The sequence below is a fragment of the Streptomyces sp. NPDC050560 genome, assembly GCF_044457285.1.
Taxonomy (GTDB): Bacteria; Actinomycetota; Actinomycetes; order Streptomycetales; family Streptomycetaceae; genus Streptomyces.
In genome coordinates this window covers 112,886-170,556 of record NZ_JBITGT010000004.1, presented here as the reverse complement: position 1 = coordinate 170,556, position 57,671 = coordinate 112,886, and the positions used below count along the sequence as shown (strand labels likewise).

Annotated in this window: 12 protein-coding genes and 2 pseudogenes (2 of these 14 running past the window's edge); 11 read left to right on the top strand and 3 right to left on the bottom strand. The window is 73.3% G+C overall.

Going from position 1 to position 57,671, the window contains the following annotated elements:
• The 7 genes and pseudogenes from ACIBIW_RS10610 to ACIBIW_RS10580 form a co-directional block, all read left to right on the top strand.
• Positions 1-11,166, top strand: partial view of a type I polyketide synthase gene (locus ACIBIW_RS10610; protein WP_399334233.1) — the 3' portion only. It extends 1,944 nt beyond the left edge of the window; 11,166 of the gene's 13,110 nt are visible here — the last part of the coding sequence; its start codon lies off the left edge, out of view; its stop codon occupies positions 11,164-11,166.
• Positions 11,167-11,231: 65 nt separating this feature from the next.
• A pseudogene (locus ACIBIW_RS10605) lies at positions 11,232-21,140 on the top strand (SDR family NAD(P)-dependent oxidoreductase); the annotation flags it as partial.
• Positions 21,141-21,182: 42 nt separating this feature from the next.
• Positions 21,183-32,276, top strand: coding sequence for an SDR family NAD(P)-dependent oxidoreductase (locus tag ACIBIW_RS10600; RefSeq protein WP_399334231.1), 11,094 nt, complete (start codon positions 21,183-21,185; stop codon positions 32,274-32,276).
• Positions 32,277-32,347: 71 nt separating this feature from the next.
• A complete protein-coding gene (locus ACIBIW_RS10595; RefSeq protein ID WP_399334229.1) occupies positions 32,348-43,426 on the top strand; it encodes a type I polyketide synthase in 11,079 nt (3,692 codons plus the stop codon).
• A gap of 32 nt (positions 43,427-43,458) precedes the next feature.
• A pseudogene (locus tag ACIBIW_RS10590) lies at positions 43,459-47,376 on the top strand (type I polyketide synthase); the annotation flags it as partial.
• On the top strand, positions 47,373-48,590 hold the full coding sequence (locus ACIBIW_RS10585; RefSeq protein ID WP_399334227.1) for a cytochrome P450: 1,218 nt from the start codon (positions 47,373-47,375) through the stop codon (positions 48,588-48,590). The pseudogene ACIBIW_RS10590 and the gene ACIBIW_RS10585, both read left to right, overlap by 4 nt.
• A 113-nt stretch (positions 48,591-48,703) precedes the next feature.
• Entirely contained in the window at positions 48,704-49,072 is a 369-nt protein-coding gene (locus ACIBIW_RS10580) for a nuclear transport factor 2 family protein (RefSeq protein ID WP_399334225.1), read from the top strand.
• A gap of 80 nt (positions 49,073-49,152) precedes the next feature.
• Here the strand turns inward: ACIBIW_RS10580 and ACIBIW_RS10575 are convergent, their stop codons facing one another.
• A complete protein-coding gene (locus ACIBIW_RS10575) occupies positions 49,153-50,190 on the bottom strand; it encodes an N-acetylglucosamine kinase (RefSeq protein ID WP_399334223.1) in 1,038 nt (345 codons plus the stop codon).
• 86 nt (positions 50,191-50,276) lie between these two features.
• Positions 50,277-51,227, bottom strand: a complete 951-nt coding sequence (locus ACIBIW_RS10570) for a MurR/RpiR family transcriptional regulator (protein WP_399334221.1) — start codon at positions 51,225-51,227, stop codon at positions 50,277-50,279.
• Positions 51,228-51,435: 208 nt separating this feature from the next.
• Between ACIBIW_RS10570 and ACIBIW_RS10565 the strand changes: the two genes are divergently transcribed.
• The 3 genes from ACIBIW_RS10565 to ACIBIW_RS10555 are packed head-to-tail and all read left to right on the top strand — an operon-like array spanning position 51,436 to position 56,102.
• A complete protein-coding gene (locus ACIBIW_RS10565) occupies positions 51,436-52,197 on the top strand; it encodes a sugar isomerase domain-containing protein (protein WP_399334848.1) in 762 nt (253 codons plus the stop codon).
• A gap of 33 nt (positions 52,198-52,230) precedes the next feature.
• Positions 52,231-54,225, top strand: coding sequence for a family 20 glycosylhydrolase (locus ACIBIW_RS10560; protein ID WP_399334219.1), 1,995 nt, complete (start codon positions 52,231-52,233; stop codon positions 54,223-54,225).
• Positions 54,222-56,102, top strand: coding sequence for an alpha-L-fucosidase (locus tag ACIBIW_RS10555; RefSeq protein ID WP_399334217.1), 1,881 nt, complete (start codon positions 54,222-54,224; stop codon positions 56,100-56,102). The genes ACIBIW_RS10560 and ACIBIW_RS10555 overlap by 4 nt, the downstream gene beginning before the upstream one ends.
• A gap of 29 nt (positions 56,103-56,131) precedes the next feature.
• Here the strand turns inward: ACIBIW_RS10555 and ACIBIW_RS10550 are convergent, their stop codons facing one another.
• Positions 56,132-57,166, bottom strand: a complete 1,035-nt coding sequence (locus ACIBIW_RS10550; protein WP_399334215.1) for a YeiH family protein — start codon at positions 57,164-57,166, stop codon at positions 56,132-56,134.
• 130 nt (positions 57,167-57,296) lie between these two features.
• On the opposite strand from ACIBIW_RS10550, the gene ACIBIW_RS10545 reads away from it, so the two are divergent.
• Positions 57,297-57,671: the 5' end (the start) of a LysR family transcriptional regulator gene (locus ACIBIW_RS10545; protein ID WP_399334214.1), read on the top strand. The gene runs 555 nt beyond the window's last position; 375 of the gene's 930 nt are visible here — the first part of the coding sequence; the start codon lies at positions 57,297-57,299; its stop codon lies beyond the right edge, outside the window.

Genomic DNA, 57,671 nt, shown 5'->3' with positions numbered 1-57,671 from the left:
CACGCCGCGGGCCTGTGGTCCCTGGAGGACGCCGCCCGTATCGTCGCCGCCCGCGGCCGGCTGATGCAGGCACTGCCCGGCGGCGGCGCCATGGCCGCCCTCGCGGCCACCGAGGCCGAGACCGCCGACGTGCTCGCGGACCTCGACCCGGCCCGTATCGCCGTCGCCGCGGTCAACGGCCCCGAGGCCGTGGTCGTCTCGGGCGACGAGGACGCCGTCACCGCCGTCGCGCAGCACTTCGCCGCCCAGGGCCGCAAGACCAGGCGCCTCACCGTCAGCCACGCCTTCCACTCGCCCCGCATGGACCCGATGCTGGACGCGTTCCGCGAGGTCGTCGAGTCGGCCGAGTGCCACCCCACGACGGTCCCCCTCGTCTCCAACCTCACCGGCCGCACCGCCACCGACGACGAACTGAGCGACCCCGGGTACTGGGTACGCCACGTCCGCCGCCCCGTCCGCTTCCTCGACACCCTCCACACCCTCGCGGACCTCCGGGCGACCACCCTGCTGGAGATCGGCCCCGACGCGGTACTCGCCGCCCTGGTGCCCGCAGCGATCCCCGGCGCCACCGCCGTCCCCACCATGCGCCGCGGCCGCGACGAAAACCTGACCGCCGCCACCGCCCTCGCCCAGCTCCACACCCGGGGCGTCCCCGTCGACCTCGCCGCACAACTCCCCGACCCCGAAGGGCCGCTGGTCGACCTGCCCACGTACGCCTTCCAGCGCAGCCGCCACTGGCTCGACACGGAGGACACCGCGGGCACCCCCGGCCGCCCCGCCGCCACGGCCCCGACCGCACCGCCCGCCGCACCCGCCCACCCCCTCGCCCAACTCCCCGACGACGAACGCCACACGGCGGTACGCGCGCTCGTACGCGACCGTGTCACCACCGCCCTCGACCGCCCGGACGGCGCGGAACCGCCCGACCTCACCCGCACCTTCAGGGAACTCGGCTTCGACTCGATGATGTCCGTCGAACTCTCCGAGACCCTGCACGAGGCCACCGGACTCCCCTTCTCCAACGGGGTCGTCTTCGACCACCCCACCCCGGAACGCCTCATCGCCCACATCGTCGGCGCACTGACCGACCTGCCGGAAACCACGGCAGAGACCACCGCCCCCGCCGACCCTGACGAGCCCGTCGCGATCGTCGGCATGGCCTGCCGCTACCCCGGCGGCATCGACTCGCCCGAGGCCCTGTGGCGCGTCGTCTCCGAGGGCACCGACGCCATCACCGACTTCCCCACCGACCGCGGCTGGGACGTCGAACGGCTCCACGACCCCGACCCGGAGCACTGGGGCACCAGCTACGCCCACGAGGGCGGCTTCCTCCACGACGCCGCGGGATTCGACGCCGGTTTCTTCGGCGTGTCCCCCCGCGAGGCCCTGGCGATGGACCCCCAGCAGCGGTTGCTCCTCGAAACCTCCTGGCAGGCCGTCGAGCACGCCGGGATCGACGCGAGGACCCTGCACGGCAGCCGCACCGGCGTCTACGTCGGCGCCACCACCCACGACTACGGGCCCCGCGCCCAGGACGCCCCCGACGGCTTCGCCGGATACCTCCTCACCGGGACCACCCCGAGCGTCATGTCCGGCCGAATCGCCTACACCTTCGGCTTCGAGGGCCCGGCGGTGACGGTGGACACGGCCTGCTCCTCCTCCCTCGTCGCCCTCCACATGGCGGCGCAGGCCCTGCGCTCGGGCGAGTGCTCCCTCGCCCTCGCGGGCGGCGCCACCGTCATGGCCACCCCCGGCATGTTCCTGGAGTTCAGCCGGCAGCGTGGGCTCTCCGCGGACGGCCGGTGCCGTGCGTTTTCTGCGGATGCGGACGGTACGGGGTGGGCCGAGGGTGTGGGTGTGCTGGTGGTGGAGCGGTTGTCGGACGCGCGCAGGCTGGGGCATCGAGTGCTCGCGGTGGTGCGGGGGAGCGCGGTCAACCAGGACGGTGCCTCCAACGGCCTCACTGCGCCCAACGGCCCCTCCCAGCAGCGCGTCATACGGGCCGCGTTGACGAGCGCGGGCCTCTCCGCCGCGGACGTGGACGCGGTGGAGGCCCATGGCACCGGCACCAAGCTCGGCGACCCCATCGAGGCGGAAGCCCTGCTGGCTACGTACGGGCAGGGCCGTGACGGCGAACGGCCGCTTTGGCTGGGCTCGTTGAAGTCGAACATCGGCCACGCCCAGGCCGCCGCCGGAGTCGCCGGGGTCATCAAGATGGTCATGGCGCTGCATGCGGGCACCCTGCCCCGCACCCTCCACGCCGACGAACCGACACCACGGGTCGACTGGACCTCGGGCGCTGTCGAACTGCTCACCGGGGCACAGACCTGGGCCCCCGAGCAGGGCCACACCCGCAGGGCAGCCGTCTCCTCGTTCGGGATCAGCGGCACCAACGCCCATCTCATCCTGGAGGAGGCCCCCGCACAGGAGCCTTCCACACCGACAGAGCCCCGTACCGAACCGCCGGTGGCGCCCTGGACGGTGTCCGCGATGTCCCCCGAGGCGCTACAGGCCCAGGTGACCCGGCTGCGCGAGCACGCGGAGGGTCTGGACGCGGTGGATGTGGGGTGGTCGCTGCTGACGACGCGGTCGGTGTTCGAGCACCGTGCGGTCGTGGTGGGTGACGGTCAGCCGGTGACGGGTTCTGTAGTTGCCGGTGGTACGGGGTTTGTGTTTTCGGGTCAGGGGTCGCAGCGGGTGGGGTTGGGGCGTGAGTTGTATGCGGCTTATCCCGTCTTTGCTGAGGCGCTGGATGCGGTGTGTGGTGCGTTTGATGGTCCTTTGCGTGAGGTGATGTTTGAGGGGTCTGTGGAGCGGTTGGAGGGTACGGAGTGGGCGCAGCCTGCGATTTTTGCGTGTGAGGTGGCGCTGTTCCGTCTGCTGGAGTCGTGGGGTGTGACGCCGGATGTGATGGTGGGGCACTCGATTGGGGAGCTGGCTGCGGCGCATGTGGCGGGGGTGTGGTCGCTTGAGGATGCGGTGAGGGTGGTCACGGCTCGTGGTCGGCTGATGGGTGGGTTGTCTGCGGGTGGTGCGATGGTGGCGCTTCAGGCGACGGAGGCCGAGGTGTCCGGGCTGTTGTCGGATGCGGTGTCCGTCGCGGCGGTGAACGGGCCGGATGCGGTGGTGGTGTCGGGTGAGGAGGATGCGGTCCTGGCGATCGCTGCTCACTTCGAGGCCGAGGGTCGGAAGGTGAAGCGCCTTGCGGTGAGTCACGCCTTCCACTCGCCGCTGATGGAGCCGATGCTCGACGACTTCCGCCAGGTCCTGTCCGAGGTGACCTTCCACGAACCGCACCTTGACCTGGTGAAGGATGTGTCCGACCCGGAGTACTGGGTGCGTCACGTCCGTGAGGCGGTGCGTTTCCACGATGACGTGGAGGCCGCTCGCGCCCAGGGTGTGGTGCGCTTTGTCGAGGTCGGTCCTGATGCCGCGCTTTCCTCTCTGGTCGAGGGCTGCGTGCCGCTCCTGCGTCGTAACCGCGAAGAACCCCTCACCGCCGTCCGAGCCCTCGGTGCGCTCTGGGCGACCGGTGCGCCCGTCATCTGGGAGGCGCTGTACGAGGGTTCCGGCGCGGGGGCGGTGGAGCTGCCGACGTACGCCTTCCAGCGTGAGCGCTACTGGCTCGACCAGCCCGCCCGCACCGGCGATGTGTCGGGCGCCGGGCTGAGCAGGGCCGCGCACCCCTTCCTCGGAGCGGCCGTGCACCTCGCGGAGGGCGACGGGCTCGTCCTCACCGGCCGGCTGTCCCGCCACTCCCACCCGTGGGTGGTCGACCACACCGTCCTGGGCACCGTGCTGCTCCCCGGCACCGCCTTCCTTGAGCTGGCGGTGTGGGCGGGCGAGCAGGTGGGTGCGCCCACCGTGGAGGAGCTGACGCTCCAGGCGCCGCTGGTACTGCCGGAGCAGGGTGCGCTACAGCTCCAGGTGACCGTCGGCACGCCCGACGGCTTCGGGCGGCGCGAGATCGTGGTGCACTCAAGGAACGAGACCCCCGAGGGCGGGGACGAGGGGCCCTGGGTGCGGCACGCCACCGGCATGCTCGGGGCGGCGGGCCCCGAGGCCGTGGACAGCCTCACCCAGTGGCCGCCCCCGGAGGCAGAACCGCTCGACACGGACATGGCGGACGTCTACGAGCGTCTTGCGGGGGACGGGTTCGCGTACGGGCCCGCCTTCCAGGGGCTGCGCGCGGTGTGGCGCGGCGGTACCGAGGTCTTCGCCGATGTCGAGCTGCCGTCCGAACTCGACCGGGACGCCGAGGACTTCGCCCTGCATCCGGCCCTGCTGGACGCCGCGCTGCACGCGGTCGGGGCGAGCGGGCTGCTGGGCGACGACATGACAGGGCGGCTGCCGTTCTCGTGGAGCGGCGTGCGCGTGCACGCGGTCGGCGCCACCGCCGTACGGGTCAGGCTCGCCAAAACGGACACCGACACCACGGCGCTCACCGTGTACGACACGGCCGGACACGTCGTCGCCGTCTGCACCCTGATCTGGCGTCAGATCGACGCCGCCCAACTGCGCAGCACCCAGGTCAGGTTCGAGGAGAGCCTGTACCGCGTCGACTGGGTCGAGCAGCCGCTGCCCGAGGCCGTGCTGCTGCCCGTCGCCTTCGTCGGCCCCTGGGCCGCCGGGGTCGGCTCCGACCACTACGCCGACCTCGACGCCCTGCGCCACGCGGTCGACGCGGGCCGTGGCGCCCCGCACGCCGTCCTCGTCGGCTTCGGCGACTTCGCCGCCGCCCCCGGCCGCACCGACGACGGTGACGGCTCCACCGTGCCCGACCGTGCGCACGCGCGGGTCGCGGACGCCCTCGCGCTCGTACGGGACTGGCTCGCCGACGAGCGGTTCGCCGCGGCCAGGCTCGTCGTCGCCACCCACCACGCCGTCGCGGCAGGCGCCGACGTCCCCGACCACCCACGAGGGCTCGCCGAGGCACCCCTGTGGGGCCTGCTGCGCACGGCGCAGACCGAACACCCGGGCCGGCTCGTCCTCGTCGACACCGACGACCCGGGCGCCGACGCCCGCACCCTCGTCGCGGCCGTCGCCACCGGCGAGCCCCAACTCGCGCTGCGCGCGGGCGCCGCGTACGTCCCCAGGCTCGCGCGGGTGGCGGCGAACGACACCGTCGACGCGCCCCGCCTCGACCCGGCGGGTACGGTCCTGCTCACCGGCGCCTTCGGCCGTATCGGCAGGCTGCTCGCCCGGCACCTGGTCACCCGGCACGGAGTGCGCTCCCTGCTCCTCACCAGCAGGCGCGGCGCGGCGGCCGACGGGGCCTGGGAGCTGTCGGACGAACTCACCGCGCTCGGCGCGCAGGTGTGGATCGAGGCGTGCGACGTGGCGGACCGTGAGCAGGCCGCCACCTTGCTCAGGGCGGTCCCCGCCGACCGGCCGCTCACCGCCGTCGTCCACACCGCGGGGGTCCTCGACGACGGCGTCCTGGACGCCCTCACCCCGGAACGCCTCGACCGTGTCCTGCGGCCCAAGCTGAACGCGGCCTGGAACCTGCACGAGCTGACACGCGATCAGAACCTGGCCGCTTTCGTCATGTTCTCCTCCGTCTCCGGCCTCGTGGGCGCCGCGGGCCAGGCCAACTACGCGGCGGCCAACACCTTCCTCGACGCACTCGCCGCCCACCGCCACGCCCTCGGCCTGCCCGCGCACGCCCTCGCCTGGGGCCTGTGGGACCAGAGCGGCGGCATGGCGGAGAGCCTGGACACCGCCGACCTCGCCCGGATGGCCAGGGCCGGGGTGGCGAGCCTCGCGTCGGACGAGGGCCTTGCCCTCTTCGACACCGCCCTGACCCACACAGAACCCCTCCTCGTACCGCTGCGCCTGGACGCCAAGTCGGTCCGGGCGCACGCCGGTTCCGAGGGCGTCCCCGCGCTGCTGCGCGGCCTCGTACGCCCACGGACCAGGCGCGCGGCCGCCGCGGCGGCCCCGGACGGCGGGGGCCTGCGCGGCCGTATCGCCGGGCTCACCGCACAGGAGCGCGGCCGGGTACTGCTGCGGCTCATCGGCGAGCAGGCGGCGCTTGTCCTCGGGCACGCCCCGACCTTCGCCATCGACCCCGCCAAGCCGTTCAAGGCCATCGGCTTCGACTCCCTGGCCGCCGTGGAACTGCGCAACGGGCTGAACGCGGCCACCGGGCTCCGGCTGCCCGCCACACTCCTCTTCGACTACCCGACGCCCTCCGCGCTCGCCGTGTTCCTCGAAGCCGAGGCGCTGGGCGCCCCCGCCGACGACACGGCACAGGCCGCCGGGCCCGTGGACAACGCGGAACCCATCGCCATCGTCGGCATGGCCTGCCGCTACCCCGGCGGCGTGACGGGCCCCGAGGAGCTGTGGCGGCTCGTGCGCACCGGCACCGACGGCATCTCCACCTTCCCCGTCGACCGCGGCTGGGACATCGAGCACCTGTACGACCCCGACCCGGACCGGCAGGGCACGTCGTACACCCGCGAGGGCGGATTCCTGCACGACGCCGCCGACTTCGACGCCGCCTTCTTCGGCATCTCCCCGCGCGAGGCGCTGGCGATGGACCCGCAGCAGCGGCTGCTCCTCGAAGCGTCCTGGGAGGCCGTCGAGACCGCGGGCATCGCCCCCGGCGCCCTCCGCGGCACCAGCGTCGGCGTCTTCGCCGGGATCATGTACCACGACTACGCGCCGCCCCTGGAGCGCATGCCCGAGCAGTTGGAGGGCGTCCTCCTCACCGGCAACACCGGCAGTGTGATGTCCGGCCGAATCGCCTACACCCTCGGACTCGAAGGCCCGGCGGTGACGGTCGACACGGCCTGCTCCTCGTCGCTGGTCGCGCTGCACCTCGCGGCCCAGTCGCTGCGGGCAGGCGAGTGCGACATGGCGCTGGCGGGCGGCGCGACCGTCATGTCGACACCGGGCACCTTCGTCGAGTTCAGCCGCCAGCGCGGCCTGTCGCCCGACGGCCGCTGCAAGGCGTACTCCGCCGACGCGGACGGCACGGGATGGGGCGAGGGCGTCGGCGTCCTCCTAGTCGAACGGCTCTCCGACGCCCGCCGCAACGGACACCCGGTGCTCGCGCTCGTCCGCGGGTCGGCCGTCAACCAGGACGGCGCGAGCAACGGCCTCACCGCACCCAACGGCCCCTCCCAGCAGCGCGTCATCCGCCGCGCCCTGGCCGCGGGCGGGCTGCGGCCCGAGGACGTGGACCTGGTCGAGGGCCACGGCACCGGCACCCGGCTCGGCGATCCCATCGAGGCACAGGCGCTGCTCGCCACCTACGGCCAGGGCCGCGACACCGAACGCCCGCTGTGGCTCGGCTCGTTGAAGTCGAACATCGGCCACACCCAGGCCGCCGCGGGAGTCGGCGGCATCATCAAGACGGTGCTGGCCCTGCGAGACGCGGTGCTGCCGAGGACCCTGCACGCGGACGAGCCGAGCCCCCAGGTCGACTGGTCGTCCGGCACGGTACGGCTGCTGACCGAGGAGAGGCCCTGGCCCGAGCCGGCGAACGGCGGGCCGCGCAGGGCCGCGGTCTCGTCCTTCGGCATCAGCGGCACCAACGCCCACGTCGTCATCGAGGCACCCCCCGCCCCGGAGCACGGTCCCGTCCCGGAGAGCCACCCCGCTCCCGAGAGCCACCCCGCACCTGAGGAGACCCCGGGCGGACTCATCCCCTGGCTGATCTCGGCCAGGACCGCGAGCGGGCTGCGCGACCAGGCACGCCGACTGCTCACCACCGTCGCCGACGCGCCGCCCACGGCCGTCGCACACGCCCTCCTGGAGACCCGCACCGCCTTCGAGCACCGCGCCGTCCTCCTCGGCACCGACCACGCGGGCCTCCTCGAAGCCACCACCGCGCTCGCCCGCGCAGAGACGCACCCGAACACGATCCAGGGCACCGCCGACACCTCGGAGTCCCGCCAGCCCGTCTTCGTCTTCCCCGGCCAGGGAAGCCAGTGGGCGGGGATGGCGGTGGAACTGCTCGACACATCCCCGGTGTTCGCCGAGCGGATGGCGGAGTGCGCGGCGGCCCTTGACCCGCTGACCGGTTGGTCCCTCCTCGACGTGGTACGTGGTGTGGAGGGCGCCCCGGGTCTCGACCGGGTGGATGTGGTGCAGCCGGTGCTGTTCGCGGTGATGGTGTCGCTGGCGTCGGTATGGGAGTCGCTGGGGGTGGCTCCGGCCGCAGTGGTGGGTCACTCGCAGGGCGAGATCGCCGCTGCGTGTGTCGCGGGTGCGCTGACGTTGGGGGATGCGGCGCGGGTGGTGGCGTTGCGGTCGCAGGCGATCGTGGCGTTGTCGGGGCGTGGCGGGATGCTGTCCGTGCCTCTGCCGGTCGGTGATGTACGTGAGCGGATCGCGGGGTGGGAGGGTGCGATCTCGGTCGCGGCGGTCAACGGCCCTTCGTCCACGGTTGTTTCGGGTGACGCGGACGCGTTGGACGAGTTCTTCGCCCGCCTCGAAGCCGAGGACGTACGAATTCGCCGTATTCCGGTGGATTATGCGTCGCATTCGGCTCATGTGGAGTCGATCGAGGCGGAGTTGGCGGAGTTGCTTGCCCCGGTCCAGCCTCGTACTTCCCGTGTGCCGTTCTATTCGACGGTGACGGGTGGTGTGCTGGAGACGACGGAGATGGACGGGCGTTACTGGTACACGAACCTCCGTCAGACGGTCCTCTTCGAGGACACGATCCGTGCGCTCCTCGCTGATGGTTTCCGGGTGTTCGTGGAGTCGAGTCCGCATCCGGTCGTCACGCTGGGTATCCAGGAGACCGCCGAGGACGCGGGTGTCAGCGCCGTCGCCATCGGCACGCTGCGGCGGGACCACGGTGGGCTCGGGCGCGTGGCGAACTCGGCCGCCGAGCTGTACGTCCGCGGCGCCGAGGTGGACTGGAGCGCCATCCTCGGGGCCGGCCCGGTACCGCCGGTGGCGCTGCCCACGTACGCGTTCCAGCGCGAGCGCTACTGGCTGACGCCGAGGCCCGAGCGGGGCACCCCGCACCAGGGCGCCGCCGACCCCGGGGAGAGCGACTTCTGGCGCGCTGTCGACGACGGCGACCTGGACGCGCTGGTCGCGTCCCTCGCGGACGACGGTGTCGCGGAACCGCTCGGCGCCGTCCTGCCCGCCCTCGCCTCCTGGCACAGGAGGCGGCAGGAACAGGGGCGGCTCGACGGCTGGCGCTACCGCACCGCATGGCAGCCCGTCACCACCACCAACAAGGCCGAGCCGGAAGGCACTTGGGTGGTCTGTAGCGGGGAGGGTGAGCAGGACGGCGGCTGGGCGCAGGCCGTCGTCGGCGGGCTCGCGGCGCGGGGCGTCGAGGTGCGCCACCTCGTCCTGCCGGGCCTCGACCGCGCGGAACTCAAGGACCGGCTGGGGGCGGCCCTCGACGAACCGGTCGCAGGAGTCGTCTCCCTCCTCTCCCTCGACACGGCCGCCGACCTCGGACACCCCGGGCTCACCGTCGGCGCGCGGGCGTCGCTCGGCCTCATCCAGGCCCTCGCCGACCTGAACGCCGAGGCACCGCTGTGGTGCCTCACCCGGGGCGCCGTCACGGCCGACGACGGACAGCCGTGCGACCCCGAGGGCGCGCTCGTCTGGGGCCTCGGACAGGTCGCCGCGCTGGAGCACCCGCAGCGCTGGGGCGGCCTCGTCGACCTGCCCGCGGCCCCCTCGCCCGCAGCGGTGGACCGGCTGCTGCTCGCTCTCTCCGGCGCGACCGGCGAGGACCAGATCGCAATACGCCCGTCCGGGCTCCTCGCCCGCCGTCTCACCCGCGCCGAGCGCTACGACACCGCCACCCCCGCCTGGACGCCCTCGGGGACGGTGCTGATCACCGGCGGCACGGGCTCGCTCGGCGCCCGTATGGCACGGTGGGCCGCCACGGCGGGCGCCGACCACCTGGTGCTGGCGAGCCGCAGCGGCGCCGACGCGCCGGGCGCGGACGAACTCGCCGCCGACATAAGGAAACTGGGCGCCGAGGTCACGGTCGCCGCCTGCGACGTGACCGACCGCGACCAAGTCGCCGCACTGCTCCACGAGGCCGCGGTCCAGGGCCCGGTGCGCGGGATCATCCACACCGCCGGCGCCGTCGACTACGTCCCCCTCACCGCGACGGACCCCGCCGACTTCGCCGGCTCCCTCGCCACCAAGGTGATCGGCGCCCGGCTCCTCGACGAACTCTCCGACGACACCCACCTGGAGGCGTTCGTCCTGTTCTCCTCCGTCGCCGGGGTCTGGGGCAGCGGGGAACAGGGCTCGTACGCGGCGGGCAACAGCTACCTCGACGCGCTCGCCCACCGGCGGCGCGCCGAGGGCAGGCCCGCCACCTCCCTCGCCTGGGGCTCCTGGGGCAGCGGCGGCATGCTCGCCGACGACAAGCGCAGGCAGCTCGACCGCGGCGGCGTCCTCACCATGGACCCCGACCTCGCCGTCACCGCCGTGGCCCAGGCCGTCGGGGACCGCCGCCCCACGCTCACCGTCGCGGCCATGGACTGGAAGCTCTTCCTGCCCGCGTTCACCATGCGCCGCACGAGCCCACTCCTCGGCGACCTGCCAGAAGCACAGGAGTCCCGCGACGACCGCACGGACCCCGCCGCCCAGGAGCAGGCGCCCGACCTCGCCGCCACACTCACAGGACTCGGCCCCGCCCAGCAGCGCAAGCGGGTGCTGCGCCTGGTCACCTCCGAGGTGGCGGCGGTCCTCGGACACACCTCGGACAACAGCATCCAGCCGGAGCGCGCCCTCAAGGAGATCGGCTTCGACTCGCTGACCGCCGTCGAACTGCGCAACCGCCTCAGGGCGGCAACAGGGCTCGCACTGCCCGCCACCCTCATCTTCGACTTCCCCACCCCCGCCAAACTCGCCGACCACCTGCGCGGACAGCTACTCCCCGAGGCCACGGCGGCGAACGGAAACGGCCGCCCGCACACGGACACGGGTGCCGAGGACGCCACCTACGTCAGGGACCTGATCAGCGTCATCCCGCTGGGAAGGCTCCGCGAGGTGGGCCTGCTCGACCAACTGCGCGACCTCGCCGCGGCCCAGGCGCACGAGGAGTCCGTACCCGACCCCGAGGACGCCGAGGACACGGACGGGACAGCACCGCACGACGAAGACCTCGCCGCAGAGGTCGACGCCATGGACATCGAAGAACTCGTCAGGATCGCGTCCCGCCAGGAATAGCTCCCCCACGGCATTGCGAAAGGGCCGGACAAGTGGCTGCATCGACCGAAGACATCGTCGCCGCACTGCGCAATTCGGTGAAGGAGAACGAACAACTCCGCCGCCGAGTCAAGGCATTGGAGACCGGCGAACCCATCGCGATCGTCGGCATGGCCTGCCGCTACCCGGGCGGGGTGCGCTCACCCGAGGACCTGTGGCGCCTGGTGGCGGACGGCACCGACGCCATCTCCGCGTTCCCCACCGACCGCGGCTGGGACACCGAGCAGCTCTACGACCCCGACCCCGACAAGCCCGGCAAGGTCTACGCCCGCGAGGGCGGCTTCCTCTACGACGCGGCCGACTTCGACGCAGGGTTCTTCGGCATCTCCCCGCGCGAGGCGCTGGCGATGGACCCGCAGCAGCGGCTGCTCCTCGAAACGTGCTGGGAGGCCGTCGAGCGCGCCGGTATCGACCCCCACTCCCTGCGCGAGACACGTACCGGTGTCTTCGCCGGGTTCACCAACCAGGACTACCTGTCGCTCCACGAGGCACCCGAGGGCTACGAGGGCTACCTCCTCACCGGCAACATCGCGAGCTTCCTCTCCGGCCGTATCGCCTACACCCTCGGCCTTGAGGGCCCCGCCGTCTCCCTCGACACCGCCTGCTCGTCCTCCCTCGTCGCCCTCCACCTTGCGGCCCAGGCACTGCGCTCGGGCGAGTGCGAGAAGGCCCTCGTCGGAGCGGTCTCGGTGATGTCGGCCCCCGGGGAGTTCCTGGAGTTCAGCCGGCAGCGTGGGCTCTCCGCGGACGGCCGGTGCCGTGCGTTTTCTGCGGATGCGGACGGTACGGGGTGGGCCGAGGGTGTGGGTGTGCTGGTGGTGGAGCGGTTGTCGGATGCGCGCAGGCTGGGGCATCGGGTGCTCGCGGTGGTGCGGGGGAGCGCGGTCAACCAGGACGGTGCCTCCAACGGCCTCACTGCGCCCAACGGCCCCTCCCAACAGCGCGTCATACGCGCCGCGTTGGAGAGCGCGGGACTGTCCGCGTCGGACGTGGACGCGGTGGAGGCGCACGGCACCGGCACCAAGCTGGGCGACCCGATCGAGGCCCAGGCGGTACTGGCGACGTACGGCAAGGACCGTGACGCGGAACGGCCGCTGTGGCTGGGCTCGTTGAAGTCGAACATCGGGCACACCCAGGCCGCCGCCGGAGTCGGCGGGATCATCAAGATGGTCATGGCCCTGCGCGCGGACACCCTGCCGCGGACGCTGCATGCGGAGGTGCCGACGCCGCAGGTGGACTGGGGTGCGGGTGCGGTGGAGCTGTTGGGTGCGGCGCGGGAGTGGCCGCGTGTGGAGGGCCGGGTGCGGCGGGCCGGTGTGTCGGCGTTCGGGGCGAGCGGGACGAACGCGCACGTGATCGTGGAGGAGGCGCCCGCGGAGGACGAGGAGTCCGGTCGTGGCGGCGCGGTTGTTCCGGTGGTGCCGTGGGTGGTGTCGGGGCGGTCGGCGGTCGCGCTGGACGCGCAGTTGGGCCGCTTGCGCGATGCGGTGGCCGACCTCGACGCGGTGGACGTGGGCTGGTCGCTGGCCGTGACACGGTCGGCGTTTGAACACCGTGCGGTGGTGGCCGGGGATGGGGTCGAGCTGGCGCGTGGAGCGGTGGCGCCCGGTGGTACGGGGTTTGTGTTTTCGGGTCAGGGGTCGCAGCGGGTGGGGATGGGGCGTGAGCTGTATGGCGCCTATCCGGTGTTTGCTGAGGCGCTGGATGCGGTGTGTGGTGCGTTTGACGGTCCTTTGCGTGAGGTGATGTTCGAGGGGCCTGCGGAGAGGCTTGGCGGTACGGAGTGGGCGCAGCCTGCGATTTTTGCGTGTGAGGTGGCGCTGTTCCGTCTGCTGGAGTCGTGGGGTGTCACCCCGGATGTGATGGTCGGGCACTCGATTGGTGAGCTGGCTGCGGCGCATGTGGCGGGGGTGTGGTCGCTTGAGGATGCGGTGAGGGTGGTGGCTGCTCGTGGTCGGTTGATGGGTGGGTTGCCTGCGGGTGGTGCGATGGTGGCGCTTCAGGCGACGGAGGCCGAGGTGTCCGGGCTGTTGTCGGATGCGGTGTCCGTCGCGGCGGTGAACGGGCCGGATGCGGTGGTGGTCTCGGGTGAGGAGGATGCGGTCCTGGCGATCGCCGCTCACTTTGAGGCCGAGGGTCGGAAGGTGAAGCGCCTTGCGGTGAGTCACGCCTTCCACTCGCCGCTGATGGAGCCGATGCTCGACGACTTCCGCCAGGTCCTGTCCGAGGTGACCTTCCACGAACCGCACCTCGACTTGGTGAAGGATGTGTCCGACCCGGAGTACTGGGTGCGTCACGTCCGTGAGGCGGTGCGTTTCCACGATGACGTGGAGGCCGCCCGCGCCCAGGGTGTGGTGCGTTTCGTTGAGGTCGGCCCGGATGCGGCCCTGTCCTCCCTGGTCGAGGGGTGCGTGCCGCTCCAGCGTCGTAACCGCGAAGAACCCCTCACCGCCGTGCAGGCACTCGCCGGGCTCTGGGCAACCGGTGCTGCCGTCAACTGGCATGCGCTGTACGACGGTTCTGGCGCGCGAGTCGTCGATCTGCCCACCTACGCCTTCCAGCACGACCGCTACTGGCTCACCCCCGATGCCGCCCACGCCTGGCGTGTGGGAGCGGATGGCTCGGCGGCGGTCGAGCGTGCGTATCGGGTTGAGTGGCAGGAGGTGGAGGCGGAGGCGGCCGCCGGGCTTTCGGGGGCCTGGCTGCTTGCGGTGCGTTCCGAGGAGGCGGACGCGCAGGTCGCCGCGGTGCTGCGGGCGCGCGGTGCCGAGGTGCGTCATCTCGTGGTGCCCGAGGCGGGCGCCTGGGGGCGTGCCGAGCTTTCCGCGGCCGTCACCGAGGTCTGTGAGGGCGAGCCGCCGACGGGGGTGCTGTCCCTGCTCGACGGGCCCGACGACGTTCAGGACACCGTCACCCTGTGGCAGGCGCTTGCCGACGCGGGTGTCGGCGCCCGGCTGTGGTGTGTGACGCGGGGCGCCGTGCGCACCGGCCTCGACGAGGGCGAACCTGTCGGCTCCGAGCGGCTGTGGGGCCTCGGCCGTGTCGCAGCCGTGGAGGAGCCGGGGCGCTGGGGCGGACTTGTCGACCTGTCGGGCGGTGGGCGCCCCGTGTCGCGGGAGGACGCAGAGCGGCTGGCCACCGTACTGGCCGCCGCCGTGCGGGACGGGGGCGGTGAGGACGAGGTGGCCCTGCGTGGCTCCGCGGTCCTCGCGCGGCGCCTCGTACGCGAGCCCGTGGCCCCGGGCCCCGCCGCCTGGACGCCCACCGGCACCGTCCTCATCACCGGCGGTGTGGGCGCACTCGGCACCCGCGCGGCGCGATGGGCCGCGGGCAACGGCGCCGAGCGTCTGGTTTTGCTCTCGCGCAGGGGCCCCGACGCGCCCGGCGCGGCCGAACTCGCGGCCGAGCTGACGGGCGGCGGTGTGCCCACCACCGTGGTCTCCTGCGACGTGACCGACCGCGCGGCGCTCGCCCGTGTCGTCGACGGCCTCCGGGACACGGGCCTCGGCGCGGTGGTGCACCTGGCCGGTACCGGTGGCACCGAGGGGTGCCCGCTGGCCGACATGACCCCGGAAGGGCTCAGGGCCGCGACCGACGCGGGGGTCCTCGGCGCCGCCCACCTGGACGAACTGGTCGACGACCCCGCCACGGAGTTCGTGCTGTACGGCTCTCTCGTCGGCGTCCTGGGTGCACCGGGGCAGCTCGGACAGGCGCTCGTCGACACCCACGCCCAGGCGCTCGCCGAACGGCGCAGGGCGCGCGGACTCGCCGGCACGGTCGTCGCCTGGGGCCCGTGGGACACGGGTGTCGTCGCGCCGCGCCACGGCCGCGGCATCGGACCGCTCGACCCGGCGGTGGCCTTCGACGCCCTGTCCCGTGCCGTGGCAGGCGCCGCGGAGCCCGGGCTGATCGTCGCGGACATCGACTGGGCCGAGTTCCTGCCGGAGTTCACCGCGGCCCGCCGCCGCCCCGTGCTCGCCGCACTCACCGAGACGGACGAGCCGCGGCCGGGGCACGAGGGCGCCTCGGACTGGCAGCGCGAGGTGGACGCGCGCCCGGAGGACGAGCGGTTCGCCTTCGTCCTCGACGCCGTACGCCACGCCGTCGCCCAGGTGCTCGGCTACGCCTCCACGGACTTGGTGGAGGACCAACGCGCCTTCAAGGACGTCGGGTTCGACTCCCTCGCGGCCGTCGAGCTGCGGGGCAAGCTGCGTACCGTCACCGGCGTCGAGCTGCCCACCACGCTCGTCTTCGACCACCCCACCCCGCTCGTACTCGCCGCCCACCTGCTCGAACTTGCCGGTGCGGACCGGGCCGCCGACACCGCGGGGCGGCAGCGCGCGGCCGTCACCAGCGACGAGCCGATCGCGATCGTCGGCATGGCCTGCCGCTACCCCGGCGGTGTCGACTCCCCCGAGGCGCTGTGGCGGCTCGTCGTGGACGGCACCGACGCGGTCACCGAGTTCCCCGCCGACCGCGGCTGGGACATCGAGGAGCTGTACGACACCGACCCCGACAAGCCGGGCAAGAGCTACACCAAGCGGGGCGGCTTCCTGCCCGAACTGCCCCTCTTCGACGAGCAGTTCTTCGGCATCTCGCGCCGTGAGGCACTCTCCCTCGACCCGCAGCAGCGGCTGCTCCTGGAGACCACCTGGGAGGCGTTCGAGCGGGCCGGGCTCGACCCGAACGCCCTGCGCGGCAGCCGCACCGGCGTCTTCGTCGGCTCAAGCGGCCAGGACTACCCGGACCTGCTGCCAGGGCGCCCGGAGGACTACGACGGCTATCTGATGACGGGGAACGCGGCCAGTGTGATGTCAGGACGCCTCTCCTACACCTTCGGCCTCGAAGGCCCTGCGGTGACCGTGGACACCGCCTGCTCCTCCTCGCTCGTCGCCCTGCACCTCGCCGGGCAGGCACTGCGCTCCGGCGAGTGCGAACTCGCCCTCGCGGGCGGCGCGGTGGCCATGACCACCCCGAACACCTTCGTCGAGTTCAGCAGGCTGCGCGCACTGTCGCCCGACGGCCGCTGCAAGGCGTTCTCGGCCGACGCGGACGGCACAGGATGGGCCGAGGGCGTGGGCGTCCTCGTCGTGGAACGCCTCTCCGACGCGCGGCGCAACGGGCACCGCGTCCTCGCCGTCGTGCGCGGCAGCGCGATCAACCAGGACGGCGCCTCCAACGGGCTCACCGCACCCAACGGCCCCTCCCAGCAGCGCGTCATCCGGCAGGCACTCGCCAACGCGGGGCTGCGCCCCGGCGAGGTCGACGCCGTCGAGGCCCACGGCACCGGGACCGCGCTGGGCGACCCGATCGAGGCACAGGCGCTGCTCGCCACCTACGGCGAGGAACGCGACACCGAACGGCCCCTGTGGCTGGGCTCGTTGAAGTCGAACATCGGGCACTCCCAGGCCGCCGCGGGGGTCGGCGGCGTCATCAAGATGGTCATGGCGCTGCACAACGAACTCCTGCCGAGGACCCTGCACGTCGAGGACCCCACCCCGAAGGTCGACTGGTCGACAGGGACCGTACGGCTGCTGGGCGACGCCACACCCTGGCCCCGTGGCGCCGCGCCCCGCAGGGCCGCCGTCTCCTCCTTCGGCGCCAGCGGCACCAATGCCCACCTCATCGTCGAGGAGGCCCCCGCGGCCCCGTCCACGGACGGGCAGGCCGAGCCCGCGGATGACGGGGCGGCCCGGCCCTGGCTGCTCTCCGCCCACACCGACACCGCCCTCGCGGACCAGGCCCGCAGGCTGCTGGCCCACCTCGACCGCGAGCCCGGCCTTGCCCCGGCCGACGTCGGCTGGTCCCTGGCCACCACGCGCGCGGCCTTCGACCATCGGGCGGTCGTCGTGGGCACCGCGAAGGACACCCTGCGTGACGGTCTTGAGGCCCTGGCGGCGGGCCGCTCCGCCGCCCACCTCGTCACCGGCACCGCCCCGTCCCGCAGGCCCACCCGCAAGCCCGTCTTCGTCTTCCCCGGCCAGGGCGGCCAGTGGGCGGGGATGGCGGTGGGTCTGCTGGAGTCCTCGCCCGCGTTCGCCGAGCGGATGGGGGAGTGTGCGGAGGCCCTCGACCCGCTGACCGGTTGGTCCCTCCTCGACGTGGTACGTGGCGTGGAGGGCGCCCCGGGTCTCGACCGGGTGGATGTGGTGCAGCCGGTGCTGTTCGCGGTGATGGTGTCGCTGGCGTCGGTGTGGGAGTCCCTGGGTGTGAGCCCTGGCGCGGTGGTCGGCCACTCGCAGGGTGAGATCGCCGCCGCCTGCGTGGCGGGCGCGCTGTCGCTTGAGGACGCGGCGCGGGTGGTGGCTCTGCGGTCGCAGGCCATTCTCGCCCTGTCGGGGCGTGGCGGGATGCTGTCCGTGCCCCTGCCGGTCGGTGACGTACGTGAGCGGATCGCGGCGTGGGAGGGTGCGATCTCGGTCGCGGCGGTCAACGGCCCGTCTTCTACGGTCGTTTCGGGTGACGCGGACGCCTTGGACGAGTTCTTCGCCCGCCTCGAAACCGAAGACGTACGCGTGCGTCGCATCCCGGTGGACTATGCGTCGCACTCCGCTCATGTGGAGTCGATCGAGGCGGAGTTGGCGGAGCTGCTTGCTCCGGTCCAGCCTCGTACTTCCCGTGTGCCGTTCTATTCGACGGTGACGGGTGGTGTGCTGGACACGACGGAGATGGACGGGCGTTACTGGTACACGAACCTCCGTCAGACCGTCCTCTTCGAGGACACCGTCCGGGCCCTCCTCGCCGACAGCCACTCCACGTTTGTGGAGATCAGCCCGCATCCCGTCCTCGCGGTCGGGCTCCAGGAGACCTTCGAGGACGCGGGCGCTGCCACCGTCTCCGTCGGCTCGCTGCGCCGGGACGACGGGGGAATGGACCGGCTGCTGCTGAGCGCCGCCGAACTACACGTCGGCGGCGTGCCGGTGGACTGGGAGGCGGCCTTCGCCGGGTCCCACGCGCGCATGGTCGACCTGCCGACGTACGCCTTCCAGCGCAGCCGCTACTGGCTTGAGCCGGCCCAGGGCGCGGTGCAGGACCTGTCGGCCGCGGGCCTTGAGACGGCAGGGCACCCCCTGCTCGGCGCGGCGGTCGAACTCGCCGACGACGCCGGGGTGCTGCTCACCTCGCGGCTCTCCCTGCGCACCCACCCCTGGCTCGCGGACCACGCCGTGAACGGGCAGGTCCTGCTGCCCGGCACGGTCTTCGTGGAACTCGCCGTGCGCGCGGGGGACCAGGTGGGCGCCGCACGCCTCGAAGAGCTGACACTCGCCGCACCACTGCTGCTCGACGACGGTGACACCGTCCAACTCCAGGTGGCCGTACGGGGCTTGGACGACGACGGGCGCCGTGAACTGGTCATCCACTCGCGGCCGGTCAGCGACGAAGAGCAGTCGCCGTGGACCAGGCACGCGGCCGGCACGCTGCTCACCGGGCCGAGCGAATCCGCCGAGCAGACCGCGCCCGGAGCGGACGCCTGGCCGCCCGCCGACGCCGAGGAGCTGGGCGTCGACGGTGTGTACGACCGCTTCCTCGACCTCGGCTACGAGTACGGGCCGGTGTTCCAGGGCCTGCGGCGGGCCTGGCGGCGCGGGGACGACGTCTTCGCCGAGGTCGCCCTGCCCGAGGAGGAGCGTGCCGAGGCCACCAGGTACGTCCTGCATCCCGCGCTGCTGGACGCCGCGCTGCACGCCGCCATGGTGGTGGCACTCGACGGCGCCGCGGAGCCGGTGCTGCCGTTCGCGTGGAACGGGGTGACCGTGCACGCCTCGGGCGCCGACAGCCTGCGGGTGCGGCTCGCGAGGACCGGGGCCGACACGGTCGCCGTGCACGTCGCCGACGCCACCGGGGCGCCGGTGGCCACCGCCGCCCAGATGATGTGGCGCACCCTCGCCCCCGACGCCCTCGGCGGAGCCAGGCGCGTGGCACACCACGAGTCCCTCTTCCGCTCCGACTGGGTACCGCTGCCCACGCCTCTCCCCGCCCTCGACCAGGACCTGACCTGGGCCGTCATCACGGGCGGCGACCCGGCAGCGGCGGCGCGGGCCGACACCGCCCCCGACGGGGCGACCGTGACACACCACGAGGACCTGGCGGAGCTGCGCGGCGCCGTGGACGGGGGAACGGCGGTGCCCGACATCGTCGTCATGCCGCTGCGGCTCCCCACCGGGGGCGACGTCGTCGCCGACACCCACGCCTCCGTCACCCGGGCGCTCGCCCTGGCCCAGGAGTGGCTGGCGGACGAACGCTTCGAGACAGCAAGGCTCGTCATCGCCCGCCCCGGCACGGAACACGACCGTACGGACCACGACGGTGACGACGTCGACGGCACGGGTAGCGACGGCACGGCCCACGACGCCTCCGGCGCCCTCGCTGCCGCCGCCGCGTGGGGCCTGCTGAGGTCCGCGCAGACCGAGAACCCGGACCGGATCGTCCTGGCCGACATCGCCCCCGGCGGCTGGGGCGCCCTTCCCGGCGTGCTCGCCACCGGCGAGACACAGGCCGCGCTCACCGGCGACGGCACCGTACTCGTCCCGAGGATCGTCCGCGTCCCCGCGGAACCAGCCCTGGAATCCGTGCCGTTCGCCCCTGAAGGCACCGTCCTGATCACCGGCGGCACCGGCGTGCTCGGCGGTCTGATAGCCCGTCACCTCGTGCGGCAGCACGGCGTACGGCACCTGCTGCTCGTCGGCCGCCGCGGCGCCGACGCGCCTGGTGTGCACGACCTCGTCGGCGAACTCGCCGAGCAGGGCGCCGAAGTGACTGTCGCCGCCTGCGACATCGCGGACCGCGACGCCACCGCACGGCTCCTCGCCGCCGTCCCCGACCGGCACCCGCTCACCGCGGTCGTGCACGCGGCGGGCCTCGCCGACGACGGGGTCATCGGCTCCCTCACCCGCGAACGCACCGCCGCCGTGCTGCGCCCCAAGGTGGACGCGGCCTGGCATCTGCACGACCTCACCAGGGACCTGGACCTCGGCGCGTTCGTGCTGTTCTCCTCCGCCGCCGCCACCCTGGGCGGCGCGGGACAGGGCAACTACGCCGCCGCCAACGCGTTCCTCGACGCCCTCGCCACCCACCGCCACGCCGGTGGACTGCCCGCGCTCACCCTCTCCTGGGGGCTGTGGGCGCAGGCCAGCGGCATCACCGGGCACCTCACCGAGGCCGACCACCAGCGCATGGCACGGGCAGGCATGGCCGCACTCGACGCCGACGAGGCGCTGGGCCTCCTCGACACCGCCCTCACCGTGCCCGAGCCCTGGCTGCTGCCCATGCGGCTCGACACCAGGGCCCTGCGCGCCCAGGGCGACAGCCTGCCCCACCTCTTCCGGAGCCTCGTACGGCTCGCCCCGCGCCGGGGGGCCGCGGCCGGTACCGGCGCCGCGGGCACCGCGGTCCAGGGCGGGCTCGCCGAGCGGCTTGCCACCCTCACCGTCCCCGAGCAGGAGACCGAACTCCTGCGACTGGTACGGGGACACGTCGCCACCGTCCTCGGCAACGCCGACCCGGACAGCGTCGACGGCGACACCGCCTTCAAGGAACTCGGCTTCGACTCCCTCACCGCCGTGGACCTGCGCAACCGCATCAACGCCGATGTCGGCCGCCGCCTCCCGGCCACCCTCGTCTTCGACTATCCGACACCGCTCGCCCTCGCCGACTACCTGCGCCGGGAGATCGTCGACGCCGGGCTCACCGCCGAGGAGCGCGTCCTGAAGGAGATCGACCGGCTCGGTGACGTACTCACCGCCGTCACCCTCGACAAACTCGCCCGCGAGATGACCAGGTCCCGCCTCCGCGAACTCCTGCACGCCTGGGACGAGGAGCCGTCGGAACCGGCGTCCGCCCACGGCGTCGACGACGTGGTGACGGGGATCGGCGCCTCCTCCATGGAGGAGATGTTCGAGTTCGTCGACAAGGAATTCGGCACCAACGCCAAGTAGATCCGCCGTCACCCGCCGACTGATTGATTGAGGTATTCCACAATGGAGAACGACGAGAAGCTTCTCTCGTACTTCAAGAAGGTCACGGCCGATCTCTACCAGACGCGCCACCGCCTCGAAGAGCTGGAGAACAAGAACCGCGAGCCCGTCGCCATCGTCGGCATGGCCTGCCGCTACCCCGGCGGCGTCCGCTCGCCCGAGGACCTGTGGCGGCTCGTCGCCCAAGGCACCGACGCCGTCGGCGACTTCCCCACCCGCCGCGGCTGGGACCTCGACACCCTCTTCGACCCGGACCCCGACCGGCAGGGCACGAGCTACGTCCGCGAGGGCGGATTCCTGCACGACGCCGACGAGTTCGACCCCGCCTTCTTCGGCATGAGCCCCCGCGAGGCCCTGGCCGTCGACGTACAGCAGCGGCTGCTGCTGAACATCGCCTGGGAGGCGTTCGAGCGCGCCGGGATCGTCCCGCAGTCCGTGAAGGACACCCCGGTCGGCGTGTACGCGGGCGTCATGTACGGCGACTACGGCAGCCGCGTCCGCGACATCCCCGAGGGCTTCGAGGGATACCTCCTGCACGGCAGCGCGGGCAGCGTCGCCTCCGGCCGCGTCGCCTACAACCTCGGCCTCGTCGGGCCCGCCGTCACCATCGACACCGCCTGCTCGTCGTCGCTGGTCGCCATGCACCTGGCCGTGCAGGCGCTGCGCGCGGGGGAGTGCTCCCTCGCGCTGGCCGGCGGTGTCACCGTCATGTCCACCCCGGGGCCCTTCATCGAGTTCAGCAGGCAGCGCGGGCTCTCCCCGAGCGGCCGCTGCAAGTCCTTCTCCGCCGAAGCCGACGGCGCCGGCTGGGGCGAGGGCGCGGGACTCCTCCTCCTCGAACGCCTCTCCGAGGCCCGCCGCAACGGCCACCGCGTCCTCGCCGTCATCAACGGCTCCGCGATCAACCAGGACGGCGCCTCCAACGGCTTCACCGCTCCCAACGGCCCCTCCCAGCAGCGCGTCATCCGCGACGCCCTCGCGAGCGCCGCCCTCACCCCCGCCGACATCGACGCCGTGGAGGCCCACGGCACCGGCACCCCACTCGGCGACCCCATCGAGGCCGAAGCCCTGCTGGCCACCTACGGCCAGGCCCGCGACACCGAACACCCGCTGCTGCTCGGCTCGTTGAAGTCCAACATCGGCCACGCCCAGGCCGCCGCCGGAGTCGCGGGCGTCATCAAGATGGTCATGGCGCTGCGTGCGGGCACCCTGCCCCGCACCCTCCACGCCGACGAACCCACCACCCAGGTCGACTGGACCACGGGCGCCGTAGAACTCCTGCGGGAGCCGCGCGACTGGACGGCACAGGACGGGCGCCCCCGCCGGGCGGGCGTCTCCTCCTTCGGCATCAGCGGCACCAACGCCCACGTCATCGTGGAAGAGGCACCGAAGGACGACGCGGAGACCCCCGAGGCCACCGCCCCCCGCCGCACCCTGCCCACCGTGCCATGGCCGGTCTCGGCCCGCTCCGCCGAGGCGCTACAGGCCCAGGTGACCCGGCTGCGCGAGCACGCGGAGGGTCTGGACGCGGTGGATGTGGGGTGGTCGCTGCTGACGACGCGGTCGGTGTTCGAGCACCGGGCGGTGATGGTGGGTGACGGTCAGCCGGTGACGGGTTCTGTGGTTGCCGGTGGTACGGGGTTTGTGTTCTCGGGTCAGGGGTCGCAGCGGGTGGGGATGGGGCGTGAGCTGTACGGCGCCTATTCGGTGTTTGCTGAGGCGTTGGATGCGGTGTGTGGCGCGTTTGATGGTCCCTTGCGTGAGGTGATGTTTGAGGGGTCTGTGGAGAGGCTTGGCGGTACGGAGTGGGCGCAGCCTGCGATTTTTGCGTGTGAGGTGGCGCTGTTCCGGTTGTTGGAGTCGTGGGGTGTGACGCCGGATGTGATGGTGGGGCACTCGATTGGTGAGCTGGCTGCGGCGTACGTGGCGGGGGTGTGGTCTCTCGAAGATGCGGTGAGGGTGGTGGCTGCTCGTGGTCGGTTGATGGGTGGGCTGCCTGCGGGTGGTGCGATGGTGGCGCTTCAGGCGACCGAGGCGGAAGTGGCCGACTTGCTGTCGGATGCCGTGTCGGTGGCGGCGGTGAACGGGCCGGATGCGGTGGTGGTCTCGGGGGAGGAGGATGCGGTCCTGGCGATCGCTGCTCACTTCGAGGCCGAGGGTCGGAAGGTGAAGCGTCTCGCCGTCAGTCACGCTTTCCACTCGCCGCTGATGGAGCCGATGCTCGACGACTTCCGTCAGGTCTTGTCGGAGGTCACCTTCAACGAGCCCCGTCTCCCTCTGGTGAAGGACGTCTCCGACCCCGAGTACTGGGTGCGTCACGTCCGCGAGGCGGTGCGTTTCCACGACGATGTGGAGGCCGCCCGCGCCCAGGGTGTGGTGCGCTTCGTGGAGGTCGGCCCTGATGCCGCGCTGTCCTCTCTGGTCGAGGGTTGCGTGCCGCTCCAGCGTCGTAACCGCGAAGAACCCCTCACCGCCGTGCAGGCACTCGCCGGGCTCTGGACGACCGGCGCTTCCGTCAACTGGGAGGCGCTGTACGAGGGTTCTGGCGCGCGTACCGTCGATCTCCCCACCTACGCCTTCCAGCGTGACCGCTACTGGCTTGAGCCCGCGGCGCCCGCCGCCGATGTGCCCGCCGCCGGGCTCGGGGTCGCGGCGCACCCCCTGCTCGCCGCGGCTGTCCACCTCGCCCAGGGTGACGGGCTGATCCTCACCGGGCGGGTGTCCCGCACCTCCCACCCCTGGCTGACCGACCACGCCATCCTGGACACGGTGCTCCTCCCCGGTACGGCCTTTCTCGAACTGGCCGTGTGGGCCGGTGACCAGGTGGGTGCGCCCACCGTGGAGGAGCTGACGCTCCAGGCGCCGCTGGTGCTGCCGGAGCAGGGTGCGCTACAGCTCCAGGTGACCGTCGGCGGTGCCGACGGCGGCGGGCGGCGGGAGATCGGTGTTCACTCGCGGCTCGACCTGGGTGACGGCGAGGCGGAGGAGCAGTGGACCCAGCATGCCTCAGGTGTGCTTCTCACCGACGAGGCCGCCGCGGATGCCGGGAGCGCCGGAGCCGCCGGGCTGGGTGACGGTGACGCGGCCTGGCCGCCCGCGGGGGCGAAGGCCGTGTCCACCGAGGGCTACTACGAGCGGCTGACGGCCGAGGGGCACGACTACGGGCCCGCCTTCCAGGGGCTGCGTGCCGTGTGGCGCGACGGTGACGACGTGTTCGCGGACGTCGAACTGCCCGCCGAAGTCGCCGGGAAGACCGGTGAGTTCGCGGTCCATCCGGCGCTGCTCGACGCGGCGCTGCACTCCGTCGGGCTCAGCGGTCTGCTCGGCGACAGCGAGGCGGCGGCGCGGCTGCCGTTCGCATGGGGCGGTGTGACGCTCCACGCCTCCGGCGCCACCGCGCTGCGGGTGCGGCTGACCCGTACAGGACCCGACACCCTCCGGCTCACCGCCGCCGCACCCTCGGGGCAGCCTGTGGCGACCGTCGAGTCGCTGCTGCTGCGCGCGGTCAGCGGCGACCAGCTCGCCGCGGCCCGCCCGCGCGGCGACGAGGCCCTGTTCCACATCGACTGGACGGAACAGGCCCCGGCAGGGCCCGACGCCGCCCACACCACGTGGGCCGTGCTCACCGACGGGCCGACCGGTCAGGGCGGGCACCCCCTCGCGGCGGCGCTGACCGCGCTGGGCGCCACGGCCGCCGCCCACGCGGGCCTCGACGCACTGCGCGCGGCCGTCGACGGCGGTGAAATGGCCCCGGACGCCGTGGTGTTCACCTGCCGTACGGAGGCACGCGACACGGGGCAGGACGCGGTGCGCACCGCACTGCACCGGACGCTGCGGTTCGTGCAGGAGTGGCTGGACGACGAGCGCTTCGCCACGTCCACGCTCGTGGTGTCGACCAGGGGGGCGGTGTGCGCCCGCGCGGGCGAGACCGTCACCGACCTGCCGGGCGCCGCAGTCCACGGCCTGCTGCGCACCGCACAGACCGAGCACCCCGGGCGTGTCGTGCTCGTCGACAGCGAGAGCGGCGCGCCCGACGGCGACGCCAACGAGGACACCGCCCGCGCCCTCGCCGCGCTCCTCGCCACCGGCGAGCCGCAGGCCGCCATCCGCGCGGGCAAGGCCCTCGTGCCCCGCCTCGTACGCCCCACCGCGCCGGGCGGCGAGCCCCCGGCCCTCGACCCGGAAGGCACCGTCCTCATCACGGGCGGCACCGGTACCCTCGGCGGCCTCGTCGCCCGCCACCTCGCCACCCGGTACGGCGCCCGCCGCCTCCTGCTCACCAGCCGACGCGGCCCCGCCGCCGACGGCGCCACCGAACTCGTAGAAGCCCTCACAGAGTTGGGGGCGCAGGCCGAGGTCGTCGCCTGTGACGCCGCCGACCGGGACGCGCTCGCCGCCGTACTGGACGCCATCCCCGAATCGGCACCGCTCACCGCCGTCGTCCACACGGCGGGCGTCGTGGACGACGGTGTGTTCGCCGCCCAGACCGCGGAACGCGTCGACGCCGTCCTACGGCCCAAGGCGGACGCGGCCCGCGTCCTGCACGAGCTGACGCGCGACATGGACCTCGCGGCGTTCGTCCTGTTCTCGTCGGCCGCCGCAGCCTTCGGCGGCGCGGGCCAGGCCGGCTACGCCGCGGCCAACGCCTGCGTGGACGCGCTCGCCCAGCAGCGCGCCGCCCAGGGCCTGCCCGCCGTGTCCCTCGCCTGGGGCCTGTGGCAGCAGGCGAGCGCCCTCACCGGGCACCTCGGCGACGCCGACCTGCGGCGCGCCGCACGCGGCGGCATGACCGCCCTGCCCACCGCAGAGGCGCTCGCCCTCTTCGATGCCGCCCTGGCGCAGGAGCACCCCGTGGTGGTGCCGACCCGCCTCGACCTGGCCGCGCTCCGCCGCTCCGGCGACGTGCCCGCCCTGCTGCGCGCCCTCGTACGCCCGGCGCGCCGCACCGTGCGAGCCGCGGGCACCGACACGGCACGCACCCTGCGCGACCGGCTCGCCGCACTGCCCGCGGGCGACCGGGAGACCGTCGCGCTCGACCTGGTCGGCCGGCATGTCGCCGACGTGCTCGGCCTCGGCTCCGCGGCCGACGTCGAGCCGGGGCGCGCCTTCCAGGAGATGGGCTTCGACTCCCTCATGGCGGTCGAACTGCGCAACCGCCTCGGCACCGACACCGGCCTCAGGCTGCCCGCCACCCTGGTCTTCGACTATCCGACACCGGCCGCCATGGCGGCGAGGATCACGGAACAGCTCGTCGGCGGACAGGCCCTGCCGACCCCCGCGACCCCCGCCCACACCGCCGCCGCCACCGACGACCCCATCGTCATCGTCGGCATGGCCTGCCGCTTCCCCGGCGGGGTCACCAACCCCGAGGAACTGTGGCAGCTCGTCGCCGACGGCGCCGACGGCATCACCGGCTTCCCCGACAACCGCGGCTGGGACGTGGACGCCCTCTACGACCCCGACCCGGAGCACACCGGCAGGACGTACACCCGCCACGGCGGCTTCCTCCACGACATCGACCAGTTCGACGCCGGGTTCTTCGGCATCTCCCCGCGCGAGGCCCTGGGCATGGACCCGCAGCAGCGGCTGCTCCTCGAAACCTCCTGGGAGGCGTTCGAACGCGCGGGCATCGACCCCGCCGCACTCCACGGCAGCCGCACCGGCGTCTTCATCGGCGCCAACGGCCAGGACTACGCGGCGCTCCTCGCCGAAGCCCCACAGGACTACGAGGGCTACCTCCTCACCGGCGGCTCCGCGAGCGTCATCTCCGGCCGCCTCGCCTACGCGTTCGGCCTCGAAGGCTCCGCGGTCACCGTCGACACCGCCTGCTCCTCCTCCCTCGTCGCCCTGCACCTCGCCGCCCGATCCGTTCGCGACGGCGAGTGCGACCTCGCGCTCGTCGGCGGCGCCGCCCTCATGGCGACCCCCACCCTCTTCGTCGAGTTCAGCCGCCAGCGCGGCCTGTCGCCCGACGGCCGCTGCAAGGCATTCTCCGCCGACGCGGACGGCACAGGATGGGCGGAGGGCGTCGGCGTCCTCGTCGTCGAACGGCTCTCCGACGCCCGCAGGAGCGGACACCATGTGCTGGCCGTCGTCGAGGGCAGCGCCGTCAACCAGGACGGCGCCTCGAACGGCCTCACCGCACCCAACGGGCCCTCCCAACAGCGCGTCATACGGGAGGCGTTGGCGAGCGCGGGCGTCGCCCCCGCAGACGTCGACGCCGTGGAGGCACACGGCACAGGCACCAAACTGGGCGACCCCATCGAGGCACAGGCCCTGCTCGCCACCTACGGCCAGGACCGCGACACCGAACGGCCTCTCCTGCTCGGCTCGTTGAAGTCCAACATCGGGCACACCCAGGCCGCGGCCGGAGTCGCCGGGGTCATCAAGATGGTCATGGCGCTGCGCCACGGCGTCCTGCCCAGGACCCTGCACGTCAACGAGCCCACCCCGGAGGTCGACTGGGCGGCCGGTGCCGTGGAACTCCTCACCGAGAACCGCACCTGGCCGCGGCCCGCCGCCGACCGGCCGCGCCGCGCCGCCGTGTCCTCCTTCGGCGTCAGCGGCACCAACGCCCACGTCGTCATCGCGCAGGCACCGGAGACGGCGACGACGGCCCAGAGCGCCGCCACGCCCCATGGCACCGCGGACACCGCCGCACCCGAGCCAACCACCGTGCCCGGCGTGGCCGAGGCAACCGCCGTGGCCGGGGCAGTCGCCGCGCGTCCCGCCCTCCCGCTCGTCGTGTCCGCACGCTCCGAGGCCGCACTGCGCGTCCAGGCCCAGCGGCTGCGCGCCCTCCTGACCTCAGGGGCCTCCCCTGCGGACGTCGGCCTCACCCTGGTGCGCCACCGCTCCCTCTTCGAGGAACGCGCCGTCGTCGTCGGCCACGACACCGACGACCTCCTCACCGCCCTCGCCGCCCTCGCAACGGGCGACCCCGCACCCACCGCGGTCACCGGCACCCCCTCCGTACAGGGCCGCGCCACCCGCCCCGTCTTCGTCTTCCCCGGCCAGGGGAGTCAGTGGGTGGGTATGGCGGTGGGTCTGCTGGAGTCCTCGCCCGCGTTCGCCGAGCGGATGGGGGAGTGTGCGGCGGCCCTTGACCCGCTGACCGGTTGGTCCCTCCTCGACGTGGTATGTGGGGCCGGGGACGCGCCGGATCTGGACCGGGTGGATGTGGTGCAGCCGGTGCTGTTCGCGGTGATGGTGTCGCTGGCGTCGGTGTGGGAGTCGCTGGGGGTGGCTCCGGCGGCAGTCGTGGGTCACTCGCAGGGCGAGATCGCCGCCGCCTGCGTGGCGGGTGCGCTGTCGCTTGAGGACGCGGCGCGGGTGGTGGCGTTGCGGTCGCAGGCGATTGTGGCGTTGTCGGGGCGTGGCGGGATGCTGTCCGTGCCTCTGCCGGTCGGTGACGTACGTGAGCGGATCGCGGGGTGGGACGGTGCGATTTCGGTCGCGGCGGTCAACGGCCCGTCTTCTACGGTCGTTTCGGGTGATGCGGAGGCGTTGGACGAGTTCTTTGCCCGCCTCGAAGCCGACGACGTGCGAATTCGCCGTATTCCGGTGGATTATGCGTCGCATTCGGCTCATGTGGAGTCGATCGAGGCGGAGTTGGGGGAGCTGCTTGCTCCGGTCCAGCCTCGTACTTCCCGTGTGCCGTTCTATTCGACGGTGACGGGTGGTGTGCTGGACACGACGGAGATGGACGGGCGTTACTGGTACACGAACCTCCGTCAGACGGTCCTCTTCGAGGACACGATCCGTGCGCTCCTCGCTGATGGTTTCCGGGTGTTCGTGGAGTCGAGTCCGCATCCGGTCGTCACGCTGGGTATCCAGGAGACCGCCGAGGACGCGGGCGGTCACGACCTCGTGGTGACCGGATCGCTGCGGCGCGACGAGGGCGGGCTCGACCGGATGCTGCTGAGCGCCGCCGAACTGCACGTCGGCGGCGTCCCCGTGGACTGGGAGGCGGCCTTCGACACGGGCACCGCACACGTCGTCGAACTGCCCACCTACCCCTTCCAGCGCCGGAGTTACTGGCTGCGCCCCGCCTCCCGGCGGACCGGCGGCGAAGTCGAGGGCGTGGGCATCGGCGGCGCCGACCACCCGCTGCTCGGCGCCGTGGTCGAACTCGCCGACGGCGCGGGCGCGGTGTTCACCGGGCGGCTCTCCACGGCCACTCAGCCCTGGCTCGCCGACCACGCCGTCCTCGACACGGTCCTGCTGCCCGGCACCGGGTTCGTGGAACTTGCCCAGTACGCGGCCCGCCGCGTCGGCGCCGACGGCATCGACGAACTCACCCTGCACGCACCGCTGGTGCTGCCCACGGGCGGCGCTGTCCAGGTGCAGGTCGTGGTCGGCGGCAGCGACGCCACAGGGCGCCACGAGATCAGCGTCTACTCGCGCACCGAACCCGCCACGGCCCCGGGCGCCGACGACATCTCAGGGGCGCCGCCGCAGGACCGCCCCTGGACCCGGCACGCCATGGGCCACCTCACCGCGCCCGGCACCGCGGCACCCGCGGGCGCCGAGCAGGAACTGACCGCCTGGCCGCCCGCCGACGCCGAGGAACTGGACGTCGACGGTGTCTACGACTGGTTCGCCGACCTCGGCTACGGCTACGGCCCCGCCTTCCAGGGCCTCAGGCGCGCCTGGCGCCGCGGCGACGAGGTCTTCACCGAGGTCGCCCTGCCCGAGGAGTACGCCTCCCAGGCCGACGCCTTCGAACTGCACCCCGCGCTCCTCGACGCCGCGCTGCACGCCACCGTCCTCGGCTACCACGGGGACACCGAGACCGCCGTCCTGCCGTTCTCCTGGAACGGGGTGCGCACCCACGCCACCGGCGCCGACGCGCTGCGCGTACGGTTCCGGCGCGGCGGTGAGGACGTGGTCACCGTCACGGTCGCCGACTCGACGGGCGCTCCCGTCGCCACCGTCGAGTCCCTCGCCGCCCGGCCGCTCGCCGCCGACCAGCTCGAAGAGGCCAAGAAGGCCCTCGGTGAGACGGCCGCGCCCGAGGACGCGTGGCGCTACCGCATCGACTGGACCCGGCTCGCCGACACCCCCGACGCCGCCCTCACCGGCACCTGGCTGCTCGCCGTGCCCGAGGCGCGGGCCGACCACCCGTGGATCGCGGCGAGCGCACGCGCCCTGGAGGTACGCGGCGCCCACGTCACCACCGTCCTGGTGGACGACGCCCTCGCGGCCGACCGCACCGCCCTCGCCGCCCGCCTCACCGAGGCCGCTCAGGAGGACCGGCACGACGGCCTCCACCAGGACGGGGAAGAACGGGCGGCCGCGGACAGCACACCCCCGGGGACCGTCGCGGGTGTGCTGTCGTGGCTGGCCCTCGACGAGCGCATGCACCCCGACCACGGGGCGGTCCCGCTCGGCCTCGCCCACACCGTCAGCACCGTCCAGGCCATGGACACCGCGGGCATCGAGGCACCGCTGTGGATCGCCACCCAGGACGCCGTGCACGCCACCGCGGCCGACCCCGTCGACCACCCGCTCCAGTCCACCGTCTGGGGCCTCGGCCGGGTCGTCGCGCTGGAGCAGCCCAAGCAGTGGGGCGGCGTCGTCGACGTGCCCGCGGCCGTCGGCGAACGCGCCTTCGGACGGCTCGCCGACGCCCTCGCCGCCGACCGCGACGAGGACCAACTCGCCATCCGCGACACGGGAGTTCTCGCCCGTCGCCTCCAGCGCACCCCGCACCCGCAGCCGTCGGGGGAGCGGCCGTGGCAGCCGGCCGGAACCGTCCTCGTCACCGGCGGCACCGGCGCCCTCGGCGGCCATGTGGCCCGCTGGCTCGCCGCGGAGGGGGCCGACCACCTCGTCCTCACCAGCCGCAGCGGACGCGACGCGGCGGGCGCGGTGGAACTGGAGGCCGAGCTGACCGCGCTTGGCGCCAAGGTCACCATCGCCGCCTGCGACGTCGCCGACCGCGCCCAACTCGCCGAACTCCTCGGCTCGTTGCCAGCCGACGCGCCACTCGACGCCGTCATCCACACCGCGGGCGTCTCCCGCGACGGCATCGTCGACAGCCTCACCGTCGACAGCATGAACGCCGTCCTGCGCCCGAAGATCGACGCGGCGCTCAACCTCCACGAACTCACCGCCCACCTCGACCTGTCCGCTTTCGTCCTGTTCTCCTCCGTCTCCGGCGTCCTCGGCTCGGCCGGGCAGGCCAGCTACGCCGCGGGCAACACCTTCCTCGACACCCTCGTCCAGATGCGGCGCGCCCAGGGACGCGTCGGCGCCTCCTTCGGCTGGGGCATGTGGGGCGGCGACGGCATGGCCACCCTCGGCTCCAACGAGTCCCGTATCAAGCGGCGCGGCATCCGGCCCATGGACCCGGGCACCGCCGTCGACGTCATGGCGCGCTCCCTGCTCGCCGACGAACCGTTCCTCACCGTCATCGACGTCGACTGGCGCCGCTTCGTCGCCGAGGTACACGGCGGCCGGGCCCGCCCGATCATCCGCGACCTGCCCGACGTTCGCGCCCTGCGGACCACCGCCGCCAGGACACCCGCGGGCGGCGCGGCAGGCGGCACACCCGAGGACGGCCCCGAACGGCTCGGCGACCGCCTCGCGTCCCTCGCCCCCGCCGAGCAGAACCAACTCCTCACCACCCTGGTACGCACCCATGTGGCCACCGCGCTCGGCCATGCCTCGGCCGCCGAGATCGCCCCGGAACGCGCCTTCAAGGAACTCGGATTCGACTCCCTCATCGCCGTCGAACTGCGCAACCGCCTGAACGCCGCGACCGGCCTCAGGCTGCCCGCCACGCTGGTCTTCGACTATCCGACACCCGCCGCGCTCGCCACCCACCTGCGCGAGCAACTGGCACCCGCCCAGGAGGCCACCGCCGACTCCGTACTCGAAGGACTCGACGCCCTTGAAGCCGCCCTCGCGGCGCTCGCGCCCACCGACGGCGGACGGCCGCGCGTCGTCGAGCGGGCCCGCGAGGTCCTGGCGGCGATCGGCGGCGCACCGGCCGCCGCGGGCCCGGGCGCCGCCTCGGCCAGGACCATCGAGTCCGCCTCCGACGACGAGATCTTCGACTTCATCAACAAGCAGCTCGGCAAGTCGGAGTAGCACGGCGACGCGACACACGGCAGCACAGGCAAGACGGGTCAACACACCGCTGGATGGAGCGAACACCGCAGATGGACAACGAAGAGAAGCTCCGCGAGTACCTCAAGTGGGTCACCGCCGACCTGGTGCAGTCGAGGGAGCGCGTGAAGGAGCTGGAGGAGCGCGCCGAAGAGCCCCTCGCCATCACCGCGATGGCCTGCCGCTTCCCGCACGGCGTCCACACCCCGGAGGACCTGTGGGAGCTGGTCGCCACCGGCACCGACGCCGTCGCCCCGATCCCCACCGACCGCGGCTGGGACGTCGACGACCTCTACGACCCCGAGCTGACCCGCCCCGGCTCCATCGGCACCCGCGAGGGCGCCTTCCTCGACGCGCTCGGCGACTTCGACGCGGGGTTCTTCGGCATCTCCCCGCGCGAGGCCCTGGCGATGGACCCGCAGCAGCGGCTCCTCCTCGAAACATCCTGGGAGGCACTGGAACGCGCGGGCCTCGACCCGCAGAAGCTGCGCGGCAGCCGCACCGGGGTCTTCGTCGGCTCCAACACCTGGGACTACGCGCCCCCGCTCACCCAGGCCCCCGACGAGGTGGCCGGACATCTCATGACCGGCAACACCCCCAGCGTGATGTCGGGCCGCATCGCCTACATACTCGGCCTCGAAGGCCCCGCGGTCACCTTGGACACCGCCTGCTCGTCATCCCTGGTCGCCCTGCACGTGGCGGCCCAGGCCCTGCGGGCCGGCGACTGCGAACGCGCCCTCGTCGGCGGTGTCGCCGTGATGGCCGCGCCCGGCGTCCTGATGGAGTTCAGCCGTCAGCGCGGTCTGGCACCCAACGGCCGCTCGAAGTCCTTCGCCGCGGCCGCCGACGGCGTCGGCTGGGGCGAGGGCATCGGCGTCCTCGTCGTCGAGCGCCTGTCCGACGCCCGCGAGCAGGGCCACCGGGTACTCGCGGTGGTGCGGGGCAGCGCGGTCAACCAGGACGGTGCGAGCAACGGCCTCACCGCGCCCAACGGGCCCTCCCAACAGCGCGTCATCCGGGCCGCGTTGGAGAGCGCGGGACTGTCCGCGTCGGACGTGGACGCGGTGGAGGCGCACGGCACCGGCACCAAGCTCGGCGACCCCATCGAGGCCCAGGCCCTGCTGGCGACGTACGGCAAGGGCCGCGACACCGAACGGCCACTGTGGCTGGGCTCGTTGAAGTCGAACATCGGCCACACCCAGGCCGCCGCGGGCGTGGCGGGCGTCATCAAGATGGTGATGGCCCTCCAGCGCGGCACCCTGCCGCGCACCCTGCACGTCGACGAACCGACCCCGCAGGTCGACTGGTCCGCGGGTGCCGTCGAACTGCTCACCGAGGCACAGGACTGGACCCCCGAGGAAGGCCACACCCGCAGGGCAGGCGTCTCCTCCTTCGGCATCAGCGGCACCAACGCCCACCTGATCCTGGAGGAAGCACCCACAGACGAGGCACCCGAGGGGGACGAGGAGTCCGCTCCCCGCGGTGCGGTCCCCGTGGTGCCGTGGCCGGTGTCGGGACAGTCGGCGGCAGCGCTGGACGCACAGTTGGCCCGGACACGCGAGGCTGCGACCGACCTGGACGCGGTGGACGTGGGGTGGTCCCTGCTGACGACGCGGTCGGTGTTCGAGCACCGTGCGGTGGTGGTCGACGGCGGCAGCGATCCGGTCACGGGGGTCGCCGTCCCGGGTGGTACGGGGTTTGTGTTTTCGGGTCAGGGGTCGCAGCGGGTGGGGATGGGGCGTGAGCTGTACGGCGCCTATCCGGTGTTTGCTGAGGCGCTGGATGCGGTGTGTGGCGCGTTTGACGGCCCCTTGCGTGAGGTGATGTTTGAGGGGTCTGTGGAGAGGCTTGGCGGTACGGAGTGGGCGCAGCCTGCGATTTTTGCGTGTGAGGTGGCGCTGTTCCGTCTGTTGGAGTCGTGGGGTGTGACGCCGGATGTGATGGTGGGGCACTCGATTGGTGAGTTGGCTGCGGCGCATGTGGCGGGGGTGTGGTCGCTTGAGGATGCGGTGAAGGTGGTCACTGCCCGTGGTCGGCTCATGGGTCAACTTCCCACGGGTGGCGCCATGGTGGCGCTTCAGGCGACGGAGGCCGAGGTGTCCGGCCTGCTGTCGGATGCCGTGTCCCTCGCGGCGGTGAACGGCCCGGATGCGGTGGTGGTGTCGGGTGAGGAGGGCGCGGTCCTGGCGATCGCCGCCCATTTCGAGGCTGAGGGCCGGAAGGTGAAGCGCCTTGCGGTGAGTCACGCCTTCCACTCGCCGCTGATGGAGCCGATGCTCGACGACTTCCGTCAGGTCTTGTCGGAGGTCACCTTCAATGAGCCCCGTCTTCCTCTGGTGAAGGACGTCTCCGACCCCGAGTACTGGGTGCGCCATGTCCGCGAGGCCGTCCGTTTCCACGATGACGTGGAGGCGGCCCGCGCTCAGGGTGTGGTGCGCTTCGTGGAGGTCGGTCCGGATGCCGCGCTCTCCTCCCTGGTCGAGGGTTGCGTGCCGCTCCAGCGTCGTAACCGCGAAGAGTCCCAGACCGCCGTGCGGGCCCTCGGTGCGCTGTGGACGACGGGCGCTTCCGTCAACTGGGAGGCGCTGTATGAGGGTTCCGGCGCACGCACCGTCGATCTCCCCACCTACGCCTTCCAGCGTGAGCGCTACTGGCTTGAGCAGCCCGCGCCCACGGGTGACGTGACCGCTGCCGGGCTCGGCGCTGCGGCGCACCCTCTGCTCGGTGCTGCCGTGCACCTCGCGCAGGGTGACGGGCTGATCCTCACCGGGCGGGTGTCCCGCACCTCCCACCCCTGGCTGGTCGACCACACCATTCTGGACACGGTGCTCCTCCCCGGCACCGCGCTGCTTGAGCTGGCCGTCTGGGCGGGAAGCCAGATGGCTGCGCCCACCGTGGAGGAGCTGACGCTCCAGGCGCCGCTGGTGCTGCCGGAGCAGGGTGCGTTGCAGCTCCAGGTGACCGTGGGCAGTGCGGACGGCGCGGGGCGGCGGGCGGTGTCGGTCCACTCCCGCCCGGAGCTGTCCGACGCGGACGCCGACACCCCCTGGCAGGAGCACGCGACCGGCGCCCTCGTCGCCACCGCCGCCCGTACCTCCCCCGGCTCCTCCGATCTCGGCGGAGTTTGGCCACCCGCCGACACCACCCCCGTCGCGGTCGACGACCTCTACGACCGTTTCGCGGCGGCGGGATTCGCCTACGGCCCCGCGTTCCAGGGCCTCGGGGAGGTGTGGCGGCGCGGTGACGAGCTGTTCGCCGAGGTCGCCCTGCCCGCCGAGGCGAGCGGTGACGCGGCGGCGTTCGCGCTCCATCCGGCGCTGCTCGACGCCGCGTTGCACGCGGTGGGGGTCGGCGGGCTGCTCGGTGCGGAGGACGCCTCGGGGCGGCTGCCGTTCTCGTGGAGCGGGGTCGACATCCGGGCGTGGGGCGCCTCCTCGCTCCGAGCGCACCTCGTCCGCACCGGTGACGACAGGCTCGCCCTGTCCGTCGCCGACACCACGGGGCAGCTCGTCGCCACCGCGGATGCGCTCGTCCTGCGGCCGGTGTCCGCCGAGCGGCTGCGCGCGGAGGGCCGTCGCACCCTCGACGCGCTGTTCCGCGTGGAGTGGGTCGAGCGGCAGCCACCGGCCCCAGAACACGCGATTACCTGGGCGCTGTTGGCCGATGACGGCTCCCCGTACGCGGCCGGGGCGCTCGCCGCCGGAGCCGTCGCCACGTACCCCGGCCTCGACGCACTGGCCGCCGCGGTCGACGAGGGGATTCCACTCCCCGACGTCCTGGTCGTACCGAACACAGGACCCGCCGCCTCCGAAGGCGACGTCCCCGCCGCCGCACACTCCGCGACCCACGCGGCGCTGCGCCTCGCGCAAGCCTGGACCGCGGACGAGCGGTTCGCCGAGGGGCGGCTGCTGCTGCTCACCCGCGGTGCGGTCGCCGTACACCCCGGGGAACGGGTGTCAGAACCCGCACACGCCGCCGCCCGCGGTTTCGTGCGGACCACCGCGACGGAGAACCCGGGCCGCTTCCTCCTCGCCGACGTCGACGAACTCGACGACACCTGGCCCCTGTTGGCCGCCCTCGCGGACGGCGACGACACCGAGTGGGCGGTGCGCGGCGGGCACACCCTGGTGCCCAGGCTCGCCCGGGCGTCCTCCGGCCTCGATATGCCGGAGGACGGCCCATGGCGCCTGGAGACCCTGGGCCGCGGCACCCTCGACGGCAACCTCGCGCTGACGCCGTACCCCGAGGCAGGCCGGCCGCTCGCGGAGGGCGAGGTCAGGGTCGGGATGCGGGCGGGCGGACTGAACTTCCGTGACGTCCTCATCGCCCTCGGCATGTACCCGGGCGAGGCACGCGTCGGAGCGGAAGGCGCCGGAGTCGTGCTCGAAGTCGGTCCCGGCGTCACCGGGTTCACCCCCGGCGACCGGGTCATGGGCCTCTTCTACGGGGTGCTCGGACCCGTGGCCGTGACCGACCGCAGGCTGCTCACCCGCGTCCCCGACGGCTGGTCGTACCAGGACGCGGCCGCCGTGCCCGTCGTCTTCCTCACCGCTTACTACGGGCTCGTGGACCTGGCCGGGCTGCGCGCGGGCGAGAAGGTGCTGATCCACGCGGCCGCCGGGGGCGTCGGCATGGCCGCCGTGCAGCTCGCCCGGCACCTCGGCGCCGAGGTCTTCGCCACGGCGGGCCCCGGCAAGTGGGCCACCGTACACGGCCTCGGGGTACCCGCCGACCACCTCGCCTCCTCCAGGACCCTCGACTTCGGGCCGCAGTTCGCCGACGCCACCGGCGGGCTCGGTGTGGACGTCGTACTGAACTCCCTCGCCAAGGAGTACGTCGACACCTCGGCCGGGCTGCTGCCGCGCGGCGGACGCTTCCTGGAGATGGGCAAGACCGACATCAGGCGGCCGGAAGAGCTGGCCGCCGCCCACCCGGGCGTGCGCTATCAGGCGTTCGACATGCTCGAAGCGGGCCCGGAACGCATCGGCGAGATGCTGACCGCCCTCGTCGACCTGTTCGAGCGCGGGATACTTCGGCCGCTCCCGGTGACCGCCTGGGACGCCCGCTCTGCGGGCGAGGCGTTCCGCTTCCTCGGCCAGGCACGGCACGTCGGCAAGGTCGTCCTCACCGTTCCCGACACCGCGCCCCACGGCGCGGACGACGGCGGCACGGTCCTGGTGACAGGCGCGGGCGGCGCACTCGGCCGTCTGATCGCCCGTCACCTCGTACGCGAGCACGGGGTACGGCGGCTGGTGCTCGCGGGACGCCGCGGCGACCGCACCCCCGGCCTCGTCCAACTGGCGGAAGAACTCGCCGAGTCGGGCGCACAAGCCGACGTGGCCGGCTGCGACGTGTCGGACCGCGACGACGTCGCCCGGCTCCTCGCCACCATCGCCGAGACCTCCACCCTGCACGGTGTGGTGCACGCCGCGGGCGTGCTCGACGACGGCACCGTCGCCTCGCTCACCCCCGAGCGCATCGACACGGTGCTGCGGCCCAAGGTCGACGCGGCCTGGCACCTGCACGAGCTGACACGCGGCCTCGACCTCGCGTACTTCGCCGTCTTCGCCTCCGCAGCGGCCACCTTCGGCGCGGCGGGCCAGGCCGGCTACTGCGCGGCCAACACCTTCCTCGACGCCCTCGCGGAACACCGCAGGGGCCTCGGCCTGCCCGCCGTGTCCCTGGCGTGGGGGCTGTGGGAGCAGCCCGGCGGCATGGCGGGAGCACTCGCCGACGTCGACAGGCGGCGCATGGCGGGCGGCGGCCTCGTGCCGCTGACGGAGGCCGAAGGACTCGCCCTGTTCGATACCGCACTGCGGCACGGCGCCCCCACCCTGCTGCCCGCCCGCCTCGACCTGCCGGGCCTCCAGCGGCGCGGCACCGCCGTGCCACCCGTGCTGCGCGGCCTGGTCCGTACCACCGCGGCCCGCGCCAGGCAGGGCACCGACGACAGCCCGGGCTCAGGGCTGCGCAGGCGCCTGCACGGCCGCGGCGAGGAGGAGCGGCTGCGTATCGTCCTCGACCTCGTGCGCGCACAGGCGTCCGCCGTCCTCGGCCACGGCTCCCCTGACGCGGTCGAGGCGGGCCGCGCCTTCCAGGAGATGGGCTTCGACTCGCTGACCGCCGTCGAACTGCGCAACCGCCTCACCGCGGAGACCGGCGTCCGGCTGCCCGCCACCCTCGTCTTCGACCACCCGACACCCCGGGCGCTCGCCACGCACCTCATCGCCGACGTCAGCGGCGAACTCGCCGCACCCACCGCACCCACCGCGGCCGTCGCCACCGGCGACAGCCAGGACCCCCTCGCCATCGTCGGCGTCGCCTGCCACTTCCCCGGCGGCGTCGACTCGCCAGAGGACCTGTGGGAACTCGTCATGACCGGCACCGACGCCATGTCCGGCTTCCCCGGCGACCGCGGCTGGGACACCGGCAGCCTCTACGACCCGGACCCCGACCGGCAGGGCACCACCTACGCACGCCACGGCGGCTTCCTCCACGACGCCGCCGGATTCGATGCCGCCTTCTTCGGTATCTCGCCCCGCGAGGCCCTGGCGATGGACCCCCAGCAGCGGCTGCTCCTCGAAACCTCCTGGGAGGCGCTGGAGCGCGGCGGCCTCGACCCCGCCGACCTGCGCGGCTCACGCACCGGCGTCTTCGTCGGCGCCAGCGGCCAGACCTACTCCTCGCTTCTCGCCAACGCCGCAGACGACTACGAGGGCTACCTCCTCACCGGCAGCACCGGCAGCGTCCTGTCAGGACGCCTCGCCTACACCTTCGGCCTCGAAGGCCCCGCGGTCACCGTCGACACCGCCTGCTCCTCCTCCCTCGTCGCCCTGCACCTCGCCGGGCAGGCCCTGCGCTCAGGAGAGTGCGAACTCGCCCTCGTCGGCGGCGTCGCCGTACTGTCCACCCCCGATCTCTTCGTCGAGTTCAGCCGCCAGCGCGGCCTGTCGCCAGACGGCCGCTGCAAGGCGTTCGCCGACACCGCGGACGGCACCGCCTGGGCCGAGGGCGTCGGCATGGCCGTCGTCGAACGGCTCTCCGACGCACGCCGCAACGGGCACCAGGTCATCGCGGTGGTACGCGGCTCCGCCGTCAACCAGGACGGCGCAAGCAACGGCCTCTCCGCACCCAACGGGCCCTCCCAGCAGCGCGTCATCCGACAGGCACTCGCCAACGCGGGCGTCGGCCCCGCCGACGTCGACCTCGTCGAGGCCCACGGCACCGGCACCAGGCTCGGCGACCCGATCGAGGCGCAGGCCCTCCTCGCCACCTACGGAAAGGAACGCGACGACCAACAGCCGCTCTACGTCGGCTCGTTGAAGTCCAACATCGGCCATACCCAGGCCGCAGCGGGGGTCGCGGGACTGATCAAGACCGTGATGGCGCTGCGCCACGGCGTCCTGCCCAGGACCCTGCACGTCGACCGGCTCACCCAGGAGGTCGACTGGGACGGCGGAAACGTGGACGTCCTCACCGAGGCCCGGCCCTGGCCCGAACTGTCGCGGCCCCGCCGCGCCGCCGTCTCCGCGTTCGGCGTCAGCGGCACCAACGCCCACGTCGTCGTCGAACAGTCCCCCGAACCCGCCCCCGCCCGACGCGAACCACAGCCCGCCCCCGCGGCGGTCCCCTGGGTACTGACCGCACGCTCAGCGGCGGCACTGCGCGCCCAGGCCCGGCGCCTGCTGGCCGCACCCGCCGCACACGAACCGCCCCACCAGGACACCGGCCTCGCCCTTGCCGCCGCCCGCACGGCGCACGAGCACCGCGCCGTCATCGTCGGCACCGACCACACCGAACTCCTCACCGGCCTCACCGCACTCGCCCAGGGCGAGACCAGCCCCCACACCACCACGGGCACCACCGGCACGGACACCCGCCCCGTCTTCGTCTTCCCCGGCCAGGGGAGCCAGTGGGTGGGTATGGCGGTGGGTCTGCTGGAGTCGTCGCCCGCGTTCGCCGAGCGGATGGGGGAGTGTGCGGCGGCCCTTGACCCGTTCACCGGTTGGCCGCTGCTGGATGTGGTGCGCGGAGTGGAGGGCGCGCCGGAGCTGGACCGGGTGGATGTGGTGCAGCCGGTGCTGTTCGCGGTGATGGTGTCGCTGGCGTCGGTATGGGAGTCGCTGGGGGTGGCTCCGGCGGCAGTGGTGGGTCACTCGCAGGGCGAGATCGCCGCCGCCTGCGTGGCGGGCGCGCTGTCGCTTGAGGACGCGGCGCGGGTGGTGGCTCTGCGGTCGCAGGCCATTCTCGCCCTGTCGGGGCGTGGCGGGATGCTGTCCGTGCCCCTGCCGGTCGGTGATGTACGTGAGCGGATCGCGGGGTGGGAGGGTGCGATCTCGGTCGCGGCGGTCAACGGCCCCTCGTCCACGGTCGTTTCGGGTGATGCAGACGCGCTGGACGAGTTCTTCGCCCGCCTCGAAACCGAAGACGTACGCGTGCGTCGCATCCCGGTGGACTATGCGTCGCACTCCGCTCATGTGGAGTCGATCGAGGCGGAGTTGGCGGAGCTGCTTGCCCCGGTCCAGCCCCGTACTTCCCGTGTGCCGTTCTATTCGACGGTGACGGGTGGTGTGCTGGATACGACGGAGATGGACGGGCGTTACTGGTACACCAATCTCCGTCAGACCGTCCTCTTCGAGGACACGATCCGCGCGCTCCTCGCCGACGGCTTCCGTCTCTTCGTCGAGTCCAGTGCGCATCCCGTGCTGACGGTCGCCCTCGCGGAGACCTTCCAGGCGACCGAGACCGAGGCCGTCGCCGTGGGCTCGCTCCGCCGGGACGAGGGCGGTCTGCAACGGTTCCTGTTGTCGGCCGCCGAGGCGTACACCTACGGCGCCCCGGTGCGCTGGCAGACCCTCTTCGACGGGGTCGACGCCAACGGGGTCGACCTGCCGACCTACGCCTTCCAGCACGAGCGCTACTGGCCCGTGGCCGCGGCCCCCGAAGCGGCGGGCACCCCGGCCACGGACGGCACCGCCGACTTCTGGCGGGCCGTCGACGACGGCGACCTCGACGCCGTCGCCGACACCCTGGACCTCCGCGAGTCCGGCGCCCTCGACTCGGTCGTCCCCGCGCTCGCCGCCTGGCGCAGGCAGCACCAGCAGCGCACGGCGCTGGACGGCGCCCGCTACCACGTCACCTGGCGCGCCGTCCCGGACCGTACGGCGGCGCCCCCCACCGGGACCTGGCTCGTCGCGGTGCCAGACCACCCGGGAGCGGCCGACTGGTCCGACACCGTCGCCAAGGCGCTCACCGACGCAGGGGCCGACGTACGCGTCCTGGAAACCAGCCGCGCGGAAGGCGACCGTGTCGCACTCGCCCGGCTGGTCGGCGAGACCGCCGGCGACACGGACCTGCGTGGCGTCCTGGCGTTCACCCCGCTCGACGACCGGGAGCACCCCGCCCACCCGGCGCTCACCCCCGGCACCACCGACACAGTGCTGCTCGCCCAGGCCCTCGGCGACGCCGACTGCGGCGCGCCCCTGTGGTGCCTGACGTCCGGCGCCGTCTGCGTCGACACCGGCGATCCGCTCACCAGCCCCGCACAGGCCATGACATGGGGCCTCGGCAGGACCGCGGCCCTGGAACTCACCGGCCACTGGGCCGGGTTGGTGGACCTTCCGGCCAACCCGTCGGAACGTGCCGCCCGTCGGCTGCTCGGCCTGCTCGGCGACGCGGACGCGCACCGCGAGGACCAGTCGGCGATCCGCGAGTCCGGGGTGTTCGTACGCAGGCTCGCCCATGCCCCGCGCCCCGCCCACGCCCACACCCCCTGGGCGCCCGCGGGGACCGTGCTCGTCACCGGCGGCACGGGCGCGATCGGCACCCATGTCGCGCGGTGGGCGGCGCGCGGCGGTGCCGAACACCTCGTACTCGCCGGACGCGCGGGACCCGCCGCGCCCGGCGCCGACGCACTCGCCGAAGAACTGCGCGCCCTGGGCGCCCGGGTGACCCTGGCGGCCTGCGACATCACCGACCGCGCCGCCGTCGAGGAACTGCTCAAGGGGCTCACCGCGGCCGGCGACCCCGTCCGGGCCGTGTTCCACGCCGCGGGCACCGCCGAGTACGCGCCGTTCGCCGACCTCACCCCGGAAGGCGTCGCGCAGGCACTGTCCGCGAAGGTCGCGGGCGCCCGCCACCTCGACGAACTCCTTGAGCCCGACGCGGTGGACGCGTTCGTCCTCTTCTCCTCCATCGCCGGGGTGTGGGGCAGCGGCGGCCAGGCCGCCTACTCCGCGGGCAACGCCTACCTCGACGCCCTGGCGCACGCCCGCCGCGCGGCGGGCGGCCGTGCCACCTCCGTGGCCTGGGGCGCCTGGGGCGGAGGCGGCGGCATGCTCGACGACGAGCGGGTGGGCCAACTCGCCCGCGGCGGCGTCGGCGTGATGGCGCCCGAAGCCGCGATCACCGCCCTCGAACAGGCCGTCACCGACGACGAGACCGCACTCGTCGTCGCCGACATGGCCTGGGACCGCTTCCTGCCCGCCTTCACCCTCCACCGGCCGAGCCCGTTCCTCTCCGACCTGCCCGACGTCGCCGCGCTCCTCGCCGACGACACCGCCAACACCGGCCGGACCGGGGCGGGTTCGTGGCAGAGCCGACTGGCAGGGCTGCCCCAGGACGAGCAGCGCACGCTCCTGCGCGACCTGGTGAGCGCCGAGGCAGCGGGCGTGCTCGGCCACACCAAGGGCACGGCGGTCGACGCGGACCGCGCCTTCCGCGACCTCGGCTTCGACTCCCTCACCGCCGTCGAACTGCGCAACAGGCTGCGCGCCGCCACGGGACTCGCACTCCCCGCCACCGTCGTCTTCGACCACCCCACCGCGGCCACCCTCGCGGAACACCTGCGGGGCGCCCTGCTCGGCGCCGCGGAAGCACCCTCGGGCGACCCGCTCGACGACCTCGACCGACTGGAGAACTCCCTGCTCACCGCCGCCGCCGACTACTGGAACCGGCCCAGGGCCACCGAACGGCTGCGGGACTTCCTCGGCCGGATCGAGGCCCTGGCCAACTCCCACGGCCCCTCGCCCGACACCCCCGCAGAGGACGACGACACCGCGGAGCGGATCGAGACGGCCACCGACGACGAGATCTTCGACTTCATCAACCAGGAACTCGGGAGGGACCAGTGACGGCCGAGCGCGAGCCCACGGGCGCCGAGCCCGCGGACACCGAGGGCAAACTCCGCGACTACCTGAAGTGGGTCACCGCCGACCTCGTCCAGGCCCGCAAGCGCGTCCGCGAACTGGAGTCACGCACCGCGGAACCCGTCGCCATCGTCGGCATGGCCTGCCGTTACCCGGGCGCCGCCGACACCCCGGAGGCGCTGTGGCGGCTGCTGGCCGACGGCACCGACGCCATCGCCGCGTTCCCCACCGACCGCGGCTGGGACCTGGAGAACCTGTACCACCCCGACCCCGACCGCTGGGGCACCGTCTACGCACGCGAGGGCGGCTTCCTCACCGGCGCCGCCGACTTCGACCCCCGCTTCTTCGGTATCTCGCCCCGCGAGGCCCAGGCCATGGACCCCCAGCAGCGGCTGCTCCTCGAAACCTCCTGGGAGGCGCTGGAACGCACCGGCCTCGACCCGCAGAAGCTCCGCGGCAGCCGCACCGGGGTCTTCCTCGGCAACAGCATGCAGGACTACGGCGAACTCCTGAAGAGCAGCCCGGAGGGCATGGAGGGCTACTTCCTCACCGCCAACGTCGGCAGCGTCGTCTCGGGACGCATCTCCTACACCCTCGGACTCGAAGGCCCGGCGGTGACGGTCGACACGGCCTGCTCGTCGTCGCTTGTGGCACTGCACCTGGCCGCCCAGGCGCTGCGCGCGGGGGAGTGCTCTCTGGCTCTGGCGGGCGGTGCCACCGTGATGGCCACGCCCGGCATGCTCCAGGTCTTCAGCCGCCAGCGCGGTCTCTCCCCGGACGGGCGCTGCCGCGCCTTCTCCGCGGACGCCGACGGCACCGGGTTCTCCGACGGCGTCGGCGTCCTCGTGGTGGAACGGCTTTCCGACGCCCGCCACAACGGACACCGGGTGCTCGCGGTGGTGCGGGGGAGCGCGGTCAACCAGGACGGTGCGAGCAACGGGCTCACTGCGCCCAACGGCCCCTCCCAACAGCGCGTCATACGCGCCGCGTTGACGAGCGCGGGCCTGTCCGCCGCGGACGTGGACGTGGTCGAGGCGCACGGCACGGGCACGACGCTCGGCGACCCGATCGAGGCCCAGGCGGTACTGGCCACGTACGGCCAGGGCCGCGCCGCCGAACGACCGGTGCTGCTCGGCTCGTTGAAGTCCAACATCGGCCACGCCCAGGCCGCCGCCGGAGTCGCGGGCGTCATCAAGATGGTGCTGGCCCTCCAACAGGAGTCACTGCCGCGGACGTTGCATGCGGAGGTGCCGACGCCGCAGGTGGACTGGGGTGCGGGTGCGGTGGAGCTGTTGGGTGAGACGCGGGAGTGGCCGCGTGTGGAGGGCCGGATACGTCGGGCGGGTGTGTCGGCGTTCGGGGCGAGCGGGACGAATGCCCATGTGATCGTGGAGGAGGCCCCCGCGGAGGACGGACAAACCGCTGCTTCTCGCGTGGGGGTTCCGGTGGTGCCGTGGGTGGTGTCGGGACGGTCGGCGCCCGCACTGGACGCGCAGTTGGCCCGGGTGCGCGAGGCGGCGGCCGACCTCGACGCGGTGGACGTGGGCTGGTCACTGGCGGTGACACGGTCGGCATTCGAGCATCGGGCCGTCATCGTGGACGACGGCCGCCCCGTGACCGGCTCCGTGGCCGTTGGCGGTACGGGGTTTGTGTTCTCGGGTCAGGGGTCGCAGCGGGTGGGGATGGGGTGTGAGTTGTACGCGGCTTACCCCGTCTTTGCTGAGGCGCTGGATGCGGTGTGTGGCGCGTTTGACGGCCCCTTGCGTGAGGTGATGTTCGAGGGGCCTGTGGAGAGGCTTGGCGGTACGGAGTGGGCGCAGCCCGCAATCTTTGCATGTGAGGTGGCGCTGTTCCGTCTGCTGGAGTCGTGGGGCGTCACCCCGGATGTGATGGTCGGGCACTCGATTGGTGAGCTGGCTGCGGCGCATGTGGCGGGGGTGTGGTCCCTCGAAGACGCGGTGAAGGTGGTCACTGCCCGTGGTCGGCTCATGGGTCAACTTCCCACGGGTGGCGCCATGGTGGCGCTTCAGGCGACGGAGGCCGAGGTGTCCGGCCTGTTGTCGGATGCCGTGTCGGTGGCGGCGGTGAACGGCCCGGACGCGGTGGTGGTCTCGGGTGAGGAGGGCGCGGTCCTGGCGATCGCTGCTCACTTCGAGGCCGAGGGCCGGAAGGTGAAGCGCCTTGCGGTGAGTCACGCCTTCCACTCGCCGCTGATGGAGCCGATGCTCGACGACTTCCGTCAGGTCTTGTCGGAGGTCACCTTCAACGAGCCCCGTCTCCCTCTGGTGAAGGACGTCTCCGACCCCGAGTACTGGGTGCGCCACGTCCGCGAGGCCGTCCGTTTCCACGACGATGTGGAGGCTGCCCGCGCCCAGGGTGTGGTGCGCTTTGTTGAGGTCGGTCCTGATGCCGCGCTTTCCTCTCTGGTCGAGGGCTGCGTGCCGCTCCAGCGTCGTAACCGCGAAGAGTCCCAGACCGCCGTGCGGGCCCTCGGTGCGCTGTGGACGACAGGCGCTTCCGTCAACTGGGAGGCGCTGTACGAGGGTTCTGGCGCGCGTACCGTCGACCTCCCCACCTACGCCTTCCAGCGCAAGCGCTACTGGATCGACGGCGTCAACCCGTCACTGGCCCCTGGGACCCCCGGGGCGGCCGTGCTGTCCGGCTCCGACGAGGCGGAGGAAGAGGCGGTCCACCCTCTGAGGCGGCGGCTCGCGGCCGTGCCGCGCGGGGAGTGGGAGGGCGAGCTGCTGGGGGCCGTGTGCGAGGAGGTCGCGGCCATCCTCGACTACGCGCCCGACGAGGAGGTGCGTCCTGACGGCCTCTTCGCGGAGCTGGGCTTCGACTCCCTGACCGTGGTGGAGCTGTGCGAACGGCTCAAGGCGGCCACCGGGCTCGCCCTGACGCCCGACGCCCTCTTCGGCCACCCCGCGCCCCGGCAGCTCGCCAAATACCTGGCGCAACTCGGCGACGAGGCCGAGGAGTCTGGGGCGGACGGCGCCGGGCCCGGCGGTGCGGAGGCCACCGGCGCCGACGGCGGGACGCGGGGCGGTGACGTGGGCCTGCGGGAGCTGTTCCGTACCGCCTGTGCCCGCGGGCGGCTTGCGGCGGGGCTCGAACTCCTGGGCGCGGCGGCCGAGTTGCGGGACGTCGAGACGGGGCGGAGCGAGGGGGGCGGTCTCGTCGCGGGTGAGCCGGTCGTCTTCAGCCGTGCCGTCGACGCGCCCGACGCACCCGTACTCGTCTGCTTCCCCTCGGTGGTGGCGCCGTCGAACGCCTTCCAGTTCGCGCGCTTCGCCGCCCCGTTCCGCGACACGTACCCGCTGTCGGTGCTGCCGCACCCCGGCTTCGAGACGGGGGAGGCGCTGCCCGGCACCCTCGGCGAACTGGTCGCGGAGCGGGCCGCCGCGGTCCGCGACTGTGCCGGAGGCCGGGACACCGTCCTCGTCGGCTACTCCTCCGGCGGCTGGGTCGCCCACGCCGTCGCCGAGGAACTGGCCCGCGCCGGCACGCCCGCCCGCGGTGTGGTGCTCCTGGACTGCCACCTCCCCGGCAGCGAAGGGCTCGCCGACATCCAGCAGGTGCTGCTCGGCGGTGACCACGCCGTCGACCCGGAGCGGTTCGGCGGCATCAACGACGCCCAACTCACCGCCATGGGCCGCTATGTGAAACTCTTCGGCGACTGGCGCCCGGCCGCGGCACGTACCCCCACGTTGCAGCTCACCGCCGCCCGCCAGGTACCGACCGGCACCCGGGACCCCGGGCCGGTCGCGGCGCGGCTGCGCCCGGCCTGGCCGCTGCCGCACACCACCGCCGAGGTGGCGGGGGCCGACCATCTGTCCATGATCCAGGAGTCCGCCGCGTCGACCGCCGAGCCGGTCCTTCGCTGGCTGGCGGACCAGGACGCCCACAGGAAGAAGCAGGAGGGACGCGTGTGAGCGGAACATCGAGTGTGGTGGACCTGCTGAGCCCCGAGTTCACCCAGGACCCGTACACGATCTACGACGACATGCGGGCCGAGGCGCCCGCCCACCGGGTCGTGGCGAAGACCCTCACCACCGAGCTGCACGCCTGGGTGGTGACCCGGTACGAGGCGGCGCGCTCGCTGCTCGCCGACCCCCGGCTGTCCAAGAACGCCACTGAACTGCCGCGCATCGTCGAGCGGAACAAGGTCAGCGCCGACCCCGTGCAGCTCGCGAACTTCAAGAGCATGCTCTTCAGCGACCCGCCGGACCACACCAGGCTGCGCCGCATCATGGGCAAGGCGTTCACGATGCGCCGCGTGCAGCGGCTGCGGCCCCGTATCGAGCAGGCCACCGACGAACTGCTCGACCGCATCCCGCCCGGCGAGGACGTCGACCTGGTGACGGCGCTGTCGCTGCCGCTGCCGATCACCGTCATCGGGGAACTCCTCGGCATCCCCGCCGACGAGCGCGACGACTTCCGCTCCTGGAACGCCACCCTGACCAGCACCACCGCCACCATGCAGGACAAGATGCAGGCCCATCTGGCCTCAAGCGCCTACCTGCGGGACTTCATCGCCCGCAAGCGTGAGACACCCGGCGACGACCTCGTCAGCGCGCTGCTCGACGTCGACGACGAGGAACAGCGCCTGGACGAGGGCGAGTTGCTGTCCACGATCTTCCTGGTCATGAACGCGGGCTACGAGACCACCGCCAGCATGATCAGCAACTCGGTGTACGCGCTGCTCAGGGACCCCGAGGAGCGGCAGCGGCTGCGCACAGGCCCCGACGCCATCCCCGCCGCGGTCGAGGAGTTCCTGCGCTACGAGAGCCCGCTGAACCTCGCCACGGTCCGCTTCACCCTGGAACCCGTCGAGATCGACGGGCTGACGATCCCCAGGGACGACATCGTCTTCATCTCCCTGGCCGCGGCCAACCGCGACGCCGCCCGCTTCGGCGAGCCAGGCGCCGTCGACACTGGCCGCGAGGCCAACAGCCACCTCGCCTTCGGCCACGGCATCCACCACTGCCTCGGCGCGCCGCTGGCCCGCATGGAGGGCGAGATAGCGCTGGGCAGACTGCTCGACCGGTTCCCCAAGTGGGACCTCGCGGTGGACGAGGAGGCGCTGCGCTGGCGCGACAGCCTCCAGTTCCGCACCCTGGACCGCCTCCCGGTCCGGCTGAGCTGACCCGCGGGCACACCCCGCACCCCGTGCGGGCCCGCCCGGCGCGGCCCGCACCCCACCAGACCACCACCACGCACCGTACACAGCACACCCGAAGGACAAGGGAGTCAGGACACATGGCCGACAACGTGATCAGCCGCTTCTTCGAACTGGGCGCCAAGGAGGACCTCGACGGGGCGTTCGCCTGCTTCGCGGAGGACGGCGTGTGGAACCTTCCGGAGAGCGACGGGAACGGCCCGGGCACCGCCCTGGAGAAGCAGGCGATCCGCGACCACATCGAGAAGATGAACGACCTGTCCAAGCAGGTCACCGAGCAGGGCCTTGAGGGCGTCTTCGAGGAGCCCGTCTTCCTGGTCAACGGCGAGCAGGCCATTGTCGAGTGGTCGCTGCGCAAGATCGGCGGCGACGTCATCGAGCGCGGCATCGACCTCTTCACCCTGCGCGACGGCAAGATCCTGGTGAAGGACGTCTTCAGGAAGGCGTGATCCGGCGCAACCCCACCGATGCCGCCGCACACCGGACCCCGCGCAAGCGCGGCCCCGGTGTGCGGCGGCATCGTGTCGCGCTACCCGGAGCCGGAGCCGGAGCCGGAGCCGGAGCCGGAGCCGGAGCCGGGGCCGGGCGTGCGGGCGAGGGCGACCGCGCCCGCGAGGCCGTCGGGCACCGGCGCCGGGACGACACCCGTGCGTCGCAGGCGGCGCGTGAGGCGGTCGAGCAGCGGGCCCTCGGGGGCCAGCAGCGCGCCCGTGGTGACCAGCGGCTCGCCCGGGCGGGGCCCGAGCATGCCCACCGTGGCCGCGAGACGGCGCGCCGCACCCCGCAGCAGCCGCAGCGCCACACCGTCGCCCAGGTCCGCCGCCGCGGTCACCGCCGGTGCCAGCGCGGCCAGTTCGAGCACCGGACGCTCGTGCACGGCCCGTACGAGCCGGTCGGCGAGGGTGTGGGCGGCCACATACCCGGTGGGCGGCCGGGAGACGGCCTCCCCGAGGTAGAACTCGCAGACGGCGGCCACGAGCGCGGTGGGCCCGCCGCGGCCGTCCAGCGTCGCGAGCACGGCCCGCACCGCACGCCTGCCGAGCCAGAAGCCGCTGCCGCCGTCGCCGAGCAACCAGCCGTTGCCGTCCGCGGTGGCCACCTGCCGGCGCCCCGCGATACGGGCCGCGACCGCGCCCGTGCCCGCGATGAGGACGAGCCCGTCACGCGGCGCCGACGGGCCGGAGGCGAACGCGATCTCGGTGTCGCTGTGCACCGAGATCCGCCCCGCGGCGACACCGAGGCGCCCCAGCGCGCCGCGCAGCGCGTCGAGGGCGACGGCCGCCGCCGGGTTCCCCGGCAGCGAGGAGCACCCCGCGAGCCCGGCCGCCACCGCGCTCACCCGCGGCCGCAGCGGCGGCGGCACGGCCCCGGCCACGGCGGCCCCCAGATGCTCCGCGAGCACGTCGGGCGGCACCGACAGGGCGTTGCCAGGACCGGAGGCGCCGCGCCCGAGCAGCGGCCCGCCACCGGCGGCGGCGAGCGCGGCGCGGGTGCGGGTGCCCCCGGCGTCGACACCGACGACGAGCGCGCCGCCGGTGTCGCCCGCGCTGGGCGGTGTCGTCGTCATGTGCTCCCTGTCCTGGGGTGTACGGGGGAGTCAGCGCCGGTACTTCGGTCCCGCGTGGCGGGTTCCTCGGCCCTGCGTGGGTGTCCTCAGGGCTGCTTGTACGGCCTGACGGCCTCGGTGGTCGCGGCCATCGCCTCGGTGCTCTGGTCGTAGGTGCGCTGCGCGACGGCGATGTACAGCAGGTCGAGCACGGCCATCTGCGCATGCCTGCTGAGGATGGTGGTGTGTCCGGGACCGTCGTCGGCCACCGTCGTCGGCAGCACGAGGTCGACGCGGCGGGCCAGCGGCGACGCCAGGTCGCCGACCACCGCGACCGTGGTCGCGCCCCGCGAGGCGGCCTCGGCGGCGAGGTCGGTGACCTCACGGGTACGGCCGCTGTGCGACAGGGCGACCAGGACGTCGTCGGGGCCGAGCAGGGCCGCGCCGGTCAGCGCGACCTGGGCGTCGCTCCACGACCAGGCGGGCACCCCGATCCGGTAGACCCGCTGCTGGAACTCCGCGCCCATGCTGCCGCTGCCGCCCGCCCCGCAGATCTCGACCCTGCGGGCCCGCGCCACCGCGTCCGCCGCCCGCTCCACCACCGCAGGGTCGAGCGCGCCCAACGTCTCGCCCACCGCCCTGCGCACCCCCGCGGAGATGGCACCCGCCACCCGCCGGATGTCGTCGTGCTCCGAGATGCCACGGCCCATGTTGGCCTGCCAGGTCTCCGCCACCGAGCGCCCGGTGTCGGAGGCGAGCGCCAGCCGAAGCGCCGAGTAGCCGGGCAGCCCGAGCGTGCGGCACAGCCGTGTGACGCTCCCCGTCGAGACGCCGCAGGAGTCCGCGAGGTCCACGATGGTCATACGGGCGGCCGCCCCGGGATCGGCGAGCAGCGACTCCGCGACGGTGCGCTGCGCCTCCGGCAGCCCGGGCAGCAACTCCCCGACCCGGTCGACGATCCCCCCGTCGCCCCCGGCCGCCCCGCCCGCTCCCGCCGCGGCCACCGGCCCCCCGCTGTCCCCACTGGTCCTGGTACGCATACCGACACTCTGCACCATGTGAAGAATTTTTCTCTACGTGGGCCTCGACGACAAGACCCTCAACGCGTCCCGTACTCCCGGGGGACAGGCGCGCAGACGCGGGGGAGGGGTGTGAAAGGGGCGCTGTGGCAGGCGGCCCGGAGAAAATGAACAAGGGGTACGGGCCCTTGACGCCGCCCCGCCGCCGCGCGCACAGTCAGTGCCGCAAAGAAGAATAATTCTCCATCTGGAGGTTCGAGTGCCGGACAGTCAGCAGTTCCTCGCGGCGGCCAGGGACATCGTCGACCGGGTGGTGACCGGTCACACCGCAGAGATCGGCAGGGCCGCGGAGCTGGTGGCCGCCGCGCTGCGGGCCGACGGTGTGGTGCAGGCGTTCGGCACTGGGCACTCGGAGTCGCTGGCCACCGAGATCGCCGGCCGCGCGGGCGGCCTCGTGCCCACGAACAAGATCGCGGTACGGGACCTCGTGCTTCTCGGCGGCGCGCCGCACGAGACCCTGGCCGACCCCAAGCTGGAGCGCGACCCGGCCATCGCCCACCGGCTCTACGAACTCGCCGCCCCGCACCCCGCCGACGTCTTCGTGATCGCCTCGAACTCGGGCATCAACGGCTGCATCGTGGAGATGGCGAGCCTGGTCAAGGAGCACGGGCACGCCCTCATCGCGTTCACCTCCCTCGACCACACCCGGAAGGTGACACCCCGCCACCCCTCGGGCAAGCGGCTCGTCGACCTCGCCGACGTCGTCCTCGACAACGGCGCACCGTTCGGGGACTCGCTGCTGCCGCTCGAAGGCGGCGGATCGGTGTGCGCGGTGTCGTCGATCACCGCCGCCTACCTGGCCCAGATGCTCAACGCCGAGGTGGTCAGGCTCCTCATCGAGGCGGGCGTCACCCCGCCGGTCTACCTGTCGGCCAACATCCCGGGCGGCGACGAGCACAACCACGAGCTGGAGAACCGCTACGCGGGCCGCATCCGCCGCAGCGCCTGACCACCGCCACCCCCCGCCACCAGGGAGCTGCCCATGACCCCCGACGCCACCCCCGCACGTACCCGCAGACGGGTGCGCACCGCCACCGCGCTGCTCACGGGCGCACTGCTGACCGCCACCGCCGCGCTCGCCGGCACCGCGGCCGCGGCACCCGCCACCCCCGCGCCCACCGCGTCCGCATCCGGCGCCCCCGCCCTCATCCCCGCCCCGGTGAACTGGACACCCGCCACCGGGACCACCCGTGTCGGCGCCGGGACCAGGATCGCCACCGACACCGCGAACCTCGGCACCGCCCGGCAGCTCGCCGGGGAGATACGCGCCGCACACGGCCTGCGGCTGCCCGTCGTACGGGGCGCGGCGCACCGGGGCGACATCGTGCTGCGCACCGACACCGGCCGCCGTGACCTGGGCGCCGAGGGCTACGCGCTGCGGGTCGCCGACCGGGTGACGGTCACGGGGCGCACCGGCGACGGAGTCTTCCACGGCACCAGGACGGTGCTCCAACTCCTCGTCAGGAGCACGGCGTTGCCCCGGGGCGCCACCCGGGACGTGCCGGCCGCGGGGGAGCGGGCGGTGGGGGTGTGCGCCTGCTACACGTACAACACCGAGGCGTGGTTCACCCGTCTCATCAAGGACATGGCGTACCTCAAACTCAACACGCTCCACCTCGAACTGAAGGTGAAGAGCGCGCGGTACCCGGAGATCAACACCTTCTCCTACTACACCCCCGCCGAGGTGAGGAAGCTCGTCGCGCTCGCCGCCCGCTACCACATCACGGTCGTCCCCGAGATCAACTCGCCAGGACACATGGACCCGTACCTCACGCCCTACCCGGGCCTCCAGCTCACCGACACCGCGGGCACCCCCGACCCCACCAGGCTCGACATCACCGACCCCGCCGCCTTCGCCTTCTACACCCACCTGGTGGACGACGACCTGAAGGTGTTCCCCGCAGGCTCCTTCCACATGGGCGCCGACGAGTACATGCTGCGCACCGACTACTCGAACTACCCGGAACTGCTCGCCTACGCCCGCGAGAAGTACGGCAAGGACGCCACCCCGCAGGACGCCTACGTCGACTTCGTCAACCGGGTCGACGACTACGTGCGCTCCAAGGGCCGCACCCTGCGCATCTGGAACGACGGCCTCACCGGCGAGAACACCGTGCCGCTCCACAAGGACATCGTGGTGGAGCACTGGCTGCCGGAGCCGGTGACCGCGCAGCAACTCCTCGACGACGGCCACCGCGTGCTCAACGCGAGCGACGCCTGGTACTACGTGCGCGGCGGCTACGCCCCCGACGCCAGGAAGCTGTACGACGCCGACTGGTCGCCCGCCGACTTCTCGGACGGCACCGTCACCCGCCACACCGACGGTGTGACCGGCGCCATGTACACCGTCTGGCCCGACAACTACGGCAAGGAGACCGAGAACCAGACCGAGCGGGGCATGTCCGACTCGCTGCGCGCCTTCGCCCAGGGCGTCTGGGGCGGACCGCGCCCCACCGCCGACTACGACGGCTTCACCGCCCTCGCCGACACCCTCGGCCACGCCCCCGGCTGGGACGTGCCCGGCGGCGCGCCCGTGCCCGGCGGCGACTACCGGCTGCGGGCCCAGGGCGGCGGATGGCTGACGGCGCCCGCCCCGGGCACGGAACCCGGCACCCCCCTCAAGGTCACCCGGCGCGGCGCCGACGGCTGGCGCGTCGAACCCACCGACGACGGCTACTACCGGCTTGCCACCCGGGACGGCGGCCTGTGCGCGGACGTGTCACGCGGCGCCAGGAACAACATGGGCGTCGTCATGGAGTCCGGGGCCGCCGCCACCGCGGAGACCTGCGCGGACACCGCCTCCCAGAAGTGGCAGTGGGAGCAGGTGCCCGGCGGCCACCGCCTCGTGGACGCCAGCACCCAGCAGACCCTGACCGCCACCGGCACGGGCGGCGCCGTACAGCGCCCCCGCGACGTCGCCCGCCGGGACGTGTGGCGTCTTGAGCCCGCCGACCGTACCGGGAAGGGCGCGTCATGATCGGCCGCAGGGGTCTCCTGCTGACCGGCGGCGCCGCCGCGGCCGCCGCGGCCCTGCCCACCACGGCCACCGCCGCCACCACCCCGCTCGCGGGCGGTGCCGCGCCGGGGCGCCCCGGCTCCGGCCCGCTGGTGCGTGTCACCCCGTCCGACACTCCCGAGGAGATCGTCGCCAAGGCCGCGGCCGTGGTGCCGAGGGCGCCGCAGGTGGCCTGGCAGGAGCGCCTGGTCACCGGCTTCACCCACTTCGGGATGAACACCTTCACCGACCGCGAGTGGGGCTCGGGCTGCGAGGACGAGGCGGTGTTCGCGCCGCCCGCGGTCGACGTCGACCAGTGGATGCGCGCCTTCCGCGCGGCGGGGGTGAAACAGGCCATGCTCACCGCCAAGCACCACGACGGCTTCGTGCTCTACCCCACCCGGTACACCAACCACTCCGTGGCCGCCAGCCCCTGGTGGTATCGAGGCGGCACGCCCGACGCCGCCGCGGCGCGCGCCAGGGCCGGGGCGGCGGCGGCCCGCGCCCACGACGGCGCCGCCCACTGGCGTATCAGGGACGTGGGCGACACCAACCCGGAAGGCGACATCCTCGGCACCTACCTGCGGGCCGCGCGCCGCGCGGGACTGCGCACCGGCGTCTACCTCTCCCCGGCCGACGGCGCCGAACTGCCGCACGCATGGCACGAGACCTGGGTGCACGACATCGTCGCCAAGCACGACGCGGGCGAACAGCTCAGCATCGAGGAGCAGTCCACGTACGACGACCGGGACCGCGCGCCCGCCGGGCTCGGCCGCTACGGCAGCGGCAGCGCCGTCACCGTGCGCACCATCCCCACCCTGGTGCCCGGCGACGACCGCGCCGAGGCGGTGGCGAGCGGCCGGCTGCCGTCCTTCCGGATACGTGCCGACGACTACAACGCGTACTACCTCAACCAGCTCTATGAGCTGTTCACCCAGTACGGCCCCATCGACGAACTCTGGCTCGACGGCGCCAACCCCTGGTCGTCGAGCGGGATCACCGAGACCTACGACTTCACGGCCTGGTTCGCGCTGATCCACGCGCTCTCCCCGGACACCGTGACCTTCGCCGGGCCCCAGGGCACCCGGTGGGTGGGCAACGAGGAGGGGGTGGCGCGGGAGACGGAGTGGAGCGTCACCCCGGCCACCGCGCAGCCGGACACCGCCCACGGGGAGACCCTGCTGCCCGACGGGCCGCAGGCCGCCGACATCAGCTCGGACGCCGCCCTGACCGCCGAGGGGGTGCGCTGGTTGCAGTGGTTCCCCGCGGAGGCGGACGTGTCACTGCGCCCCGGATGGTTCTGGCACCGCGAGGAACAGCCCAAGACGGCCGAGGAGTTGACGGGGCTCTACCGCACCTCGGTGGGCCGCAACGCCGTCCTGCTGCTCAACGTGCCGCCCGCCGCGGACGGCAGGGTCGCCGCTGCCGACATGGCGGCACTGACCGGCTTCGGCGCCGCCGTCGACGCCGCCTACCGGCACAACCTGCTGGCCGGCGCGGCACCCGCCCGCCTCGCCCGCGCCCTCACCGGGCGGCGCCTCACCACCGCCTGGAGCCCAGGCGGCGGCGCCCGCACCGGCGCCCTCGACCTGCGGACAGGACACCCCGTCACCTTCGACCAGATCTGGCTCGGCGAGGACATCAGGCACGGGCAGCACGTGGAGAGGTGCGCGGTGGACGCCTGGTCGGCGGGTGCCTGGCGGGAGGTGGCCACCGCCACCACCATCGGCTACTCCCGCATCCTCACCCTCGCGGAACCGGTCACCACCGCGCGGGTGCGCGTCAGGGTCCAGCAGTCCCGCGCCACCCCGCGCCTCAGCCACCTGGGTCTTTACCGCACGGTCCCGCCGGGGGACTGAGCCGGGCGGGAAGGCGGGGCGGCGGTCGGTCACGCGGCCACGAGCCGTACGCCCGCGTACGCGACCGCCGCCACCAGCAGCCAGGAGAGCAGGCCGAGCACCAGGGACCGGCGTCCCGTACGCAGCAGCGCGGGGACGTGGATGCCGGTGCCCAGGCCGAACAGCGCGGCCACCAGCAGCACCGACTGGAGGGTCTTCGCGTCCGCGAGCAGCCGCCCGGGCAGCAGCCCCGTACTGGTCACCGCGATGGCCGCGAGGAACCCGGCCACGAACAGCGGCACCGGCGGGGGCATCCTGACGTCGGCGGCCCCCGCCTCCGCACCCGCCCCGGCGGCCCCCGCCGCCACCAGGGCGCGTTGGCGGCGGCGCGCGTGCAGCCCCACCGCCGCGACCAGCGGCGCGAGCAGTACCACCCGGGTCAGCTTGACCACGACGGCCGTGGTCAGGGAGCCGGGCACGCGCTGCGCGGTGGCGACGGCCTGCCCCACGTCGTGCACGCTCGCGCCCGCCCAGGAGCCGAAGTCGGCGGGGCCGAGCCCGAGGGGCCCGCGCAGCGGGGGCAGGGCGAGGATCGCCAGCGTCCCGCAGAGCGTCACCAGGGCGACCGCGACCCCGGTGTCCTCCTCGTCGCCGCCCGCCACCGGCTCCATCGCCGCCACCGCCGACGCCCCGCAGATGGAGAAGCCGGTGGCGACGAGCAGCCCGCGCGCCGGTGGCACCCCGAGCCACCGGGCGAGCACCCGGGTCCCGGCGAAGGTGACCGCCACCGTCACCACCACGAGCGCGAGCCCCCGCCCCCCGAGGTGCCCCAGCTCCGGCAGCGACAGTTGCAGCCCGAGCAGTACGACGGCACACCGCAGCAGCCGCTTCCCGGCGAGCCGGGTGCCGGGGCGCAGCACCGGGTGGTGCAGCCGCAGATTGGTGACGAGGGCGCCGAGCACCACCGCGACCGTGGACGGATTCAGGCCGGGCACCATGTGCGAGACGGCGTAGGCGACGGCGGTGGCGGCCCCGGCGGCCGCCACGCCGGGCACCCACCCCTGCCTGGCCAGGAACGTTTTCACGGTTCCCACCCTGGGCGCGCGGGGTGGCCGGGAGTAGTCTGCAATTGCTTGTGAGAGTGACAAGGAAAGCTTGTCACAGGGTGTGGCTGTCGGCAGCGGCGGCCGGAGAGTGGAGGCAGAGGACAGCGCCATGCTGAGCACGCACGTTCCCGAACTCGCCGATCTCCAGATGCTGGCCGCCGTCGCCCGCACCGGCAGCCTGCGGCTGGCCGCCGCCGAACTCGGCGTCTCCCAGCAGGCGCTGTCCCAGCGGGTGCGGGTGATGGAGGGGCGGGTGGGCATCCCGCTGCTGAGCCGGGGCCCGCGCGGCTCCCGGCTCACCCAGGGCGGCAGGCTGGTCGAACAGTGGGCGACCAGGGTCCTGGACGCGGCGGCGGAGCTGGACGCGGGCATCACCTCGCTGCGCACCGACCGCGCGGGCCATCTGAAGGTGGCCGCGAGCCTCACCGTGGCGGGCCATCTGCTGCCGCGGTGGATGGTCGCCCTGCGCGACCAGCAGCACCTC

Bases quoted from the DNA above. Each gene is read 5' to 3' on its own strand.
- ACIBIW_RS10600 (WP_399334231.1), top strand. From the start codon at position 21,183: ATGGAGAACGACGAGAAGCTTCTCTCGTACTTCAAGAAGGTCACGGCC.
- ACIBIW_RS10595 (WP_399334229.1), top strand. From the start codon at position 32,348: ATGGACAACGAAGAGAAGCTCCGCGAGTACCTCAAGTGGGTCACCGCC.
- ACIBIW_RS10580 (WP_399334225.1), top strand. From the start codon at position 48,704: ATGGCCGACAACGTGATCAGCCGCTTCTTCGAACTGGGCGCCAAGGAG.
- ACIBIW_RS10575 (WP_399334223.1), bottom strand. From the start codon at position 50,190: ATGACGACGACACCGCCCAGCGCGGGCGACACCGGCGGCGCGCTCGTC.
- ACIBIW_RS10570 (WP_399334221.1), bottom strand. From the start codon at position 51,227: ATGGTGCAGAGTGTCGGTATGCGTACCAGGACCAGTGGGGACAGCGGG.
- ACIBIW_RS10560 (WP_399334219.1), top strand. From the start codon at position 52,231: ATGACCCCCGACGCCACCCCCGCACGTACCCGCAGACGGGTGCGCACC.
- ACIBIW_RS10555 (WP_399334217.1), top strand. From the start codon at position 54,222: ATGATCGGCCGCAGGGGTCTCCTGCTGACCGGCGGCGCCGCCGCGGCC.